Below are 56,325 nucleotides of genomic sequence, written 5' to 3'. Positions count from 1 at the left end.
ATGGCGCGGGCGCCGAGGTCGTAGAGCTCGTCCATGATCCGGTTGGTCTGCTTCTTCGGCACCATCGAGCGGACGGCAACCCAGTCCGAATCGCGTAGCGGCGACACCGTGGGAGATTCCAGCCCGGGCGTGAGGGCCGCGGCTTCTTCCACGAGTTCCTTGCGGATGTCGTAGTCCATCATGACGTACTGGTGTGCCACGAGGACGCCCTGGAGCCGGCGGATCAGCACGTCGGCGGCCGGGTTCTGCTCGCCCTTGCGGCCGATCAGGACGGCTTCGGAGTGCAGGATGGGCAGCCCGAAGATCTCCATGCCGGCTGCCTTGAGCGTGTTGCCGGTTTCGACGACGTCGGCGATCGCGTCCGCGACGCCGAGGCGCACGGAGGATTCGACGGCGCCGTCGAGACGGACGACCTTGGCCTTGATGCCGCGCTCGGCGAGGTAGCCGCGGAGCAGTCCGTCGTAGCTGGTGGCGAGGCGCTTGCCTTCGAGCTGTTCGACCGTGGCGAAGTCGCCGACCGGGCCGGCGAAGCGGAAGGTGGAGGCGGCGAAGCCCAGCGGGAGCAGTTCCTCGGCCTCAACCTCGGCGTCGAGGAGCAGGTCGCGGCCGGTGATGCCGACGTCGAGCGTGCCCTGGCCGACGTAAACGGCGATGTCGCGGGGGCGGAGGAAGAAGAATTCAATGTCGTTGTCCGGGTCCAGCATGACCAGCTCGCGGGTGTCGCGGCGCTGGCGGTAGCCGGCCTCGGCGAGCATGGCGGAGGCGGCTTCGGACAGGGATCCCTTGTTCGGGACGGCAACTCTCAGCATGGGGAAAGTCTTTCTTGGTGGGGACGAGGTCTGTTCACGAACGGTCCGTTCGGAAAGAGCCCGTCCAGGGTCAGTCAGTTCAGGCACAGCGGGCCACGCTGGGCACCGGATTCGCAGGGCAGGGCCTGACGGGTTCCGGCGCTGACGTGGCTAGAGATGCTTGTAGACGTCTTCCAGGCTGAGTCCTTTGGCGAGCATCAGAACCTGCAGGTGATAGAGCAGCTGCGAAATTTCTTCGGCGGCGGCTTCGTCGGATTCGTATTCGGCAGCCATCCAGACCTCGGCTGCTTCCTCCACGACTTTCTTACCGATGCCGTGGACTCCGGAATCCAGTTCGGCGACGGTGCGGGAGCCCTCCGGACGGACGGCAGCCTTCTCACTCAGTTCTGCGAACAGCGATTCGAAATTCTTCACACCCTCCAGCCTACTTGCTCGCGGGCGGAGGGCACCTGCCGGGCCCTTGCGTGACGGCGGTGGTGTGATCGATTACACAAGCGGCGGGGTCCGGCCGACCCGGCGCGGGTCCGGTCGTGCCCCGCGCGGGGCACGACCGGACCTGGTGCGTGCCGCCCTAGCTGAACTGCTTGAGCGTCACCGCAGTGGCCAGGGCGGCCGTGACGGCCTCGTGGCCCTTGTCCTCGGTAGAGCCCGGGAGCCCGGCCCGGTCGATGCCCTGCTGTTCCGTGTCGCACGTCAGCACGCCGAAACCGACCGGGACCCCGGTGCGCACCGAGACCTCGGTCAGGCCCAGGGTGGCCGCCTCGCAGACGTACTCGAAGTGCGGGGTTCCGCCGCGGATGACGACGCCGAGCGCCACAACGGCGTCGAAGTGCGGTGCCAGCCTGGCGGCGGCGACGGGGAGCTCGAAGGTGCCGGGCACGCGGAGCACGGTCGGTTCGCTGATGCCGGCGTCCTTCGCCGCGCGCAGGGCGCCGTCCAGCAGCCCGTCCATGATCTGGGTGTGCCAGCTCGCGGCCACGATGGCCAGTTTGAGCTGGGAGGTTTCCTCCGGCTTGAAGGTGCTGAGGTCAATCTGTGGTGCGCCGTGGCCGCTCATTTGGGAATCCTTGTTCTGTTCAGTCGTGGTGTGCGAGTCGAAACGTGTGCGTGACGAATCGCCGGGCGGCCCCGGGCGGGGCCGGCCCGGAAGTCGTTCAGTCCTGGTCGAAGCCGCGGGGGCTGGCAACCGGCGCTGCCGGCTCCATGTCCAGCACCAGCCGGTGGTCCATCCGGTCCTTTTTGGTCTGCAGGTACCGGATGTTCTGCTCCCGGGAGGGAACCTCGGTGGGCACCATCTCCACGACGCGGACGCCGGCCTGGGCCAGCCGGTCCTGCTTGTCCGGGTTGTTGCTCAGCAGCCGGACCTCGTGCAGGCCCATGTCCGCGAGGATCTGGGCCGCGGCCTTGTAGCAGCGGGCGTCCACCGGCAGGCCCAGCTGTTCGTTGGCCTCCACGGTGTCGAAGCCGGCTTCCTGCAGGGCGTACGCCTTCATCTTGTTGGCCAGGCCGATCCCCCGGCCCTCCTGGCCGCGCAGGTACAGCAGGGTTCCGCCGAATTCGTTGATCATCTCGAGGGCATAAGCCAGCTGCTCCCCGCAGTCGCAGCGGTAGGAGCCGAAGACGTCTCCGGTGAGGCACTCCGAATGCAGCCGGACCAGCGGGGCCATCCCGTCAACCGGCGGCAGCGGGGAGCTGACCGTCAGGTGCTCGGCGCCGGTGGCCAGGTCGGTCCAGGCCTGCGCCACGAATTCACCGAAGGCGGTGGGCAGCTGGACGACCGGACCGGCGCTGACCGGATGCGGCTGTCGTCCTGCAGTCCGCTGTTCTTGTGCTTCCGACGTCGTCATCGTTTCTCCTCCATCAAACCGGGTCCGTCGTGTGGCCGGCAGGCTGTCCGGCCTCAAGGTATGCCACCAGATCCGCAATCGAGACCAGCGGGCAGCCGTGCTCGCGGGCGAAGCCCCGAAGTCCGTCCAGTCTCATCATTTCTCCGTTGTCGTGCACTACTTCAGCGATCACTCCCACGGTCTCGAGTCCGGCCAGCCGGCACAGTTCCACGGCCGCTTCGGTGTGGCCGGGGCGTTCCCGCACTCCCCCCTTAACGGCGCGGAGCGGAAAAACATGCCCGGGGCGGGTCAGCGCCGCGGGCTGGCTGCCGGGATCGGCCAGGATCCGGGCGGTCAGGGCCCGGTCCGTGGCAGAGATTCCGGTGCTGACGCCCACCGCGGCGTCGCAGGACACCGTGTAGGCGGTGCCCTTGGCATCCTCGTTGATTTCGACCATCGGCGGCAGCGCGAGGGCGTCGGCCCGGCCGGCGTCGAGCGGTACGCAGATCACACCGGAGCTGTACCGGATGGTCCAGCCCATCAGGGCCGGAGTGGCGTGCTGGGCGGCGAAGATGATGTCGCCTTCGTTTTCCCGGTCCTCGTTGTCGACCACGAGGACGGGGCGTCCGGCGGCCATAGCGCGGATGGCGTCCTCGATCAGGTCCAGGCCTGCCGGCGGGCTGACCGGGGCGGCAAGCTCCGCGGGGAGGGCCGCGTCGGCGGGCTCAGTGAGAAGGGGCTGCGGGGCAGGGATATCCTTGACGTTGTTCACGCTGTTGCCCCCTTCGCGCGTACTGCGGCTCCCCCGGCTGCTGCACCTGAAAAGGCGAGCAGGCGCTCAGTGTACTTCGCCAGGACGTCGACTTCGAGGTTAACGTGGCTGCCGGGCGCCTTCGCGCCCAGTCCGGTGTCCGCCAGCGTGGTGGGGATGAGCCCGACCTCGAACCACGGCGCCGGTTCGGCGGCCGGGCTCACAGCGGTTACCGTCAGCGAGACGCCGTCGACGGCGATGGACCCCTTCTCGGCGATGTAGCGTGCCAGTCCGGCGGGAACGCCGAAGCGGAGACGGTCCCAGTTGCCCAGCGCCTCGCGCTCCAGCAGCTGCCCGACGCCGTCGACGTGGCCCTGGACGACGTGACCGTCGAGCCGGCCGCCGGCCGGAACGCAACGCTCCAGGTTGACGGGGTCGCCGGCGGCGAGTTCGCCGATGGTGCTGCGGGTCAGGGTTTCGCCCATCACGTCAACACTGAACTCCCGGCCGTCGATTTCCGTGGCCGTGAGGCAGACGCCGTTGACGGCGATAGAGCCGCCGAGGGTGAGTCCCTCGGTGCTGCCGGGTGCGTGGAGCCGGACGGTGGCACTGATGTCGCCGTTGCGGTCAACGGACAACACCTTCCCCTGCTCGGCAATAATTCCGGTGAACATCAGTTGCCTCCTGCGGCGGTGTCCGCACCTGTGCGGAGCGGGGTTGAATCGGCTGAAGTGTTGGTGGCGGCCGGCACGGGTGCCGGGGCGCTGGCTGCCTCGGCACTGACTGTCAGGACGGGGCGCAGGTGCAGCCGCAGGTCGCGGCCGAGCTGCTGGACCGCCCCGCCGGAGGCGGGGTCCCATTCCCACTGCTGGGCCTCGGCCAGGGTGGTGATGCCGAGGTCCTCCAGTGCCGGGGTTCCGGAGCCGAGGAGCGTCGGGGCCAGGTAGACGATGAGCTCGTCCACGAGCCCGGCGGCCAGGAAGGCACTGAGGATCCGGGAGCCGCCTTCCACCATGAGGTGGCGGACTCCGGCGGCGAACAGCTCGTCCAGCGCTTCCCGCGGATCCCGTGTGGGCAGGTGGAGGACCTTGCCGTCGTCGCCGTTGATGGCGGCGCCCTCGGGAATCCCCCGGTAGCCCATCACAACCCGCAGCGGCTGCCGGGCGGCCGGCTCGCCGTCGGCACCGCGGGCGGTGAGGCGCGGATTGTCGACCAGCACCGTCTGCGTTCCGACCAGGATCGCGTCGATCCGACCGCGCAGGGCGTGGTTGTCGGCGAGCGATTCCGGGCTGGAAATCCACTGGCTGGTGCCGTCGCTGGCGGCGATCCGGCTGTCGAGGGTCTGCGCGATGTGCAGGGTGACGAAGGGACGCGTGGCCGCAACGGCGTCGAACCAGCGCCGGTTCAGCTCCAGGGCCGCCTCCGCGCCAAGACCGGAACGGACGCGGACCCCCGCGGCTCGCAGGGTGGCCGCGCCGCCGGCGGCGGGGTCATGCGGATCGTCGATCGCGTAGACGACGTCCGCGATGCCGGCCCCGATGATCGCCTGGGCGCAGGGCCCCGTGCGTCCGCAGTGGTTGCACGGCTCCAGCGTGACCACCATCGTGGTGCCGCTGAGGTCCAGGCCGGCGGCCTTTGCCTGGTCGATCGCGTCGGCCTCCGCGTGGGCGGTGCCGGCCCCGCGGTGGTGGCCCGTGACTATCGGGGTTCCGTCCGCGTCGATGACGGCGGCGCCGACCAGCGGGTTCGCGCCCCGCGGCCCCTGCCGGGCTGCTGCGAGGGCCGCATCCATGGCGGCGACCTCGGCTGCGCTGAAACCGGCAGCGGCTGCGGCGTCCACCGCCGTCTCGTGTGTGGGGTACTTGAGGCTCATCAACCTGCCACCGGGCTTTCGAAGAACCGGGTGGTGGTGAAGAGCCATCGCAGAGAGTGCATGTTGTGTGTCGTTCCTTCCCTCAAAAGCCGCGATGGCTCCGGGGGTATACGACAGCGAACTTCCGCGGCGCCAACAGGGCGCCCCAGTAACAGCTGTACGTGCTTCTCTCATCCAGACTTTAACTGTCGGTACCGGAGTTCCACCGGTTCAACCGTCTGCCGGCAGCCTTCCCGAGGGAAGCGCCGGCTCGCGGGTCGCGGACTATAACCGCCGGTTCGGACTTACACCGACCCCGGAGCACGTATGTGTCTTGCTATTCTGGCACAACCGCCGGGTAGCTTTGGCTATTCCCGCCGACAGGATGTTACAGGACGTCATTTTCGGGCCGGAGTCCCGGCGCCCGGCGTGGCGCTAGCGCTGGCCGGCGGCGCGGAGCCTGTCGATGGCCGCGGCGGGATCATCGGCACCGTAGACGGCGGACCCCGCCACGAAGACGTTCGCTCCCGCTTCTGCGGCCCGCACGATCGTCTCCTCCGTGATGCCGCCGTCGACCTGCAGGGCCACGGCAACGCCGGAGCCGTCAATAGCCGCCCGGGCCCGCCGGATCTTGGGCAGGGTCAGGTCCAGGAAGGACTGCCCGCCGAACCCTGGCTCCACCGTCATGATCAGCAGCAGGTCCAGTTCAGGGAGCATGTCCAGGTAAGGCTCCACGGGGGTGCCCGGACGCAACGCCATACCGGCCTTGGCGCCGCGGGCGCGCAGTTCCCGCGCCAGTTTGATCGGCGCGATCGAGGCTTCGGCGTGGAAAGTCACCGAGGCCACCCCGGCGTCGGCGAAGCCCGGCGCCCAGCGGTCAGCGTCCGCGATCATCAGGTGCGCGTCCAGCGGCACCGGGCTGACGGCCTGGATGCGCTGCACCACCGGCAGTCCGATGGTCAGGTTGGGCACGAAGTGGTTGTCCATAACGTCCACGTGCACCGCGTCGGCGTTGCTGATGCGGCGCAGTTCGGCCTCGAGATTGACGAAGTCTGCCGAAAGGATGCTCGGGTTGATGCAGCACTGGGCCATGGATTTCCTTTTCGTTCGTACTTAGCTGTCAGTGCCCCAGTATCGGTGAAAACTCAGGCTTTTTTGTGGATGAGCGCCAGGAACATGGCGTCTGTCCGGTGGACATGCGGCCAGAGCTGGGCGGTGAGCTCGTGTCCGGCGTCGAGGTGGCCCGTGAGGCTGACGCTGTCCAGCACCGCACCGGCGTCGAGCAGTTCGAGGTCTTCACGTTTGCGCATAACGTCGCTGACGACGGCGGTTGTCTCCGCCGGGTGCGGTGAGCATGTCACGTAGGCGACAACGCCCCCGGGCTTCACGGCGGCCAGCGCGGACTTGAGCAGTTCGCGCTGCAGCGGGCCGAGATCCGTCAGGTCCTTGGGCGTCCGGCGCCAGCGGGATTCCGGGCGGCGGCGCAGGGCGCCGAGTCCGGTGCAGGGTGCGTCGACGAGCACCCGGTCAAAGCTCTCCGGCATCTCCGTGCCCACCTCGCGGCCGTCTCCGGTCCGCACATGCCAGACCTCGTGCGGCACGGCGGCGAGGGCCTGCCGGACCAGTTTGGCGCGGTGCGGTGCCGGTTCGTTGGCCAGCAGGGTGGCGCCCCGCTCCCGGGCGAGGGCGCCGAGCAGGGCCGCCTTGCCGCCGGGGCCGGCGCACATGTCCAGCCAGCGTTCGGCTGACGGTTCCGTGCCGGGGCTCTGGTTCCCTGCAGTCCCGGTGCCACCCAGGTCGACGGCGGCCATGGCGCGGGCGACGAGCTGGGAGCCGACGTCCTGGACGCGGGTGGTGCCTTCGCGGACGGAGGCGAGCCGGCCGAGGTCTCCGCCGCTGGAGAGCGCCGAGCCTTCGACGAGTTCACCGGGGGTGGCGCCGCCTTCGAGGGCCTCGTTGAGGCTGCCGAGACCCGGGAGCGCCACAAGGTTGACCACCGGTGCGGCGTTGTCCGCCTCGAGGAGGTCGCTGATTTCGCTGACCGGGCGCCCGTGGGCCACCAGGGACTGCCGGAGGGCCCGGACAATCCATTCCGGGTGGGCGTAGCGGATAGCGGCTTTTTTGGTCTCGTCGGTCTCGTCTCTGAGCAGCAGGTCCAGCCACTCCTCGAGCGTGCGGGCGGACACCTTGCGCAGCACGGCATTGATGAGGGCCGACGGCCCGGCGCCGATCACGGCGCGGGCCAGGCCTACGGTCTGGTCCAGGGCGGCGTGGGCGGGAACGCGCATGGCCAGCAGCTGGTGGGCGCCTATCCGGAGCGCATCGAGGATGGCCGGATCCAGCTGGTCCAGCGGCCGGTCCACGCAGCGGGCCAGGATCGCGTCATAGGTGCCCTGGCCGCGCAGCGCCCCGTAGCTCAGCTCCGTCGCGAAGCCGGCGTCGCGTTTGTCCAGGTTATGGTGCCGGATCCGCGCGGGAAGCACGAGGTTGGCGTAGGCGTCCTCGGCGGCGACGGCGCGCAGGACCTCGAAGGCCACGAGCCGGGCAGGGTCCGCCCGGCGGGTGCGCTGGGAGGGCGCGTTCTCCGTGTAGCCGCGCTGTGGTCCGCGGTTGCGTTCCCGGCCCTGCGCGTTCCGCTGGCTCCCGTCCCTGCCCCGGCCGCCCTGGCCCGCTTGGCCGCTTTGGCCGGCGCCGCGCTGGCCGCCCGATCCGCCGCCCGATCCGCCGCGCTGGGGGCCGCTGCCGCGGCCGCTGCCGCTCGTCCCGGACTCGCTCATTCGAATACCACGCTTTCAAGTGTTGCTTGTCCGCGCGCCCAGTCGGCGGCGGTCATCATTTTTTTCCCCGAAGGCTGGACCCGGGTGAGCTCCACCGGGTGTGAGCCGGTCCCCACCAGCACGCTCTTGCCCTCCAGGGCCAGGTGTCCTGGTTTCAAGGCCGGGTCGCCGGGCCGCAGAATGACGGGTTCCAGCTTGATCCGCTGACCGTCGAGGGTGGTCCACGCGCCGGGTTCAGGGGTGACCCCGCGGGCCCGCCGTCCGATCGCGAGGGCGGGCTGCTTCCAGTCGAGCCGGCCGTCCTCGAGGGAGAGTTTGGGGGCGAGGCTGATCTCGCCCTGCTGCGGCACCGCGGCGGCCTGGCCGGCGTCGACGGCCGACAGTGTCTGGGTCAGCAGCACGGCGCCGCTGTGGGACAGCCGCTCGAGCAGCGCCCCGGCGGTGTCGTCGGGCCGCACGGCTTCGGTCAGGGTGCCGAACACCGGGCCGGTGTCCAGTCCTTCCTCCAGCAGGAAAGTGACGGCGCCGGTCACGTCATCGCCCGCGATCAGGGACCGCTGTACGGGCGCCGCGCCGCGCCAGGCCGGCAGCAGGGAGAAGTGCAGGTTGATCCAGCCATGCCGGGGAATATCGAGGGCCGGCCGGGGAATGAGCCCGCCGTACGCCACGATGGCGGCGGCGTCGGGAGCGGCAGCCGCGATCTGCTCGGTCACCGCGGCGTCAACCTTGGCGGCGTGGATAATCCTTATGCCTAATTCTGCCGCACGGGCAGCAACGGGCGACGGCGTCAGCACGCGTTTGCGTCCGAGCGGCGCATCGGGTCGGGTGAGGACGGCAACGACGTCGAACCCCGCCGCGACGAGGGCATCCAGGGACGGCACGGCCACGGACGGCGTCCCGGCGAAGAGAACCTTCACTGGGAGTTACCGAAGGAGCCGAAGCTGCCCGAACCCGCGTTGCCGGACCCGAAGCTGGTACCGACCGTCCTGGCGCGCTTCGCCGTCGTCTGTTCCGTGATCGAGTCGTAGTTGGCGTTCCGGATGGCGCGCAGCGCGGTTTTCCGGTCTTCACCTTCCAGCCGGTCCGTGAAGAGGATGCCGTCGAGGTGGTCGGTTTCGTGCTGGAAGGCCCGCGCCAGCATGCCTTCGCCCTCCACGGAGACGGGGTTGCCGTGCAGGTCGACGCCGGTGACGCGGGTGTGCCGGTGCCGCCGGACGGGGAAGCCGAGGCCGGGGATGGAAAGGCAGCCCTCGACCTCGTCGGGCTGGAAGTCGTCACTGTTTTCCAGCACGGGGTTGATGATGTGTCCCTCGACGCCGCCGATGCGGTAGGTGAAGACGCGCTGACTGACGCCGACCTGCGGAGCGGCCAGGCCGGCACCGTCCACGTCCTCCATGGTTTCGGTCATGTCGGCGACAAGCTTCGCCAGCTCAGGCCCGAATTCCGTCACGGGATCGGCAACTGTGCGCAGCACAGGATCCCCGATGATGCGGATATTCAAAATGGCCATGTGCAATCTGTCCTTACAGTGGGCGGCGACGGGATCCAGTCCAGTTTAGTTGCACACCGGGACTCGACCCGGACGGGTTAGAGGAATCGGCCTGCGGGGGCGGACCGGCGGCTCCAGACGGGCTCTTTCCGGCCTTGCCAATAACGTCATAGGTCCGCGGTAAATTTTGTGTCATGGAACCGTCAGGGATTTGATTGCTTTCGAGGACACGGACCGGGACGCTGAACACAGCACCGGCTGTGGTACCTCCCGGGCCGGGCAGCCCGGTATGGACGGTGTGGCTGAGGCCCTCGCCATACTCCGGGAGGTGGGTTCTACGGCGGTCGAGGACGCGGCGCTCCGCGGCTTCCAGGCGGCGTCGGATTTTGCCGGCACGGTGGAGGAGCTCTCGCGGGTCATGGAATATTTGCAGGTCGTGGCGGCCGGGGCCGTGGACCGGACCCGGCAACAGGCCGCGGCCGCCGCCACGACGGCGGCCACCTCGTGGACCACCGGCTGGCGCGAGAGCTCCGGCCCCGGCGCTTCCACGGAGGCCGGGACGGGTACTGCCGGGCCGGACAGCGTGACGGCGGAGGCGGGAGCCGCGAACGCCCCGGCTGTTGCTGTGGACTCCCCTGCTGGCGCTGCCAGCCCTCGCTGTTGGTGCTGTTGTGGATGACGGGTACCGGAACACCACGGAGTTCCTGCGGGCGCGGCTGCGGATCAGCGCCGCCGAGGCCCGCCGCCGGCTCTGCCTCGCGGAGAGTCTGTTGCCGCGGCAGGGATTCACCGGCGAACCCCTCCCGCCCGTGCACGGGGAACTCGGCTCCGCCGTCGCCGCCGGTGAGGTCGCCTCCCGGGCCGCGACCATCATCACCCTGGCCCTGGACCGTGTCCGGCACGTCTGCGACGCCGCCGCCGCGGCCGGGATGGAACATGCCCTGACCCGCACCGCGGTCGAGAACGACCCGGACTTCCTGGCCCGGGTGGCCCGGAGCTGGACCGATGCGCTGGACCAGGACGGCGCCGAGCCCTCCGAGGAGCTCCTGCGCCAGCTCCAGGGCGCCTTCATCCGCAAACCCCGCCACGGACTCCAGCACCTGGAGATCTTCGCGACCGCCGAACAGTTCGAACACCTGCTCACCGTCATGAACACCGCCACCAACCCCCGCACCACGGCCGCGGAGACAACCGGAACCGCGGCCGCCGGAGAGTCTTCCCCCTGGGCTGACGGCCGAAACAACAGCGCGAATGCTGGCGGGAATGCTGGCGGGGACGTCCCGCTTGACCTGCGCTCACGCCCGCAGAAACTCCTCGACGGCCTCGTCGGCGCCTCCACGGTCCGGAAGATCGCCTGCGACGCGGACATCATCCCCGTCCTCCTCGGCAGCGAAGGCCGGATCCTGGACATCGGCCGGGCCTCACGGGTCTTCCCGCCGCACATCCGCAAAGCCCTCACCGCCCGCGACCAGGGCTGCGCGTTCCCCGGCTGCACCATCCCCGCGCCCTGGTGCGAGGCACACCACATCGACTACTGGTCCCGCGGCGGAACGACCGGCACGGAGAACGCGGCACTTCTCTGCTCCCACCACCACCACGTGATCCACAAAGAACACTGGACCATCCAGGTCCGCACCGGCATCCCCTGGTTCATCCCGCCACCCCACCTCGACCCACGCCAAAAACCCCGACGCAACCACTACTTCCACCCCGCAGACCTCGCCACCGCAGCCTGACCCTGCGGCCGTCGGGTCAGGCCAACCGGGATCCGCCCTGCTTCAGGCACCCCGGCGGAGAGACCCCGTGACTCCGGAAGAACGGGCACAGCTTTCGGCCGCCCTCGGGACCGGCATGTCGCACCCCGCACGCCTTGGGCCGTACATCCGGTCGGCCGAGTTGGGAGCTACCGGGTGATAGGCGGCGGCGCCAGCGGGAGCAGTGCCGTTCCGGCAGCGGTAGTGTCGGCGGACATTTCCCAGACGCGCCGCAGGGCGCAGAACTTCCACCAGTGGTGCTTCAGGACTTCCGGGTTGGCGCGCAGCGGGCGGACTTCGGTCTCGCCGATCGCCACCGCCAGCAGGATCGGGGATTCACCGTGCTGCCAGGCTTCCCAATCCCCTGCAACCGGGTCCACGAGGCTTTCTTCGGCCTTCATGCCGGCCACGAGCTGCATGACCACTTTGTCATCCAGGGGTTTGACGGTGCCGTCGCGGCTGGTGCCTTTGGTCTTGTAGTCGATGAGGCAGGTCCGGCCGTTGATTTTGGCAACAAGGTCCAGGGTGCCGGCGTAGCCGACGGTCTTGTTCCAGACGGTAATTTCCGGGGCGATCGGCTCCACCTGAAAGAGTTCCCACCACTCGTCGAAGCGGGCCGCGAACCCCTCCTCACCGTTGGCAGCGAGGGCCTCACGGGTTTCCGTCATCTGGTGAGGGCGGCCCAGGGCACGCAAGGCAACCTGCTCGCAGTAGTTGTGCACGCGGTCCCCCCGCTTCGCCGCGTCATCGCGGTAGGTCTCCGCCGCCTTGGCCGCGCGGCTCACCGCCTGGCGGACCTTGGCCGGGCTGCCGAGAATGCCGGGCAGGGTCGGGTCCTGGGCGAGGCTGTTGGCGCCCATGTAGCCAAACCATCCATCCAGGCCGTGGGGCTGCTGACCGATCACCGTGGTGATGGACGGCACGGAGAACTGCTCCGATGTCGAGCGGGCATACATCCGGCCGTAGTCCGTGGCGTGGGCGAGAAGTGGGGCGGTCATGGCAAGACTCTTTCACGGGGATCCGACAGTGAGGCAAACAGCGGCCCAACTGCACTAACAACAATGGTCCGCCCCACTCGGTGAGCGGAACGGACCATTTCTTGGGTGGGCGATACTGGGTTCGAACCAGTGACCTCTTCGGTGTGAACGAAGCGCGCTACCACTGCGCCAATCGCCCCAATGCCATTGAATGCTAGCCCACCCCGGCGGAATTTAGAAATCGGGGCGCAGTGTTCCGCCGAAGTCCCCGAATGAGTCCTCCCCCGGGGAGTCGGCAGACTCCAGCTCGCAGCTGGGGCCGCCCGGGAGCCGCCCGGAAACGAGTGCTAATTACAGGGCTGTAATTAGCAGGAACCGCTAGAACTCAACGATGCAGGGCTCCCCGCGTCCGCCGTCGTCGTCCCGATTTGTAAGTTCCCTGAACCTCCTATAGAGTTCTTACTCGTTGGAACGCGAGGAAATGCCGATTGCGGCGGGGAATTGCAGACAATATTGCGGACGTAGCTCAGCTGGTAGAGCACCACCTTGCCAAGGTGGATGTCGCGAGTTCGAATCTCGTCGTCCGCTCGCAGGACACTGTCACGGTATGGTTCTTCGGAATCCTATCTACACGGTGGGTTGGCCGAGAGGCGAGGCAGCGGCCTGCAAAGCCGTATACACGGGTTCGAATCCCGTACCCACCTCGGTGAAAACCCTGGTTTCCGGTTACGACTGGATGCAAGGGGCGATTGGCGCAGCGGTAGCGCGCTTCCCTGACACGGAAGAGGTCACTGGTTCGATCCCAGTATCGCCCACCAAAGCAAGGCAACTTGCTTGATGCAGTACCACCGGCCCAGCCGGCATGGACTAAAATGCGGACGTAGCTCAGCTGGTAGAGCACCACCTTGCCAAGGTGGATGTCGCGAGTTCGAATCTCGTCGTCCGCTCTCTTCATTACAACTCCACTCCGGATCCTTCCGGTTGCGGGCGATTGGCGCAGCGGTAGCGCGCTTCCCTGACACGGAAGAGGTCACTGGTTCGATCCCAGTATCGCCCACCACAAGAGCAGCTCCCCCGGAGCTGCTTTTTTTGTGCCCTGCTGCCCCGGGTCGCGATAGGGGCTCCCAGGACCCGCGTCCTCGGCCCTGGGGGTCGTTATGCCCTGTGCAACGTGTTCTGCAGCTTTTACCCTCTGGGCGGACACCCTTGGCACTCCCGCCGCCTCCGACTAGGGTAGAAACCGCTAGGAGCGATCTGGCTCCGCGACCGAAGGGAGGTGCCCGTGGGTTTACTTGACGATCTAAAGGGCAAGGCTCAGAAAGTGATTGGTGGCAACGAAAATGCCATCAAGAACGGCATCGAAAAGGCCGGCGATTTCGTCGACTCCAAGACCGGCGGAAAGCACGCCGACAAGATCGATGCTGCGCAGCGAGGCGCTTCCGACTTCGTGGACAAGGCGAACGACCGGCCGAATACGCCGCCGGTCGCCGAGCAGAATCCCGTTGCCGGAGAGCCCCCGGTTACCGGGGAACCCCGCCAGCCAGGCCTCTGACCCAGATACGTCAGCGAGGTGCCGGTCCCGCCGAGAGGTGGCGCCGGCACCTCCGGCGTTTAACGGCACTTACCGGCGTCCAAGGGCGCTTAACGCAGCAACGCGGGGTCACCCTTGGCCCATCCAGAACGTCAGGATGGGCCGACGGTGACCCCGCGTTGCTTTAAGCCTCAGGAGGGTTCGTGGTTCTGGCCTTCGCGGGCCAGGGCGGTGAGCCGCGAGACGGCGCGGAAGTACTTCTTCGTGTACCCGCCGGTCATCATTTCCTCCGTGAAGAGCTGGTCGAACGGGACGCCGCTGGCCAGGATAGGCACGTCTTTGTCGTAGAGCCGGTCCGCGAGCACCACAAAGCGCAGCGCGACGGCCTGCTCGGTGATGGTGTGGACGTTCTTCCAGACCACGCCCTCGATCCCGTCGAGCAGCTGGCGGTACCGGCTCGGGTGGACGCCGGCCAGGTGGTTGATCAGGGTGCTGAACTCGTCGCGGGCCACAGTCTTGCCGTGGAACTCGTTCTGCATGTGGTGCGTTAGCTGGTCGTTCGGCAGCGGCTGCGGCGCGGCGGGCAGGCCGCGGTGGCGGAAGTCCTCGCCGTCGATCCGGACGACGTCGAACTGGTCCGCCAGCACCTGGATCTCCCGGGCGAAGTCGACGGCGGCAAAGCGGCCGTCGCCGAGCGACCCCGGCAGGGTGTTGGAGGTGGCCGCGAGCTTGACGCCGGCGTCGGCCAGCTCGCGCATGAGGCGGGACATCAGCACGGTGTCGCCCGGATCATCGAGTTCGAATTCGTCGATGCAGACCAGTTTGTAGTGGCTCAGGGCCTCGACCGTCTTGCGGAAGGACAGCGCCCCGACCAGGTTGGTGTATTCGACGAAGGTGCCAAAGGCCTTCGGTCCCGGGGCGGCGTGCCACAGCGAGGCGAGCAGGTGGGTCTTGCCGACGCCGAAGCCGCCGTCGAGGTAGATCCCGGCGCGGGACATGTCCTTCTTGCCGAAGAGGCGCTTGAAGAGCCCGTCGCCGTCGCGCGCACCGACGTTGGCCGCAAATCCCGACAGCGCCCTGACCGCGGCGGTCTGGCTGGGCTGCGCCGGATCCGGCCGGTAGCTGGAAAACGAAACCTCGCCGAAGCGCGGCGAGGGATAAAACCCGGTCAGGAGTTCATCCACTGAAACTGCCGGCGTGCGGGCGGCGAGCTGTTCGATCTGTACCAAGGTGGTCCGTTCTGCTGGTCTCTTGTCCCCAGAAAGAATACCGGCAATGCGCGGGCCGCCCGTCGGCGCCCGCGGGACGGGCGGGCAGCACGTGACGAAGGCCATATTTCCGAGTGTGAACCCGGAGGGGCAATCCCGGCGGGGCGTGGCTAGTGTTGGACAAGGCCCGGCGCCGCGCTCGATCCTTCCATGGCCCGGCCCCCTGACCGTTTCAGTGAAAGGCCATTCCAATGCCCTACCCCGTTGAACAGAACGAGAAGTTCGCCGCCTACGCCCACCCCGAGCGGCTCGTGTCCACCGAGTGGCTGGCCGCCGCCATCGATTCCGGCGCCCTGACGGACGGCAAGCTCGTGGTGGTGGAATCCGACGAGGATGTGCTGCTCTACGAGGTGGGCCACATCCCGGGCTCGGTGAAGATCGACTGGCACACGGACCTGAATGACGAGGTCACCCGCGACTACGTCGACGGCGCGGCCTTCGCTGCCCTCGCCGCGGCCAAGGGAATCTCCCGCGACAGCACCGTGGTCATCTATGGCGACAAATCCAACTGGTGGGCGGCCTACGCCCTGTGGGTCTTCGAGCTCTTCGGCCATGAGGACGTCCGGCTGCTCGACGGCGGCCGGGACAAGTGGATCGCCGAAGACCGCGCCCTCACCACGGACCAGCCCGTGGTCACCCCCGGCGAGTACCCCGTCGTCGAGCGCAACGACGCCCCGATTCGTGCCTTCAAGGACGACGTGCTGGCCCACTTCGGCAACCCGCTCATCGACGTCCGGTCCACCGAGGAGTACACCGGCCAGCGCACGCACATGCCCGCCTACCCCGAGGAAGGCGCCCTGCGCGGCGGTCACATCCCCACCGCGGCCTCCATCCCGTGGGCCCGGGCGGCCGCCGGGGACGGCACCTACCGGACCCGCCCCGAACTGGAGGCGCTGTACCTGGGCGAGGCCGGGCTGAAGGAAGGCGACGACGTCGTGGCGTACTGCCGCATCGGCGAGCGTTCCAGCCACACCTGGTTCGCGCTCAAGTACCTGCTGGGCTTCGACACGGTCCGCAACTACGACGGTTCCTGGACCGAATGGGGCAACGCCGTCCGCGTCCCGATCGTCAAGGGCAGCGACCGCGGCGCGGTCCCGGCCGCCAGCTAGCCGCCGCCAATGGACGCTGCTGCAGCGATCGGGACACAATCGCCGCGCGTGCGTAAGCTGGAAGAGATGAATACTGTTGCCCTCCCCACCGCACTGGCGGAAATTGTTGATGACTTCCAGGCCGTTACCGAACCCGAACGGCTCCAGCTGTTGCTTGAGTTCTCCCGTGAGCTCCCGGAGCTCCCGGACCGGCTCAAGGACCACCCGGAGCTGATGGAGCAGGTTGTCGAGTGCCAGTCGCCGCTGTTCCTGACCATCGAAACGGAAAAGTCCCACGACGGCGCTGCCGATAGCGTCCGGCTCTACTTCAAGGCACCGCCCGAAGCCCCCACCACCCGCGGCTTCGCCAGTGTGCTGCACGAGGGCCTCGACGGGCTGAGCCCGGCGGATATCCTGGCCGTTCCGGATGACATGCCGGAGCTGCTGGGCCTCACCCGGGCCATCACGCCGCTGCGGATGCGCGGGATGACAGCGATGCTCGGCCGGATCAAGCGCAAGGTTGCTGCCCTCCCGCAGCAACCCTGAGCCGCACCCGGACACACGGGCCCCAGGGACACACGGACCGAATGGCACGCAAACAGGCGTCCCAAGGAACCCCGGCCACCGCCGCACTGGCGGCCGCCGGGGTTCCCTTCGTCGCCCACCCCTACAGCCATGCCCCGGCGGCGGCCGGCTACGGGCTGGAAGCCGCGGAGGTGCTCGGCGTTGATCCGGCCCGGGTGTTCAAAACCCTGATGGTCGACGTCGACGGCCGGCTCGCCGTCGGCGTCGTGCCCGTGAGCGGGAACCTGGACCTCAAGGCAATGGCGGCGGCGCTGGGCGGCAAGAAGGCCACCATGGCCGACCCGGCGGCCGCCGAGCGCCGCACCGGCTATGTGCTCGGCGGCATCTCGCCGCTGGGACAGCGGCAGCCCTCCCCCACGGTTGTGGATGACAGCGCCCTGGGCCTGGACACCATCCTGGTGTCGGGCGGGCGGCGCGGACTGGACCTCGAACTGAGCCCCGCAGAACTGATCCGGCTCACCGGGGCGCACACGGCCCGGATCGGCACCGGCAGAAATTAACCGGGGGCAGGCGCCGCGGGATCATGCTGGCCCGGATTCGGACGCGGCGCAATCTGCTGCCGCAGCCAGGCGGCCACCAGCCGTTCCCAGCGCTCCGGATCCACGTTCCATTCCTTGGTGTGCCCGGCCCGGTCGAACATCTCGAAGGTGACCATCTCCGGGTTCTTCTCGGCCAGGGCAGCGGACGGGCCGTAGGGGACGTATTCGTCATCGACACTGTGGATGATCAGCGTCGGTGTGCGCAATTCCACCGCACGGGACACCCAGTCCATCGCTTTCAGGTCCACCGGCGCGGCAAGGCCGGTCAGCCGGCGGCCCAGCTTGTGGCTCATCATCAGCTGCCCGTACCGGCCCACGGCCGACGGGATCCGGTTGAGCTCGGCGTGGTGTGCCAGCACGTTCACCCAGTTGATGACCGGGGCGTCGAGAACCATGGCCCGGATCAGGTGGTGATAGCGCGACAAATCCGCGGTCTGGAGGCAGATGGCGCCACCCATGGACCAGCCAAAAAGCACCACTTCACGGGCCCCCTGCTCCAGGGCAAAGCCGATGGCTGCCTCGACATCGCGCCACTCGGTGGAACCCAGCCCGTAGCGTCCGTCCTGCGCCGAGGGCGCCAGGCCGTCATTGCGGTAGGTGATCAGCAGACTGGACATGCCCAGTTCCCGGGCTGTCCGGACCGCCCGCAGGCACTCCTGCCGGCTCGCGCCGCGGCCGTGCACCATGATCGCCCAAATGCCGGATTCCTGCGGTGCCCGGACCAGCCACGCGGGGGCGGTCCCGCCCTCGACCTCGATGTCCACGTCTTCCGACGGCAGGCCGATGCTGGCAGGGTCCGGGTAGGCGGCTCCGCTCCAGTAGCCGCGGCGCGTCGCGCTGAGGTCGCCGCTGTAGACGGCCTCGACTTCGCGCTGCACCGTGCGCTCCGCCGGCGAATAGGACACGATCCGGCCGATCCGGGCGTGTCCCCGGCCGCCGTCGAAGAACAACCCGTAGACCCCCTCGACCGTCGCCTCGGGCGTTGCGGCGAGGATGACCTGCAGCCGGTGCCCGCCGCGGATCACCGCCAGAACCTCCTGGTCCTCCTCCCGGACCCGGGAGGGAGTGATCACCCTGCGGGCGAAATAGAGGGCAAGGGCGGAGGATCCGGCGGCGAGTAGTCCGGCCGCGGCGCTGCCGCCGATGATGCCGCCCAGTGCCCACTTGGCGCTGCCCGGGACCGAAACTTCGCTGGCGGAGTCCGCGACGGCGCGGGCAGCTTTTCCACGGACGGAGGAGATCAGCTGCGGGTCCGGCAGGAGGCGTGAGGAGGAAGCCATGGCACCATTCTTACCGAACTCACCGCCCGGAGTGACATCCGGGGACGTCAGGGACCACCGGCGGCGGGAGCAGGGGCACCAATCCGTGCGGGCCCACCGGGGCGCGACTAGGCTGGGGGGCATGAGTGATCCAATCGTCATCCTGACAGAAGAGCCCCTGGGCGCGGACGACCGCGTCAACATCGAAACCCTGCTCGCCGGGGGTGATGCACCGCTGGTGGTCCTCGTCCCGGCCAGCACGGAGCGGCACCTCCTGGTGGATTTCCTGGAAAACCTCTCCCTGCTGGAAATCTCCAAGGCCTTCCGTGAGCTGACGGGACACTCCGACCCTGCCGGGGAACGCGCCGAAGCCGCCGAGACCCTGGCCGTCTCCCTCGCAGCCCTGGCCGGACTCAGCAGCGGCGTGACCGGCGAAATCCTCGAGGGCAAGGCCGTCGACAGCATGGTTGCCAAGGTCAAGGAAATCGGCGCCGGGCAGGCCGTGGTGATCACCCGCCCGCACGCCGTCGCGGATACGTTCCACACCGACTGGGCCACCAAGGCCCAGGACAAGCTGGGCCTGCCGGTCCTGCATCTCTACGCCGGATCGGGATTTATCGGGGACTCCTAAGCGTTAGTGAGGTTATGAGCATCTTTAGTAACAGGCCAAAAGTCACGCCCGTCGCCGCCCCCGCCGGATCCGACGGCGCCGCGGAACGCGGCACCGCGCCAGGCACATCGCCGGCTGAAAAGACCGACGAGCAGTGGCGCCAGGAGCTGACACCCGAGGAGTACCGTGTGCTCCGCCAGGCGGGCACCGAGCGGCCCTACACCGGCGAGTACTGGGATACCCACACCGCCGGCGTCTACCAGTGCCGGGCCTGCGGCTCGGAGCTCTTCACCAGCCAGGAGAAGTTCGACTCGCACTGCGGCTGGCCCTCCTTCTGGGCCCCGCTCGCGGACGGCACAGTCAGGTACATCCACGACCGCACCCTGGGGATGGATCGCGTCGAGGTCCGCTGCGCCAACTGTGATTCGCACCTGGGCCATGTTTTCGAGGGTGAGGGCTACGGAACCCCGACCGACCAGCGCTTCTGCATCAATTCCGTCTCCCTGAAACTGGTCTCGACGGACGACGCCAAGCAGTAGCCCGGCGCCCGGGCCGGATTTGACCGACGACCCCCGCCTGGAGCCGCAGCAGCGGCGCCGCCGGGGGTCCTCTGCATGGTGGGCAGCCCCTCGGCCGCTGGAGCTGGCCCGGGCTGCGCAGCCCACTTGCCACAGACTTTCTTATGCTCAAGCCTAATTTGCATTAGAGCTTCTGTTTGCTTGCTACGCTCGTTTTAATCACTGACGAGCGATGCTCCCAGTACACAGAAAGGCGCCCGCTGACGATGACCACCACCGCTATCACCACCACTGCCCCGATCTCCGCCAGCACCCCGGAATGGCTGCAGCTCAAGGCTGCCGCCACCGCATTGCAGGCACTGCAAGTTCAGGACGGCTCGGTTCCGGAGACCGCGGACCACGAGGCGGCCGCGGCGCATGTCCGCACGATCACGGCGGCCGTCGAGGCCCTGGCCCCGGCCTTTCCGCACGACGCCGACTACCTCGCCCTCCTCGTGACGGACTTCGGCCGCTGGGCCGACGGCGGCTTCGGCGTCCCCGACTTCCTGGACTCCCTGCAGGCCTTCCAGCCGCAGCAGCACCGGGTCAACGGCCTGCGGCACCTTGTGGTCTTCCCGATGTACACCCAGAACGGCAGCAGCAACCGCCTGGTCGAGGCCGTGCTGATCGAAGTCATCTGGCCAGAGTTCATCGCCGGCCTGGAGCAGGGCGAATACTCCAACAGGCTCTTCGTCCCGATCCGCTTCCTGGACTTCACCCCCGGCTACAACACCAACTCCGCGGTGCTGTTCCCGGAAACCGTCGCCGTCCGCCAAACCCCCACCTTCACCTGGGGCGCCATCTTCGCCGACCGCGAGGCGGCGCGCTTCCGCCGCGTGCTCCGCGCCGCCGCGGACATCACCTCGCTGCAGCTGCCGGCGGACGCCGCCGGCCTGCTCGAGGACCAGGAGCTGACCCAGGCAACCTTCGTGATGTGGGACCTCATCCACGACCGCACGCACATGCGCGGCGACCTGCCCTTCGACCCGTTCATGATCAAGCAGCGCATGCCCTACTTCCTCTACTCCCTCGAGGAACTGCGCTGCGACCTGACCGCCTTCCGCGAATCCGTGAAGATCGAAAAGGACGAGGACGCCGATCCCGAGGCACGCCGGCACGCCAAGCTGGTGCAGTACGCCGTCATCTTCGACCGGATCTTCCGCTTCGCCATCACCGGCACCCGGGTCCGCAACTACGACGGCCTCGGCGGCCAGCTGCTGTTCGCGTGGATGCACCAGCACCATGTCCTGCACTGGACCGACAGCAAACTCAGCATCGACTGGGACGCGGCGGCCGACGTCGTGGTTGAACTCGGCGCCCGGATCGAGGAGCTCTACTGGCGCTCGATCGACCGCCCGAAGATGGCGCACTGGCTGGCCGCCTACGAGTTGATCTCCGGCACCGTCACGCCCAACCCGGCCTCTGTCTGGGCCAAGGGTCCGGACGCGCTGCCGCTGGCCGGCCCGCCGCGCGGCCTCACCGACCAGGTGCTCGACGACGAGTTCCCGCTCTCGATGTTCTACGAGGCCCTCGAGAAGAAGATGCGCCCCGTCATCGAGTCCACGGCCGGCATCACGGGCACCTCCGACACGGGCACGGCACACACCGCCCTGAACGCCGGATGAGCACCGGACGCCCCCTGAACGTCGTGGTCACGGGCGGCAGCGGCCCTTCGGGGATCGCCGCCGCCCGCGCCCTGCGCCGCGCCGGGCACACCGTCTTCACCGTGGGCTCGGACGGGCCCCGGATTGAGGCGGCCGCCGCGGAAGCCGGCAGCGGCGTCACGCCGCTGGTATGCGACCTCGCGGACCTCGCGGACGTCCGGTCGCTGCGCACCACGGTGCAGGCCCGGCTGGCCGCCACGGGCGGGTCCGTCGACGGCGTCATCCACCTGGTCGGCGGCTGGCGCGGCGCGAAGGGCATCACGGACCAGAGCGACGAGGACTGGGAGTTCCTGGAACGCGGCGCCATCACCACGGTGCGGAACGTCACGCGGGTCTTCTACGAGGACCTCGCCGCCTCGGACGCCGGACGCTTCGCCATGGTGTCCTCCACCGCCGCGGGCCGGCCGACGGCGGGCGGCGCCAGCTACGCAGCCGCCAAGGCCGCCGCCGAAGCCTGGACCCTGGCCGTCGCCGACGGCTTCCACCGCGGCCAGTCGGGCCGCAAGGAAGACCCCACGGAACAGCGCAGCGCCGCAGTGGTCTTCGTGGTGAAGGCCCTCGTGGACGCGGCACTGCGGGCGAAGTCCCCGGACCGCAGCTTCCCAGGATTCACCGATGTGGAGGACCTGGCGGCTGCCGCCGTCGGGCTCTTCGCCTCCCCCGCGGCGGAGCTGAACGGCCGGCGCCTGCTGCTGGGCCCGGAGCCCCGGCACTGAGCCCGGACACTGAACTTAGCCCCGGACCTCCTTAGACTGAAAGCGTGAGCAAACCGATGACAAGCACATTTGAAACTGCCCCTGCCAGCACCGCAGCGCGGCTCCACGATCCCTCGGTCCGCGGCTTTGCCTCGGACAACTACTCCGGCGTCCACCCCGAGGTGCTGGCCGCCCTGGCCGCCGCGAACGAGGGCCACCAGGTCTCCTACGGCGAGGACGACTACACCGCGCGGCTGCAGCAGCTGATGGAGGAGCACTTCGGCGAAGGAATCGAATGCTTCCCGGTCTTCAACGGCACCGGCGCCAACGTGCTGTCGCTGCAGTCCCTGCTGCCGCGCTGGGGCGCCGTCGTCTGCGCGTCGACCGCGCACATCAATATGGACGAGAACGGCGCACCGGAGCGGATCGGCGGCATCAAACTGCTCCAGGTCCCCACGGCTGACGGCAAGCTCACCCCCGAGCTGATCGACCGGGAAGCCTGGGGCTGGGGCGACGAGCACCGCGCCCAGCCGCTGGCGGTCTCCATCACCCAGACCACCGAGCTCGGCACCTGCTACACCCCGGAGGAAGTCCGGGCCATCGCGGAGCATGTCCATGCCAAGGGCATGAAGCTGCACATGGACGGCGCCCGGCTGGCCAACGCCGCCGCCCACCTGAACGTGCCGCTGCGGGCCTTCACCCGCGACGCCGGCGTGGACATCCTCTCCTTCGGCGGCACCAAGAACGGCCTGCTCTTCGGCGAGGTCGTCGTGGCACTGAACCCGGCCGCGGCCCAGGGGCTGATTTACCTGCGCAAGATGAACATGCAGCTGGCCTCCAAGATGCGGTTCATGTCCGCCCAGTTCATCGCCCTGCTCGAGGGCGACCTGTGGCTGCGCTCCGCCTCGCACGCCAACGCGATGGCAGCCCGGCTGCGCGCCGGCGTCGAGTCCATCCCCGGCGTCGAGCTGAGCCAGAAGACGGAGTCCAACGGTGTGTTCGCGATCCTGCCGGCCGGTGTGGCGGACCGGCTGCGCGAGTCCTTCCGTTTCTACGACTGGAATGAGGCGGCCCGCGAGGTCCGCTGGATGTGCTCCTTCGACACCACCGAGGATGACGTTGATTCCTTCATCGCTGCCATCAAGCGCGAACTCGCTGCCGGCTGACCCTGGCGGCAGGACGGCCGCCGTCGCCCGGCCCGGTGAAAGCCGGGCGGGGCAGCGGCGGCGAGCCTGCCGGGCTTGGGGGCGCCCCTTGCATAATCTTCCATTGTGAACGCACTCGACCAGGTTCCGGCGGATTTTCTCTTCGCCCTGGGAACCCTTCGGCAGGCACGAACCCGCAGTGAGCTGCGCCTGGAGGAGATCCCGGCGCCCGCGCGGCTGGCACCGTTCTCCGTCGCCCTCGGGGCGGAGATTGTCGCCCCGGGCGAAGTGACGCCCTCCGGCGCCGTGCACGGCCCCGCGGCCGCTGCCCTGGCCCGTGCGTCCGGTAGCGACGACATCGAACTGGCGACCGGCCGCTTTATCCTGCTGCACGATCCCGACGGCTCCGCGGTCTGGGAGGGCGAGTTCCGGGTGGTCACCTACATCCGCGCCCAGCTGGAGCCGGAAATGGGCAACGACGAAATGCTCGGCTCCGTCGCGTGGGCCTGGCTCGTCGAAGCCCTCGAAAACCATGCCGCACCGTACCGCTCGGCCGGCGGCACCGCGACGCGGGTGCTGTCCGAAAGCTTTGGAACGCTCGCGGACCGGCCCAATTCAATCGACATCGAGCTCCGCGCATCCTGGACTCCGGCCACCCCCGACATCACCTCCCACCTCGAGGCCTGGTCGGACATGGTCTGCACCTTCGCGGGCCTTCCGCCGCTGCCCGAAGGCGTCACGCCGTTACCGCGCTGGCGCCGCGGACAGGCCTGAGATGCGGCCCCGGAACTGTGTTGTCGCTAAACTGAAGTCATCATGACCCCTCATATTCCGGAAATCACCACCGCGGGCGCGGCCGCCAACACAGTGCACAACAAGACCGAGGCGGCTGACACCACAGCCCACATCGCGGTGGACGGCTTCGACAGCCTGGTCCCCGAGATCATCGACCTCGATGCCCCCCGCGACGGCGTGCCGCTCGTCATTGAAACGCAGTCCGGCCTGGAACGCTGCGCTGCGGCCCTCGCCGCAGGCCACGGCCCCGCCGGGGTGGACGCCGAGCGGGCCTCCGGTTTCCGGTACGGCCAGCGCGCCTTCCTGGTCCAGATCCGCCGGGAGGGCTCCGGCACCTGGCTGATCGATCCTGAGCCCTTCGAGGACCTGGCCATCGTCAACGACGCCCTGCGCGGCGTCGAATGGATTCTGCACGCGGCCAGCCAGGACCTGCCCTGCCTGTCCGAACTCGGCATGTGGCCGGACAGGCTCTTTGACACCGAGCTCGCCGCCCGCCTCGCCGGGCTTCCCCGCGTGGGACTCGCCGCCGTGATCGAACAACTCCTCGGCTTTGGCCTCGCGAAGGAACACTCCGCCGCCGACTGGTCCACCCGTCCGCTGCCGGAACCCTGGCTGCGCTACGCGGCGCTCGACGTCGAGGTCCTCACCGAACTGCGCGAGGAACTTATTGAGCTCCTGGTCGCCGACGGCAAGCTGGACTTCGCCGAACAGGAATTCGCCGCCATCCTCGAGGCCGGGCAGGCGCCGCCCCGCATCGACCCGTGGCGCAAGACTTCCGGACTGCACCAGATCCGCGACCGGCGCCAGCTGGCCGCGGTCCGCGAACTGTGGCTCGAACGCGACTCGCTGGCGCAGAAGCGCGACGTCGCCCCCGGCCGGCTCATCCCCGACTCCGCCCTCGTCGCCGCCGCGAAGGCCATGCCCGCCACCGTGCCCCAGCTGCTGGGCACCAAGGGCTTCCACGGCCGCGCGGCCCAACGCGAGGCGCCGCGCTGGCTGCGCTGCATCAGCGCCGCCCGCGCCCTCGAGGACCTCCCTCCCCTGCACCTGCCCACCAACGCTCCCCCGCCCCCGCGGGTCTGGGCCGACCGGGACCCGGAGGCCGCCGCCAGGCTCGCCACCGCCCGGCCGCTGTTGCAGGCCAAGGCCGAGGAGCTGAACATGCCGGTGGAGAACCTGCTGACGCCGGATTACCTCCGCCGCGTCTCCTGGCGTCCGCCGGTTGAGCCCAGCGAGGAAGGCATCGCCGAGGAACTCGCGAACCTGGGGGCCCGCCAGTGGCAGGTTGAACTCGTCGCTCCCCTCGTCGCCGAGGCCTTCCAGAACCCGCAGCCGCTGCCGGTCAAGGAAGCCAGAGCGGTGTCTGCCGCAGCTGACGCGGCCACAGCTGCCGCAGCCACCACGGCCGCCGCTATCGCAACGACGGCCGCCGCAGGACCGGACACGGCGCACTAGGCCCGCAGACCCGGTTCCCGGAACTTCTCCCGGCGGCGCGCCCCGGACTCCTTGCCAGCTATGTTACTGACGAGTAACATGTTGTCTGATGTCGCCCGGCCCCCTGCTGTCCCTGGCTTCTTACGCCCGGGGCGCGGATCCGGCACCCATGTCTCGATGAGGAGTAACACGTGAGCCAGCCCCCCAGCAGCGGAAAACCGAGCAGCGGACAGCACAGCAGCGCGAATCCCCGCACCGCGGGTCCCCGCGCCGTCCGCGATATCGTCTTTGTCGACGGCGTCCGCACCCCGTTCGGCCGCGCCGGCGAGAAGGGCATCTACGCCGGAATGCGCGCCGATGACCTCGTGGTCAAATGCATTCGCGAACTGATGCGCCGCAACCCGTCCCTGCCGGCCGACCGGATCGACGAAGTGGCCATCGCGGCCACCACGCAGACCGGCGACCAGGGCCTGACCATCGGCCGCACCGCCGCCCTGCTGGCCGGACTGCCGCGGACCGTGCCGGGTTTCGCAATCGACCGGATGTGCGCCGGCGCCATGACGGCCGTGACCACCACGGCGAGCGGGATCGGCTTCGGCGCCTACGACGTCGTGATCGCCGGCGGCGTCGAACACATGGGAAACCACCCGATGGGCGCCGGCGCGGACCCCAACCCGCGGTTTATGTCCGAACGGATCGTGGACCCGGCGGCGCTGAACATGGGCAACACCGCCGAGAACCTGCACGACCGCTTTCCCGCCATCACCAAGGACCGCACCGACGCCTATGCCGTCGCCTCCCAGGACAAGCTCGCGGCCGCCTACGCCAGGAACCAGATCCAGCCGGACCTCGTGCCCGTCGCCACGATGAAACCTGGCCAGGGCTGGACCGTGAACACGGTGGACGAACCGCCGCGGCCGGGCACCTCGGTGGACGACCTCGCCGCGCTCAAAACGCCGTTCCGCGCCCACGGCCGGGTCACCGCCGGCAACGCCGCCGGACTCAACGACGGCGCCACCGCCGCCCTGCTGGCCTCCGCCGACGCCGCCGAGGAACTGGGGCTGCCGGTCAAGATGCGCCTGGTCAGCTACGCCTTCGCCGGCGTCGAACCCGACGTCATGGGCATCGGCCCGGTCCCCGCCACGGAAAAGGCGCTCAAGAACGCCGGGCTGGGCATCGGCGACATCGGGCTGTTCGAAATCAACGAGGCCTTCGCCGTCCAGGTCCTCAGCTTCCTGGACCACTTCGGCATCGCCGACGACGACCCCCGGGTCAACCGCTACGGCGGGGCGATCGCCGTCGGGCACCCCCTGGCATCCTCCGGCGTGCGACTGATGAACCAACTGGCCCGGCAGTTCGAGGAGGACCCCACGGTCCGCTTCGGCATGACCACGATGTGCATCGGCCTGGGCATGGGCGCCACCGTAATCTGGGAAAACCCGCACCACGCCGCCTACGGCCTGGCCCTCGACCAGGAAACCACCACCACCACCGAGACTGGAGCCGCAGCATGAGCGCCGCCGATTTCCGTAAGCTTGCCGACCTCTTCCCGAGCGAGACGGTCACCCACTCCTATGTCCAGGACATCAAACTGCCCGCCGCAGGTGGGAAGACGACTGACGGCACGAGCCCCGGCATCTTCGCCCTGGTCACGTTGGACAACGGTCTGGACCACTCCAAGCCCACCACCCTGGGCCCCAACACCCTGATCGAGCTCGGCGCCGTCCTGGAAGGACTCAAGGAGCGTGCCGCCCGCGGCGAGATCGTCGGCGTCGGCGTCACCGGCAAGCCCTATTTCCTGGTCGCCGGCGCGGACCTGTCCACGGTCAAGTCCATCAGCGGCCGCGAACACGGCCTCTGGATGGCCCAGCTCGGCCACGACGTCTACGCCACGCTGGCGAACCTGGGTGTGCCCAGCTTCGCCTTCATCAACGGCCTCGCCCTCGGCGGCGGGCTGGAGATCGCCCTGCAGTCCACGTACCGCACCGTGTCCACCGGCGCCGGGGCACTCGCCCTGCCCGAGGCCTTCATCGGGCTCATCCCCGGCTGGGGCGGGGTGTACATCCTGCCGCGGCTGATCGGGCCGGAAAATGCGGTCAAGGTGATGATCGAGAACCCGCTGAGCAACAACCGGACGCTGACCGGGCCGCAGGCGTTCAAACTGGGCATGGCGGATGCCATGTTCGAACCCGCCGACTTCGTCGAACAGTCCGTCGCCTGGGCCGCGCAGGTCATCGCGGGCGCCGCGAGCCCGGCACGCGCCAACGCCGTCGACCCCTCCACCCCGGAGGTCGCGGCCCGCTGGGCCGGCGCCATCGCCGCGGGCCGGGCATTCGTGGAGGCCAAAACCTCCAACGCCTCCCCGGCACCGGCCAAGGTCCTCGAGGTGATGGAGACCAACCGCACGCTAACGCAGGCACAGTCCGCGGAGCTGGAATGCGAGACGCTCGCGGACCTGATGCAGACCGACGAGTTCCGCTCCACCGTCTACGCGTTCCTGGACCTCGTGCAGCGCCGGTCCAAGCGCCCCGCCGGCGCCCCGGACCGCAAGCTGGCCCGTCCGGTGACCAAGATCGGCGTCGTGGGCGCCGGCCTGATGGCCAGCCAGCTCGCCCTGCTCTTCGCCCGCCAGCTCAAAGTGCCGGTGGTGATGACGGACATCGACCAGGCCCGGGTGGACAAGGGCGTGGGCTACGTGCACGCCGAGGTGGACAAACTGCTGCAGAAGGGCAGGATCAGCCCCGACGCCGCCAACCGGACCCGGGCACTCGTCACCGGATCGGTCGCCAAGGAAGCCTTCGCCGACGCCGACTTCGTGATCGAGGCGGTGTTCGAGGAGCTCAACGTCAAGAAGCAGGTCTTCAAGGAAGTCGAGGCGATCGTCTCCGCCGAATGCGTCCTCGCCACCAACACCTCATCGCTGTCCGTCACCGCCATGGCCGAAGACCTGGAGCATCCGGAGCGCCTGGTGGGCTTCCACTTCTTCAACCCCGTCGCCGTGATGCCGCTGCTGGAAATCGTCCGCGCCCCCCGGACCGACGACGCCGTGCTGGCGACCGCGTTCGAGCTCGCCAAGGGCCTCAAGAAGTCCGCCGTGCTCGTCAAGGACGCCCCGGCGTTTGTGGTCAACCGCCTGCTGCTGCGCCTCATGGGCGAAGTCACCGCCGCGTTCGACGAGGGCACCCCGGCCGAGGTGGCGGACAACGCGCTGCGCCCAATGGGACTGCCGATGACGCCGTTCGTCCTTGGCGCCATGGTGGGGCTGCCGGTCGCGCAGCACGTCCAGGAATCCCTGCACGCCGCATTCCCGGACCGCTTCACGGTCTCGCGGAACCTGCAGAAACTCATCGACAACGGGGTGAAATCCATCTGGGCCGTGCAGAACGGGACTCCGGACAAGGGACCGGACGGGAAACCGTTCATCCCCGCCGAAACCCTGGCCCTGATGTCCTACGGCCACACACCCTCCACCGGCGAGGAGGTGCTGCGCCGCACCCAGGACGCCCTGGCCGAGGAAATTGGGCTGATGCTGGACGAAGGCGTGGTCGCCGGGCCGGAGGACATCGACCTCTGCATGATCCTCGGGGCGGGCTGGCCGATGTTCCTGGGCGGCATCACCCCGTACCTGGACCGGGTCGGAGCCTCCGAGCGCGTCAACGGCCGGAAGTTCCTGGCACCTGGGGTGGCGTCCGAACCGGCCGCCTGATCCGCGCCTGATCCGGGCCTGATCCCGCGCCCGATCCCAAGGCTGCACCGCCACCCGGCGCCGCCGTCCGCACTCCTGACCGGTGCGGACGGCGGCGCCGTCGCGTCAGCTTTCCCGCAGAGTCCCGCCGTCGAGCGTCAGCACGCGGTGCGCCGTGGACCGCGCGTAGGCGGCATCGTGGGTGACCAGTACGACGGCGGCGCCCCGCGCGGCCGCGGCGGCCACGGCCCGGTCCAGCCGGTCGAGGCCATGCCGGTCCAGCCCCACCGTCGGCTCGTCCAGGGCAAGCACTGCCGGGCTGCGGGCCAGGACCGTGGCCAGCGCGAGCAGCCGCTGCTGGGAGGCCGGCAGCTCCGCCGGGTGCGCCTGTGCGGCCCCGGACAGCCCGACGGCCTCCAGCGCCTCGTGCGCCCGGGCACCGGCGTCCCTGCCGTGCAGCCGCGGGAGGCCGAAGCTGGCCTCCCGCAGCACCGTCCGCTCGAACAGCTGGTCGCGGGGATGCTGGAAGAGCAGTCCGACCGAGGCGGCGATGCGGCCGGTCGGAATCCCTGCGATGCTCCGTCCCTGGACGCGCACTTCCCCGGTGTGCGGCCGCAGCAGTCCGTTGAGGTGGCGCAGCAGGGTGGATTTGCCGGCCCCGTTCGGGCCGGTGATCGCGACGATCTCCCCCGGCCGCACCGTGAGTGCCAGGTCCCGCAGCAGCGGCTCGCCCGCGGTGTTGCCGGTCCCCGGGTAGGCGAACCAGAGGCGCTCCAGTTCCAGCACCGGCGCGGCCTCCGGCTCCGGCGCGCAGGACCGGACGGCGGGCAGGGTGTGGGTGACCGCGGGCACCACGGTCCCGGTCCGGGCCAGTTCCGCGGACCGGATCAGTTCCCGGGGCGGGCCGCTCGCCGTGGCGGTACCGCCCTCGAGGATGATCCAGTGTCCGGCGGAGCGGGCGAGGCCGTCGGCGGACTGGCTCAGCAGCACGACGGCGGTCCCGGCGCCGGTAAGCCGGTTGATGAGGCCCCGGACCTGGATGATGCCGGCCGCGTCCAGGGAGGCGAGCGGTTCGTCAAGGACCAGCACTCCGGGGTCCTGGATGACGGCGCAGGCCATGGCCAGCCGGCGCAGTTCCCCGCCGGACAGGGTCGCGGGATCCCGGCCCAGGAGTGCTGTGAGGCCGGTCCGCTCTGCCGTGCCCGCCACGGCGCGGAACATGTCGGGCCGCGGCGTGCCGCGGTTCTCCAGGCCGAACGCGAGTTCCTCGGCCACGGTGGAGCTGACCGTGGAGAGCACGGCGGCCGCATCCTGGGGGACGTAGCCCACCCGGGCGGACCAGGCGGAGGGATTGATCCGGGGGTCGTCCTCGCGGCCCAGGAACTCCAGCCGTTCCCCGGCCAGCGTGAGCGAGCCGGTGAGTGTTCCGGACTGTCCGGGCCGGTGCCAGCCGGCCAGCAGCTTGCCCAGGGTGGTCTTGCCGCTTCCGGAACCGCCGAGGACCGCGGTCAGGACGCCCGGGCGGGCGCTGAAGTCGATGTCGCACAGCGCGGGGGCGTCCGCGCCGTGGAAGCTGAAGCTGCCGATCCGGGCGGCCAGCACGGCGCCGGTTGCGACGCCGGGGGTGGCGGTTGCGACTCCGGGGGCGGCAAGCGCGGCGGCGGTTGTGACGGCGGCGGGGGCGGGGTCCGTGGCTGTCATTGGGGCCCCGCGGCCGGCCAGGAGGCCACGAGCCGGAGTGCCACGGCCGCGGCGGTGCACAGCAGCAGGGCGGTGCGGAGCCGGCGCTGGGCGGGCGGGTCGGTGACCTCGCGGTAGCTGGTCCGGGGACCCGGGGCGCCGAAACCGCGCGCGTCGAGGGCCTGGGCGCGGCTGCCGGAATCCTCGATCAGGCCCAGCACCAGGGGCACCATCTGCAGCCGGACGGCGGCGAGCCTGGACAGCACCCCGCCGCGGAGCACCAGGCCGCGCGACTCCTGCGCTGCCCTGATGCGCTCCAGCCGGCCGCCCATGGCCGGCAGCAGGGTGAGGGCGGAGGCCAGGACAAAACCGAACTGCGGCGGCAGGCCCCGCGCGGCCAGCGCCGCGACGAGATCGGGGGCCTTGACGGTGAAGGAGAAGAGCAGCAGCACCAGCACGCAGGCGCCGGTGCGGGTGCCTGACTCCCAGGCGAAGGCCAGGCCTTCCGCCGTGACCCGGGCGGGCCCCCAGGCCGCCTGGACCGTGCGGCCCTCCGGGAAGAACAGCCCGTGCAGCATCAGCAGGGACAAGCCCAGGGGAAGCAGTACCGCTGCGGCCGCCACCAGCACCCGCCGTCCGGCGCCGGCGCGCCGGGCCAGCAGGACGGCCGCGAGAGCCACCGCGAGCGACAGCGGCCAGGCGCCTGCCGCCGTCGTGATCACGGCGGTGCAGCCGGCTGCCGTCAGCGACGTCAGCGGATGGAGCGTGGAGGGCGGCGTTCTCATGGGGTGTCGGCCTCAGGCTTCGGGCGTTGCCGGTCCCTTGCCGGCGAGCACCTGGTAGCGCCGCACGAAGGGGAACTGGAAGGTGGTACGGCGCGGCAGGGCATAGACCAGCAGCGCGGCGATCGCGAAGACGATGGCCTTGTCCATCGGATCCGAGATCAGCGCCTGCTTGGTGATGGCTGCGAGCAGGGTGTCGCCCATGGCCCGGAAGGCGCTGACGACCGCTCCGGTACCGAGGCCCGCGGTGCCGCCAAAGACGAAGGCCGCGATCGGGGCGGAGACGACGCCGGCGAGGATGCCGGTGATGAAGCCGGCCACGGGAGCCAGGTAGAAGCGGCGGAACAGCCCGCCGCGGGCTGCCAGTCCGGCGAGGAAGCCGATCAGCGCCGCCCCGGCCGCAAAAGGCAGCACGGTCGGGTTGAAGAAGGACCAGACGATGCTGCTGAGGGCGCCCGTGGCGGCTCCCGCCGCCGGCCCGGCGAGCACGGCGATCAGCACGGTGCCGATGGCGTCGAAGTAGAACGGCAGCCCGGTGCTGCCCATGAGCTGGCCCAGGACCACGTTCAGGACGAGCGCCACCGGCATCAGCACCAGCGTCGACGTGGGCAGGACCGGAAGTGCCGCGGCGATCAGCAGGACCGCACCGAGCAGGAACCCGCCGAGGGCCACCAGCGCGGAGAAGCTGGCCGGACCGTTGGCGATGTCCGCGGGCTGGGTGAGCACCAGGAAGACGTAGGTGGCCGCGATCGCGGCGGCGCCGGCGAGCTCCAGCAGGCGGCGGTTGCGCCGTCCTTTGGCTGTGCCGGCGGCGGAACCGGCCCCGGGGCCGGTTCCGGGGGCAGGGAGGATCAGGGACTGCTGTGACATGGGGATGGTCCTTCGGTGGGGGCTGCAACATCCGCCTATGTCACCTCGGCGCAGCTACCATCCTAGCCAGTGGCGGGCGGCCCGGAGGACATGCGTCGCCGCGCCAGCGCGCCCACGGAGGAAATCAGCTCCTCGAAGCAGTGCTCCGGGTTGTTGGAGGCGACGATCCGGGCGTTGGGCGGCAGGCCCCACAGCCCGCGGAAGTCCGCCACCGTGGTGCCGATCAGCAGGGGCGAGCGGGTTTCGACGTCGACGGTGGCCAGGCGGGCGGTGAACGGGGTCCGTCCGACGGCCGCGCAGGCCGCGAACGCGTCATGCATGTGCGACACGTAGCCCTGATCGTAGAGCCGGTGGAACTCCATGTAGAACCGGATCGCATCCGACAGGCAGGCCACGAGCGGGCTGGCTGAGGCGCTGCGAAGCCCCTCGGGCTGCTCCGGGAGGACCAGTTCGGGCCCGGCCCCGGCGGCCTCACCGAGGCGCCGGAGATGGTCCGGGAGCATCTCGATCCGCTCCGTGGTCTCCAGCGCGCACACCACCGGCAGCTTGTCCTCCGGCAGGCCGCGGTACGCGGCGAAGACTTCCCGGGCCGCGTGCGGGTCCACCGAGACGTTCCATTCCGCCGTCGGCGTCGTGTTGCCCTGGTAGTAGAAGCACCCGCCCATGATCACGAGGCCCTTGAGCAGCATCGGCAGCTCCGGTTCGCGGCGCAGGGCCAGGGCGAAGTTGGTCAGCGGCCCGGTGATCAGCCCGGTGATCTCCCCCGGGTGCGCCCGGGCTTCCTCCACCCAGACGTCGACGGCGTGGCGCGGCGAGATCTGGCGGGCGGGCGCCGGCAGCTCCGCGTAGCCGATCCCCTGCGGACCGTGGGTCTCCTCGGTGGTGACCAGCGGGATTTCCAGCGGTACCTCGGCGCCGGTGGCCACCTCGACGCCCGGGCGCCCGCACAGCTCCAGCAGCGCCAGGGTATTGAGCGCGACCTGGCGGGCACCAACGTTCCCGGCCGTGCAGGTGATGGCCTGCAGGCGGACCTCCGGCCGGGACAGCAGGTAGACGAGGGCCAGGGCGTCGTCGATTCCGGTGTCGACGTCCATCAGGATGGTCTGCGCCGATGCGGGCACCCCGGCCCGGGATCCGGCGGCGGCCCCCGGTGACAGCGGATCCATCTAGAAGAGCGCGACCTTGGGCGTCCGCGGGAAGATCTCGCCCAGTTCGGCACGTTCCGCGGCGCTGGGAATCCAGGCCACGGCGGCGGCGTTCTGCCGGACCTGTTCGGGCCGGGTGGCTCCAGCGATCACGCTGCTGACCGAGGGCTGGGCCGCGAGCCAGGAGAACGCCACCTGGATCTCCGTCAGGCCGCGCTCGGCGGCGAAGGCGCTGAAGGCAGCCAGCTGGTCCCAATCGGCGTCGTGGACCAGGTTGGTGCGGGTGTGGCTGAGCCGTGAGCCCTCGGGCGCGGTGTCCTTGGCGTACTTGCCGGTCAGCAGGCCGTTGGCCAGCGGGAAGTACGGCAGGACGCCCAGGCCGTAGGCCTCTGCGGCGGGCGTGACCTCGAGCTCGGCGCGGCGGTCCAGCAGGTTGTAGTGGCTCTGGCTGGAGATGAAGCGCGCTCCCCCGCGGGCGCGGGCCACGAACTCGGCCTCGGCGATCTGCCAGCCGGCGCGGTTGGAGTGGCCGATATAGCGGACCTTGCCGCTGGTGACGAGCTCGTCGAGGGCGGCGAGGGTCTCCTCGATCGGGGTCAGCGGGTCGGGGGTATGGAACTGGTAGAGGTCGATCCAGTCCGTCCCGAGCCGGCGCAGCGAGGCCTCCACGGCCGTGATGATGTAGCGGCGGGAGCCGCGGGCCCCAAAGTCGTTGCCGTTGGTCCCGCGCATGTCCAGGCCGAACTTCGTGGCGACGACGGCATCGCCGCGGCGGCCCTTCAAGGCCTTGCCCAGCATCGTCTCGCTGAGGCCCGGCTCCCGGCCGTAGCTGTCGGCGACGTCGAAGAAGGTAATCCCGGCGTCCAGGGCCGCATGCACGACGGCGTCGGTCCCCTCCTGCGACTCGGTCGCCGTCTTGGACCGGCCCAGATTGTTGCAGCCAAGCCCTACTGCGGAGACGGTCAGTCCGGAATTTCCTACGCGGCGGTATTCAGTCATGGGGTTCAGCCTATAACGGCCGGCAGCGGCCCCCTGGAAGGACCAGCACTGAAGGACCAGCACTGAAGGACCGGCACTGCAGGACCAGCACTGCAGGACCGGCACTGAAGGACCAGCACGGCAGGCCCGGCACGGCAGGCCCGGCGCTATCCTGCGGGCAGTTCCAGCCCGTGTTCGTCCAGGGCATCCTCGAGCTGGGCGAGGGTCCGCGGGCCCATCCCGTGCATCCCGGTCAGGGCGCGCCCGCCCAGGGCCACCACCTGTTCGAGGGTCTCGACGCCGGCGTGGGCGAGGGCCCGGCGGGCGGGAGCCGCGATCCCCCGCGGCAGCGGGGTACGGCCGGGTTCAACGGATTTTGGTGCCATGATGCATGCCTTCCAGTCGAAGTCCCCCAAAACTGATGTGGATCGTGCAGGTGGAACTGCCCCGGAGCTACAGGGTGAAGCTGTTGGCCGGCTTCGGCGAGTGCTTGAGCTTGAAGGAGGCCTCGCCGAAGGCTGCGGCGCCGATGCTCAGCTTGGTGAAGTCCAGGTCCTCGCCGCGGATGCAGACCTTGATCGCGTTGACGGCCTTGTTGATGTCCGGGGTGAGGATGAAGATATTGAGCTTGGCGTCGGAGAATTCCGAGCGGTCCACAATACCGAGCCCGCGCCACGCCAGGTGGCTGATCAGGGCGTCCTTGGCCTTTTCCTCGAGGTAGCGGTCGCGGTCCGTGCCGTCCTTGGTCTTCAGGGCGTACTGGGCCACGACCCAGAACTGCTCCTCCTCGGGGATTTCGGCGAAGCCGTCCTCGGCGCACTGCACGGCGAAGGCGTCCATCAGGCCGTCCGCGGCGGCGGCGTCGGCGACATCGGTCTCATCGGTTTTGCTCTGGTGCCCGACGACGCCGTGGTTCATCACGAACTGGCTGTAATCCTCGTCGAACCAGCCCTCCCTGAATTCGAGGACCCCGTCGTCGTTGCGTTTGTAAACCCGGATAATTCCGCTCATGCCCGTCCTTTCCTGAACCATTCGCGGTCTGCGCCGTCGAACGGTGGCTGCTGTGCCTTGACGGCCTGGTAAAGCTGGTCCGACGCGGCGCTGATCCGGTCCACCACGTCTGCGGGGTAGTCCATCTCGATCCGGTGCTCGGCAAACTCGTCCTCATCGTCCACGTACACTCCGCGGTCCGCGGTCCGGACCACGTCCAGGTCCATGTCGATCAGGTGGAATTCCGTGACTCCGGGCCGGATCGTCGTCCAGCCCTGGCCGGTCGCCAGATCCACGTAGACCTGGACGCCGGCCGGATGCGCCCCGTCGTAGAACGTGGCCACGTACTCCCCGGTGCGCGGGACCAGCAGCACGGCGTCGGATGCGGCGTAGAACGCCGCGCCCGGGCGGGAGCAGAACTCATTGGTTCCCTGGAAGATCCACCAGCCGTGGTCGTCCTCGCCGAGATACGTTCCCGGCACCACCCAGTGGGCCTTGCCGTTCCATTTCCGGTTCCGGGACACCACCAGGTCGCCCGGCGCCAGTCCATCGGGAATCCTCACAGGAACCCTCACAGGATCGGCAGGCTGCCCGTGGTGGGGTGTTCCTGGCCCGGGAGGGGCCGCGCGAAGGGCACCTTGGTCCCCAGGACCTGCGCCACGACGTCATGGGTGATCTGCTGGGCGGTCAAACCGACCCGCTCGAGCACCTGGCTGCGGGTTCCGTGGTCCAGGAACTCCACCGGGAGGCCGACCTCGTTCAGCGCGGTGTCCACCCCGGCGGCCCGCATTTCCTGGCGGATCCGGGACCCGACGCCGCCGGCACGGACGCCGTCCTCGATGCAGATGACGAGGCGGTGGTGGGAGGCGAGGGCGATGATCGATTTCCGGACCGGGAGCAGCCAGCGGGGATCCACGACCGTGGAGCTGATGCCCTGCGCGCCGAGCCGGTTGGAGACGTCCAGGGCGAGTTCGGACATCGCACCGACGCTGACGATCAGCACGTCGTTCTCGCTGGCGCCGGCCGGGCGGCGGGCCAGCACGTCCACGCCGTCGCTGAGCCGCTCGATGGCCTCCACCTCGGCGCCGACGGTGCCCTTGGAGTAGCGGATCACGCTGGGGGCGTCCTCGATGGCGACGGCTTCGCGGAGTTCCTCGCGCAGCCGGCTGGCGTCGCGGGGCGCCGCGAGGTGCAGGCCGGGAACGATCTGGACCATCGCCATGTCCCACATGCCGTGGTGGCTGGCGCCGTCGGGCCCGGTGACGCCGGCGCGGTCCAGGACGATCGTGACGCCGGCCTTGTGCAGGGCGACGTCCATCAGGAGCTGGTCGAAGGCGCGGTTCAGGAATGTCGCGTAGACCGCGACGACGGGGTGCAGCCCGCCGAAGGCCATGCCGGCGGCGGAGGTGAGGGCATGCTGTTCGGCGATGCCGACGTCGAACACCCGATCCGGGTGCCGGGCGGCGAATTTGTGCAGCCCGACGGGGATCAGCATGGCGCCGGTGATGCCGACGATGTCCTTGCGCTCGTCCGCAATGTCGGCGATCTCGTCGGCGAAGACGGCGGTCCAGGACTTGGCGCCGCCGGCCTCGGTGGGTTCGCCGGTCTCCGGGTCGATGATCCCGACGGCGTGGAACTGGTCCGCTTCATGGGCGCGGGCTGGCGCGTAGCCGTGGCCCTTCTCGGTCATGGCATGCACGATCACGGGGCCGGCGTAATTCCGGGCGGTGGCCAGGGCGTTCTCCATGGCCTGGAGGTTGTGGCCGTCCACGGGTCCGATGTACTTCATCCCGAGGTCCTCGAACATGCCCTGCGGGGCCCACCAGTCCTTGACGCCCTTCTTCATGGCGTGCAGGCTGCGGTAGGTGATCTGGCCCGCGGGTCCACCGTTCTGCAGCTTCTTCCGCCACCAGTCCAGGGTGCCCTCGTAGGCCGGCGCGGCCCGGAAGGAATCGATGGTGGGGCGCAGCGAGGCAAGGTAGTCCGCGAAGCCGCCCACGGTCGGGGCGTAGGAGCGGCCGTTGTCGTTTACGACGACCACGACGCGGCGCTTCTTGTCCGCGGCGATGTTGTTGAGCGCCTCCCAGGCCATGCCGCCGGTCAGGGCCCCGTCGCCCACGACGGCGATAACGTAGCGGTCGCCGTCGCCGGTCAGCTGCCGGGCGCGGGAGATTCCATCCGCCCAGGAGAGCGAGGAGGAGGCGTGCGAGCTTTCGACGATGTCGTGCTCGGATTCGGCGCGGTCCGGGTAGCCGGACATGCCGCCCTGCTGGCGCAGGGTGCTGAAGTCCTGGCGCCCGGTGAGGAGCTTGTGCACGTACGACTGGTGGCCGGTGTCGTAGACGATGCTGTCGCGGGGGGAATCGAAGATCCGGTGGACCGCGATGGTGAGTTCGACGACGCCGAGGTTTGGGCCCAGGTGCCCGCCCGTCTGGGAGACGTTGCCGATCAGGAATTCCCTGACCTCGGCTGCCAGCTGATCCAGCTGCGCCTCGGACAACTTGCTCAGGTCCTGCGGATTCCGGATGGTTTCCAAGATTCCCAACGGCCCCTCCTTCGGGTGGTAGACATGCCTTTTAACTCTAACGCCTCCCGGGTAGCCCTTGTGCCGGACGCGCTGGGCACGAAAAAGCCCCGGCCGGTCTGGGACCGGCCGGGGCTTTGGCACCTGGCAGCTGTTCCTCCCCTGCGGGAGGAGCGTTTTGCTAGCTGGCGGAGATCTGCCGCAGGACGTACTGCAGGATGCCGCCGTTGCGGTAGTAGTCAGCCTCGCCCGGGGTATCGATGCGCAGGACCGCATCGAAGGACGTGACCGTGCCGTCTTCGGCCGTGGCGGTGACCTTGAGCGTCTTCGGCGTGGTGCCTTCATTGAGGGCGGTGACGCCCTCAACGGCGAAGGTTTCCGTGCCGGTCAACCCGAGGCTGGCAGCGTTCTGGCCGGCCGGGTACTGCAGGGGCAGGACGCCCATGCCGATCAGGTTGGAGCGGTGGATGCGCTCGTAGCTTTCGGCCACGACAGCCTTGACGCCCAGGAGCGCGGTGCCCTTGGCTGCCCAGTCACGGGATGAGCCGGAGCCGTATTCCTTGCCGGCCAGGACGACCAGCGCGGTGCCGGCGGACTGGTAGTTCTGCGCGGCGTCGTAGACGAAGGCCTGCGGGCCGTCGGCCTGGGTGAAGTCGCGGGTGAAGCCACCCTCGACGCCGTCCAGGAGCTGGTTCTTGATCCGGATGTTCGCGAACGTTCCGCGGATCATGACCTCGTGGTTGCCACGGCGCGAGCCGTAGGAGTTGAAGTCCTTGCGCTCCACACCGTTGGCCAGCAGGTACTGCCCGGCCGGGGTGTCCGACTTGAACGAACCTGCCGGTGAGATGTGGTCCGTGGTGACGGAATCGCCGAGCTTCAGCAGCACCCGGGCACCGGTGATGTCCGTGACGGGTTCCGGCGTTGCCTTCATGCCGTCGAAGTACGGGGGCTTCCGGACGTAAGTGGACTTCGGATCCCAGGCGAAGGTGTCGCCGGCCGGGGTAGAGAGTGCCTTCCAGCGGTCGTCGCCTTCGAAGACTCCCTCGTAGCCGCGGGCGAACATTTCCTTGTCGATCGAGGAGTCGATGACCTGCTGGACCTCGACCGGGTTCGGCCAGATGTCCTTCAGGAAGACATCGTTGCCGGACTCGTCCTGGCCCAGGGCGTCGTTCTCGAAATCGAAGTCCATGGTGCCGGCCAGGGCGTAAGCGATGACCAGCGGCGGGGAGGCCAGGTAGTTCATCTTCACGTCCGGGTTGATCCGGCCTTCGAAGTTGCGGTTACCGGACAGCACGGCGGTGACGGAAAGGTCGTTGGCCTGGATGGCCTCGGAGATTTCGGCGTCGAGCGGGCCGGAATTGCCGATGCAGGTCGCGCAGCCGTAACCGACGATGTAGAAGCCGAGCTTCTCCAGGTACGGGGTCAGGCCCGACTTGTTGTAGTAGTCGGTGACGACCTTGGACCCGGGAGCCACGGAGGTCTTGACCCACGGCTTGGAGCTCAGGCCCTTGTCGACGGCGTTGCGGGCCAGCAGTGCGGCGGCCAGCATCACGGACGGGTTGGACGTGTTGGTGCAGGACGTGATCGAGGCGATCGACACCGCGCCGTGGTCCAGCTCGAACTCGCGGCCGTCCGCGGTCTTGACGCTGACCGGGTTGGACTGGCGGCCGTCGGCCGCCGGGCCGTGCGCGTGCGGGGCCTCGTCCGTGAGGTGGCTGGCCGAACCCGTGAAGGACGGCGAGTCGGAAGCGGGGAAGCTTTCGTCGATTGCCTCGTCCACGCTGCCGCCGGCCAGTTCTTCCTTCACGTAGTTGCGCAGGTCCTGGCGGAACTGGTCCTTGGACTCCGTGAGGATGATGCGGTCCTGCGGGCGCTTCGGGCCGGAGATCGACGGGACAACCGTCGACAGGTCCAGCTCGAGGTACTCGGAGAATTTGATCTCCTTGGAAGGATCGTGCCAGAGGCCCTGTTCCTTCGCGTAGGACTCCACGAGGGCAACGTTCTCGTCCGAGCGGCCGGTGAGGCGCAGGTAGTCGAGGGTGACGTCGTCGATCGGGAACATGGCGGCCGTGGAGCCGAACTCCGGGCTCATGTTGCCGATGGTGGCGCGGTTGGCCAGTGGCACAGCCGCGACGCCTTCGCCGTAGAACTCCACGAACTTGCCGACCACACCGTGCTTGCGCAGCTGCTCGGTGATGGTCAGGACGACGTCGGTGGCGGTCGCGCCGGCCGGGATGGACCCGGTCAGCTTGAAGCCCACGACGCGCGGGATCAGCATGGAGACGGGCTGGCCAAGCATGGCCGCCTCGGCTTCGATGCCGCCGACGCCCCAGCCCAGCACACCCAGGCCGTTGACCATGGTGGTGTGGGAGTCGGTGCCGACGCAGGTGTCCGGGTAGGCCCGGACAACGCCGTCAATTTCGCGGGTCATGACGGTACGGGCCAGGTACTCGATGTTGACCTGGTGCACGATGCCGGTTCCCGGCGGGACGACCTTGAAGTCGTCGAACGCCGTCTGGCCCCACCGCAGGAACTGGTACCGCTCGCCGTTGCGCTGGTACTCGATCTCCATATTGCGCTCCAGTGCGCCGGAGTTGCCGAAGGCGTCGATCTGCACGGAGTGGTCAATCACCATTTCGGCAGGTGCCAGCGGGTTGACCCGCTTGGGGTCACCGCCGAGCTCCTTGACTGCTTCACGCATGGTGGCAAGGTCCACAACGCAGGGCACGCCAGTGAAGTCCTGCATGATCACGCGCGCCGGCGTGAACTGGATTTCAGTGTCGGGCTCGGCGCTGGGATCCCAGCCGGCCAGTGCTCGGACGTGATCGGCCGTAATGTTGGCGCCGTCCTCGGTCCTCAACAGGTTTTCAAGCAATACCTTGAGGCTGAACGGAAGGTTTTCTGCACCTTCAACGGAGTTCAACCGGAAAATTTCGTATTCGGTACCGGCTACATTAAGTTTGCCTTTTGAACCGAAGCTGTCCACAATGCTCATCGCAGGACTCCTCTCGCAACAGTTTCATCTTTGTCGCGCCGCAGACCCCTTGCTAGTTAGGCGGTCCTAACTAGTGCTGACCTTGTTCGTACAAGGACCAGTACAGGGTGCAGGAGGTCAGCCGTGATTACGGAGCGCGACGTCGGACTACTCCGCCCATCCTAGTGGTCTCAGCCCCGGGGAGTCAGCAGCGCCACAGTCTCCATATGGTGCGTATGCGGATACAGGTCAAAAGCCCGCAGCCCCGCCAGTTCCCAGCCGGACTGCTGGAAGTAGCCCACATCGCGGGCAAAGGACGCCGGATCACAGGACACATAGGCCACGGCCCGCGGACCGGCCCCGACCAGCTCGTTCACGACGGCTTTGCCGGCACCGGCCCGGGGCGGGTCCAGCAGGATAGCGTCGAAGCTGCGGGCTTTCTCCCGCAGGACCCGGTCCACGCGGCCCTGGACGATTTCCACCTGGGTCGCGTCATGGAGGTTTTTGCGGGCGTCCCGGCTGCTGCCGGGCGATCCTTCCACGGACAGCACGGACCCGGTGACACCCACGGCGTCCGCCAGCGGCGCGGTAAACAGCCCCGCCCCGGCGTACAGGTCCGCCACCACGGCGCCCGCTTCCAGGAAGCCGCCGTCGTGCAGGAATCCGGTCACGGCCCCCGCCAGGGTGTCCGGGCCGTCCCGGTGGATCTGCCAGAAACCGTCGCCGGTGACACGGAAGTCGTGGCCGGACGCGGTCTCCTGGACGTAGGTGCGTCCGCGCAGCCGGAGCACCTCGCCCTTGACCGGATCGAAGCTGGCCACCGAGACGTTCTCGGGCAGCTGGGCGAGGACCGCGCTGAGCCGCTTGGCCCGGGTTCCTGCGGCCGGGACCAGGAGCACGAGCGGGCGGGAGCCGTTAGCCGGAGCGGCGACTTCCACGCGCTCGATGCCCTGCAGGTCGATGTCCCAGAGCCGGAGGGCGTTGATGGCGTCCGAGGCCAGGGGCATTTCCCGGACCGGGAGGACCGTGTCGGAACGGTGCGCGTGCATGCCGAGCTTTCCGGCGGGGGTCACGGCGAAGCCGGCGCGGGTGCGCCAGGCGAGGCCCGCCGCCGCTTCGGTTCCGGACTCGCCCACGGCCTCCACCGTCAGTCCCTCCCCCACCTGCGTGAGATCGACGCCGGCGAGGCGGCGCAGCTGTTCGGCCAGCACCGCGGCCTTGAGGCTGCGCTGGCGCGCCAGGGAGATGTGGCCCAGTTCGGCGCCTCCCACCGGCGGGTGCCGGTGCGACCAGGAGCGCACGGAATCGGCCAGGTCCCAGAAATGCTCTACCCGGTCCGGGGAAGATTCCAGGACCTCCACGACGTCGCCGCGCCAGAACTTGGCGTCCGGACCGGACTCCGTGAGCCGGACCCGGACCTTCTCGCCGGGGATGCCGTGGCGGACGAACACCACGCGCCCCTCGTGCCGGGCCACGCAGTGCCCGCCGTGGGCTACCGGCCCGACGTCGACGGTCAGTTCGGTGGCGGGTTGCGTCTGGGTGTCGGAGCTCATTGGATGTCCTGCAGTCTCTTGGCTTCTTCGGATGATTTCAGCTGCCACGGCACACTGGCTACCATGACGCCCGGCTCGAAGTGCAGCCGGGTCTTGATGCGCAGTGCGGTCTGGTTGTGCACCAGTTGCTCCCACCACTTGCCCACGACGTACTCGGGGATGTAGACGACGATCAGGTCGCGGGGCGAATCGCGCCGCATGTTCTTGATGTACTCCATGATGGGCGTCACCGTTTCGCGGAACGGACTGGCCAGCACCGTCAACGGTACCGGGATTTCCAGATTCTCCCAGTCCGCGACCGTTTGTTCGGTCTCCTCGTTGCTGATGTCAACGGTGATGGCATCCAGCCGGGAGGGCCGCGACGCGCGGGCGTAGGCCAGTGCCCGCAGCACCGGCTTGCGGACGTGCGAGACGAGGATCACCGCGTGCACCCGGGTGGGCAGCGCCCGCGGCGAGGAGTCCTCATCGACGGCGAGTTCCTTGGCCACGTTGTCGTAATGCGCCCGGATGCTCCACATGATCAGGAACAGCACGAACATGGCCAGCAGCGCGATCCACGCACCCTGCTGAAACTTGGTGACCAGGACGATCAGCAGGACCGTGGCGGTCATGCCGAAACCGATGCCGTTGATGGTGCGCGACTTGACCATCCGCAGCTTCACCGCGGGATCCTTGGCGAGCTTGAGCTGCCGGCCCCAGTGCCGGACCATGCCGAGCTGGCTGATAGTGAAGGAGATGAAGACGCCCACGATGTAGAGCTGAATGAGCTTGGTGACATCCGCGTTGAAGGCGATGATCAGCACCAGTGCGCCGGCGGCCAGCGCCAGGACGCCGTTGCTGAAGGCCAGCCGGTCCCCGCGGGTGCGCAGCTGGCGGGGCAGGTAGCCGTCCTGGGCCAGGATCGAGCCGAGCACGGGGAAGCCGTTGAACGCTGTGTTGGAGGCGAACACCAGGATCACGCCGGTGGCGGCCACCACGATGTAGAACGGTATGGACCCGGCGCCGAAGATGGTTTGGGCGATCTGGCTGATCGCCGGGCTCTGGATGTAGCCCTCGGGCAGCAGCTCGCCGTCGAGCAGGAATTCCTTGGCGGGGTCCAGCACGATGTGCACCTTGGTGGCGTTGGCGAGATAGATGATCCCGGCAAGCATGGAGGCGGCGATCACGCCGAGCAGCAGCAGGGTGGTGGCCGCGTTTTTGCTTTTGGGTTTCTGGAAGTTCGGCACACCGTTGCTGATGGCCTCAATCCCGGTCAGCGCCGCGGCGCCGGAGGAGAAGGCCCGGAGCAGCAGGAACGCGCCGGCGAGTCCGACCAGTCCTTCGTCGAAGCCGGGCGCGGGGACAATCGTGAAGGCCGCCGAGGGCGCCTCGCCCAGCTGCCCGGTGGCGGCCTGGAAGACGCCGATGGCGGTCATGCCGAGGATGGCGGCCATGAAGATGTAGGTCGGCAGGGCGAACACCGTGCCGGCTTCCTTGATCCCGCGCAGGTTCACGACGGCCAGGATCACGACGCCGATCGTCGCGATGATGGCCTGCTGGCCGTGCAGCGACGGCACCGCGGTGGTCAGGTACGTCGCGGCGGAGGACATCGACACGGCGACGGTCAGCACGTAGTCGACCAGCAGAGCGGAGGCGACGGTGAGCCCGGCATATTTGCCCAGGTTCTCGTTGGCGATCTCGTAGTCGCCGCCGCCGGAGGGGTAGGCGTGGACGTTCTGCCGGTAGGAGGCGACGACCGTCAGCAGCACCACCATGACGGCCAGGCCCACCCAGGGCGAGAACGCCACGGCGCTGACGCCGGCCAGCGCCAGCGTCAGAAGGATTTCGTCCGGCGCGTACGCCACGGAGGACAGCGCGTCGGAGGCGAAAACGGGCAGGGCGATCCGCTTGGGAAGCAGGGTGTGAGCCAGGTTGTCGTTCCGGAACGGTCTGCCTACCAGCACCCGCTTCACGGCATTGAATATTGTCGGCACCACACAAAGCTAGTCCGATTCGGACGCGATGTCATGACGGCGACCATCCCCGCCGCCAGGGCGGCTCCCGGCCTGCCCCCTGACCTGCTGTCGGGCGGGCACCCGGGCCCGCTGACGGGCGGGTCGCCGCGGAGCCCGCGGGGCTGGCTGCCCGGGTCGCAGTGGCCGGTAGAGTTTGACCCAGCAGCAGTACAGGAACAACAGGAGGCACGGTTGGCGCACTTCGTGATTATGGGTTGTGGCCGCGTGGGGGCAACCCTCGCGCACACACTCGAGGACGCGGGCCATTCCGTGGCCATCATCGACCAGGACGACCGCGCCTTCCGGCGGCTCCGCGCGGGATTCACCGGCCGCAAGGTCACCGGCGTCGGCTTTGACCGGGAAACCCTCAAGCAGGCCGGCGTCGCGGAGGCCTATGCCTTCGCTGCCGTCTCCAGCGGCGACAACTCCAACATCCTGGCCACCCGAGTGGCCCGCGAAACGTTCCATGTCCCGCACGTCGTCGCCAGGATCTACGACCCCGGCCGCGCCGAGATCTACCAGCGACTGGGCATCCCCACCGTCGCCGCCGTGCGCTGGAGCGCGGACCAGGTGCTCCGCCGTATCCTGCCCGAACAGCACCTCGCCGGCGACTTCCGGGACCCTTCCGGCCGGCTCGTGCTGGCCGAGGTGGATCTGAACCCTGACTGGATCGGCCACCCCGTCACCGAGATCGAGCGGGCCGCCGGGGTCCGCGTCGCCTACCTGACCCGGTTCGGCGAGGGCATGCTGCCCGCGGCCGGCACCCTTTACCAGGACGGCGACACCGTGCACGCCATGCTGGGTGTGGACCGCAGCACCGAAGTCGCCCACATTCTTGCCAAGTCCCCCGCCAAGGAGTCCTAAGTGAAAGTCGTCATTGTCGGGGCGGGAAGCGTCGGTTCCTCGATCGCGCGCGAACTGCTGGCCCACAAACACGAGATCCTGCTGATCGACCTGAAGCCGGAGGTGATCGGGCGCAGCGGCCTGCGCGGCGCGCACTGGCTGGTCGGCGATGCCTGCGAACTGAGCACGCTGCAGGACGCGAAACTGGAGGACGCCGACGTCGTGGTCTCCGCGACCGGTGACGACAAGGTCAACCTGGTGGTCTCGCTGCTGGCGAAGACCGAATTCGGCGTCGGACGGACGGTGGGCCGGGTCAACAACCCCAAGAACGACTGGATGTTCGACGACTCCTGGGGCGTCGACGTCGCGGTCAACACCCCACAGCTGATGACCGCCCTGGTCGAGGAGGCGGTGGAGATCGGCGACCTCGTCCGCCTCCTGACGCTGCAGACCGGTGTGTCATCGCTGGTGGAGTTCACGGTCCCCCACGATTCGCATGTGATCGGCCTGACCGTGGGCGACATCGACTGGCCCGAGGATTCGACCCTGGTGGCGATCCTGCGCGACCAGGCGCCCATCACGCCGAGCCGTGATGATGTGATCGACGGCGGGGACGAGCTGTTCTTCGTGACCACGATCGCGGCCGAGGATGAGCTGCGGGCCCTGCTCGCGCCGGAGTCGCAGGACGAGGACGAGGACGAGCAGGTCTCCGAGCAGCACCCCGTCACCTCGGGCCGGCACGAGAACGCGCTGCCGGAGGGTGACGGCTTCGACGGCTAGCCCGGTTGCGCTATCACTCCGGGTCGTTCTGCGCGCTGGGAACGACGCGGACTGATAGCGCAACCGGAGGCTTAGGCCGTTGGGGTGGGTGGTGTCGCGGCCGGGGCGGGCCGGGTCAGCAGCCAGGCGACCCAGATGCCCAGGATGTACAGCGGCGCGCCCATCAGCAGCCGCGTCGTGGCAAGGGCCGCGAAGCCGGGCTCGCCCATGAAATACAGCGGAACCTGGACCAGCAGCCGCAGGGCCAGCACCGCGACGATCACCCAGGTTCCGATCTGGTAGGCCTTGACCCGGGCCGGGTCCTTGCGCCAGTCCAGGCCCTCGTTCCGGATGAACCCGAAGATCAGCCCGGCAAAGGGCCAGCGCACGGCAATCGAGATGGTCATCGCCACGATGTAGGCAAAGTTGGTGAAGAACCCCGGGACGTAGAAGTCCTCTGCCTTGCCGGTGCTGTTGGCCAGCCACGCGGAGATCCCGACGCCGACAATCCCCGCCAGTGCCTGCGTCAGCGGTTTGCGCTGGACCAGTCGGACGACGGTGAAGGCCGCGGCCACGGACAGCGCCGCCATCAGCGCCAGGGGCAGCTCACGTGTAACGGTGAAGGCGACCAGGAAGACGAGGCCCGGGAGGATGCTTTCGGCAATGCCCTGGACCCCGCCAGCGCTCTTGAGCACGTCGATGTTGCCGTTGCCGGAACGGTGCAGTCCGGCCTTGGCCGCGTAGCCCTCGGCGAGCTGCGCCACAGTCGGCTGGGCCGCCGAGGTTTTCTGGCCCGGTTCCGGCTGGGCCGCCCGCTGCTGGGCTACAGGCTCCCGGCCCGGCCCGGGCTGGGCCGGTTCAGGCTGGGCTGCGCCGGCCTGAACAGAGCCGGGCCGACCAGCGGGTTCGGGCTTCTCGGGCACGGTCATTGTTCCTCCTGGCGGGAGACTATTTCGTAGCGGGGATTGAACATGGTCGGCAGGCCGTCGCGCACGGTGACCATACCCTGCAGCCGGAGTTCGGTGCCGGCGTCGATCCCGGGGATCCGGCGCCGCCCGAGCCAGACAACCCGGAGCCGGTCCTTCGGGATGGGGGGCCGCTGGCGCCGCGGTCCGGCGGCGGGCTGGGCTGCGGTTTCGGCCGCGGGCTGGACGCCTGCCGTAACGGATCCTGCGGTGCCCGCCCTGGCGCCTCGGGTCTTCGGCGCATCATGGTCGACGACGACCGCGGTGAAGGCGGCCACGTGGCTGGCCGGTGCGTAGGTGACCGACTCGATGTAGCCGTGGCACAGCACGCGGCCGCGGTCCGGCAACCCCCTCACGGAGCTGGAGGAGGCCGGATCCGGGCGGGGGGCATCAGCCAATCTGGGTAGTCTCCGGTCCTCGTTCCGGCTGCCCGAGGTCCGGGGCGGACTGCGGTGCGGGCACGGCGTTTTCCTTCGGCAGGCGGAGCTGCAGCAGGTCGCGCGGCGGCATGGGATTCTCACCGCGCACCACCACGATCTGCCGGAACAGCCCCTCGAGGCCGGCGGCGGCGTCGCGGTCCACAGCGGCCTCGCCGCCGAAGACGCCGCGGAGGAACCAGCGCGGACCGTCGACGCCGATGAAGCGGGCCACGCGGTAGCCGTGGCTTTCGTCGGCGCCACTGGCGGGGAGCTTGGCGAGCAGCTCGGTGCCGAAACCGCCCTGGACCTCCTCGATCTGGCCGCCCTGGCTGCCCACGGACTGGCCGATCTGCTCACGGATTTCCTCCCACAGGCCCTCGGAGCGGGGAGCCGCGAAGGCCTGGAGCTGGAGGCTGGAGCCGTTCAGGTCCATGGTGACGGCGACGACCCGCTGCGTGGCTTCCTCGACCTCAAGCCGGAGCTGCAGGCCTTCGGCGGGAGCAATCAGGAGCGCCCCGAGGTCGACGTAGCCCTCCTGGTCCTCGATTTCCGACACGTCAAAGGGACCCGTGGCGCCGCGGACGGGGGCGGTCGCGGACGTCCCGGCGGAGTCGTCGGCGGAAGCGTCACTGACGGCCTCCTGGGTTTCCCCGGAGTCTGTCAGCTGTTCCTGCTTGGCTTTCCTGCCACGCCCAAAAACCATGGGGTTGTCTCCTTAGTTGTGATTCCGTGCCGCCGCGTCGCCCCGCGTCCGCGCGGCGCCTGCTGCTGTCTGACTCTGCACTCAGGCAGAAACAGCGGTCGGCTGATACGTCCTGCCAATGGGATCCTGCTCATAAGTCACTGCAATACTGCGGTCTGGCCGGCGTCGGGTCAGACCGGCGCGCCGAAGCCGCCGGTGGATCCGAAGCCTCCGCCGCCGCGAACCGAGCCGCTGAGGTCCTGCACCGGCAGGAACCTGGCGTACTCCACGCGCTGAATAACCATTTGTGCAATTCTATCGCCGCGCTTGAGTTCAATCGCGTGGTCGCGGTCAGTATTCAGCAGCGTCACCGCAATTTCTCCGCGGTAGCCGGCGTCGACGGTGCCCGGGGCGTTCACGACGGTCAGGCCGTGCTTGGTCGCGAGCCCGGACCGCGGGTGGATCAGGGCCACGAAACCGTCGGGGAGGGCAATGGCCACGCCGGTAGGCACCAGCCGGCGCTCCCCCGGTTCCAGTACTACGTCCTCGCGGGCCCGCAGGTCCGCTCCGGCGTCGCCCGGGTGCGCATACGACGGCGGCTCCAGGCCGTCGTCGAGCATCTTCAGCTGCACGGTCAGGGTGGGGGTCCCAAACCCTGCCGCTGGCTGTGCTTCCGGTCGTTCTTTCGGCCCTGCCGCTTCGGCGGCGTCCACTGCAGTCGTTTCTTCAGTCACAGTCCCTCACTCTAACGCCCGCCGGGAAGATAGGCCTAGCCGCGGCGGGCGGGCGGGGAGCCCCGCCCCGCTTCTGCCGCCAAGGTGAAATAGCCCGGGAAAAGTGGAAAGCTGGGCTTATGCCCGAATCCAGTGCAGCCGTGCCTGCCCCCAACAGCACCCCCAGCGACGCCTCCGTTATATACAGCGAGAAGCTCTGGCCGAACTTCTGGATCTGGCTGATGGCGGCGGGACTATCGGGCGCCGGGATCCTGGTGTTCGCCCCCATCAGCATCACCGCCGGGCTCACCGCCGCAGTCGTCCTGTTCACGATCCTCACCGCGCTGCTGGTCCTCTCGACCCCCGCCATCACGGTCACCGGCGCCACGCTGCGCGTAGGCCGCGCCACGATCGAACGCCGCTTCGTGGGCGCCGCGTCCGCGTTCCGGGGCCCGGAGGCGACGGCGGAACGCGGAACCCGGCTCAACGGACTCGCGTTCCTGTGCATCCGCGGCTGGATCGACCCGGTGGTCCGCATGGAAATCACCGACCCGTCGGACCGCACCCCCTACTGGCTCACGTCCACGCGGCACCCCGACAAGCTGCTCGGCGCGCTGAACTCCTAGCCCTCGCAGTCCTTGCAGTACTTGAGGCCGTCCCTTTCGCGGGCAATCTGCGAACGGTGGCGGACGAGGAAACAGGAGGCACAGGTGAATTCGTCGGCCTGGGCCGGCATGACCTGGACCAGCAGTTCCTCCCCGGACAGGTCAGCGCCGGGGAGTTCGTAGCCTTCCGCCAGGTCCGATTCGTCTTCATCGACCACTGCGGAAGGCTTTTCCGTACGCCGCGTTTTCAACGCCTCAAGGGAGTCCTCACTGAGGTCCTCCTCGGTCTTGCGCGGCGCATCGTAGTCTGTCGCCATTGTTTGTTGCTCACATTCCGCAGTCGTTCGGTTGGTTCGCCTGACCCGGAGGATCCTCGCGGGCGGTAGCCCTGGGCCCCCGGAGCGGTTCTCCGATGTCAACACCGGACACGCGGTTTTTGTGCCCGATGTCGCGTCATTTTTGCTTAAGCGCCCGGTGAAAGCCAGAGTCCTCTGGTCCGGGCCAGGGCCCCCTGGCTGCCGCATCCGGGACCCGGAGGGCGCCGGATCCGCCGAGGGGCCAAAAAAATGCGGAAATTCGCGGAAAATAACGGCGCGCCCTCCGTCCTCACCGGAATTCGCCCGCATCGGTGGCAGAGTTTCGATTGTTAGTAATGCCAGGGTGGAGGATTTGTATGCAGGATCTACGGCTTGTAGGCGTCCACGACGACGGGGAGCATCTCCTGTTGAGTGGCACCGGCGGCGAGATGTTCCAGCTGCCAATCGATGAAGCACTTCGGGTGGCAGCCAGCCGCACGTCGGCCAAGGCCGCGTCCGGCGCAGTCGCCGCGCCCATTGCCATGTCTCCGCGGGATATCCAGGCCCGGATCCGCAGCGGCTCGACAGCGGCCGAGGTGGCGGAGCTCTCCGGAATTCCGCTCGCGAAAGTCCAGCGCTACGAGGGTCCGGTGCTCGCCGAGCGTGAGCACGTCGCCCGGCAGGCCCGCAAGGTGGAGGTAGCCGCCCCCGCCCCCGGCCACGACGTGTACCGCACCGTGTTCGGTGACCAGCCGGCCTCGCTCGGCGAGATGGTGGACCACCGGCTCAGCGCGCACGGCATTGATGCCGCCACCGTGGAGTGGGACTCCTGGCGGCGCCCGGACGGGAGCTGGAACGTGGTGGCCCGCTTCGAGGCGAACCCCGGCGGCGCTGCCGGCATCGGCGAGGAACCGCCGGCCATGTGGACCTTCAGTCCTGCCCGTAAATCCCTGCAGAACGCCAACCGCTGGGCCCAGCAGCTCAGCGAGCTCGAGCCCCTCGACGGCCCCGTCCCGGCGCGCCGGCTCACCGCCGTCTCGGACCGGCCCTTCGATTTTGAAACCGACGCCGACGCTGCCGCCCGCACGGCGACCGCTCAGCTCCAGGTGGTCCAGCAGCTCCAGCTGCAGCAGGAACAGGAGTCCGACGGGCTGCTCGACATGCTGCGCTCCCGCCGCGGGCAGCGCCTCGGGGTTGACGAGGACGCCGACGACGCCCTCGCCACGCTGCTGACCAACGGTGTTCCCGCGGCCCACCCGAGGCCTTCCGAGCTCCTTGCGGAGCAGCCGGCCGAGCCCGACCCCGCGGGGTCCTCGACCGGGCAGTCAACGGGCGGCCCGGAGAAACCGGACGCAGCGGACAAGGAACCCCGGCCTGCCGCCGGCCCCTGGGAACGCCGCCGCGACGGCAGGCCCTCGATCATGTCAAGGCTCAGCCTGGCCCCCCGCCAGGAGGAGGCACCGGACGACGCCCTGAAACTGCATGACGGCGTCAGCACCGACACCCGGGAAATCACCATCTCGGCCTCACAACTGCGGCCCGCAGGCCAGCAGGGCCCCACATCCAGCCCGGGGCTGGACGAACTGCTGGGCGGCGGAACCTCGCGGCGCCAGCAGCAGCGGGAGACCCCCGCGGCCGCCCGGGAGGACCGCGATGCGGAGCAGCCCGAACGCCAGCCGGCGAAGCCGAAGCGCTCCAGCATTCCCAGCTGGGATGACATCGTCTTCGGAGCCCGCGGGGACTAGCATTCACCACGGATTCACGGCGCGGTGACGCGTCTCAGGGGCCTTCACGCGCAGTCAGGCGCGGGGGGCCCTTTTTCCGTCGGCCTGGAAACACAACAGCGGGACTTCGCGTTCGGCTTTCGTCAACGAACCGTGCTGGCCCACGACGTCAAGGGCTGTGGGCCGGACACGGCGGGTGTCATAGAAGGCCAGGGCGTCCCTGGCCGCAATCATCACGTCGCCGATCCGCGGGCCGACCTCGGCCCGGACCGCACCGAAAAGCCCCGCGGCGATGGCTTCCTCCCGGGTGAAGGCCCAGATCCGCTCGCCGAAACGCGCCCGCCAGGCCTCCAGCAGCCGTACCCGGCCGGACTCGTCTTCCGACTCCTCCAGATACAGGTGGACCATTCGCGGCTCGCCCGCGGTGTGGCGTACTCCGGCCACGAGGGCAGGATCGGCCGCGTAGTCGATCCGCTGGGATTCCGGCACGTCCAGCATACCGTGGTCCGCGGTGAGCAAAATGGTGGTGCCTGCCGGCAGGGTCGCGCTGAGCCGTTTCACCGTCGCGTCGAGTTCCTCGAGCTGGTGTTCCCACTGCGGCGACTGGCAGCCGTGGCGGTGCCCGGCCTTGTCCAGTTCGTTGACGTAGAAGTACATCAGCGACCGACCGGACCCGGCCATCGTCTCGGCGGCGGCCGCGGTCCTGGCATGCGAGGTAGTGGCCGTGACGTAGCGGCCGCCCCGGAGCGCAGCCCGGGTCATGGCCGAGTCGCTGAACTGCGGGAGGCTGACGGTGGTGACATCCACGTGCTCCGCGGCCCGCTGGAAGACGGTGCGAAACGGCTGCCACCGCTCCGGATCGACGCCGGCGTCCCAACCGCCCAGCATGTTGACCACCCGGTCCTGGTCCGGGTCCAGCACGTCGTAGCCCACCATGCCGTGCTGCCCGGCCGGGAGTCCGGTGCCGAAGCTGGCCAGGGACGCTGCCGTGGTGGACGGAAACGCCGAATCCAGGGAGACCGGCACCTGCCCCTGGCCGGACTGCATCACGGCGCGCAGGAACGGCGTGTGCGCCGACTTCTGCTTGAGCAGGTTACGGCCCAGCCCGTCTGCCAGCACGACGCAAATGCGCTTGGCCGCGGGCAGGTTCAGGCGGTTCTCGAAGCCGGGAACACCCACGCTGGCCGCGGCGCTCGTGAGCACCTCGGCGATGGAGCGTTCGCCAAAGGCCGGGGCTGCGGGCAGGCTCTGCGGGAGGGTCTGGGCGGTGGACAGCGGTTCGGGCATGCGGACCGGCGTCATCTCAGCGCTGGTGGCCGCGGCTGGCGCGGCTTCCGAAAACGCCCATCCGCGGGCGCGGCGGCAGTCCGGGGCCGGTGTGCGGCACCGGGGCGGTGGATCCGGTGTTGACGGCACGGAGGGCACGGGCGAACAACTTGGCGTCCTGGACCGCCTGCAGGCCGTCAGCTTCGGCGCTGATCCGGATCACGATGTCCTCCTGCGCGATGGTGCCGCTGTAGCCGTGGTCCGCCTCGCACTGCGGGTCGCCGCAGCTGGCCGGGCCCATGTCCAGGCGCTGGCCGCCGGACCAGGCAATGGACAGGGTCAGTTCGCGGACCGGATCCGAGGACTTGTACTCCTGGGGCTGCGCGTACACGTAGCTGAGCACCACGGAGCGGATCTGTGTCACGGGCACGGATTCCGTGGAGACCTGCGCGACGGTCTGCTCCCCCGCCTCATCAAGCTGCTGGTCGTCCACGTGCGTGATGACCAGCATGTCCTCGGTCAGGACCAGCACGGTGATGTGGCGGCGGACCTCGGCGCGGTCGAAGTGTGTCTCCAGGTGCACCAGGTGGGCCACGCAGTCGCGCCCGTCGAGGGCGTCGGCGACGACGTCGGCCACGAGCCGGGGGTAGAAACCGGCCTGCTGGAGGGCACCTTCCAGGCTTTGACCCTGCGCGCTGTGGTCATGCAGGCCGTGGTGGTTCGCGCCGCCCGGGCGTCCGGAGACGGTCGCCTGGGGCTTGGGTGTCGGAGACTGTAAGCTCATGGTCTCCATTTTCACAGATCGGCTGGGGACATGCTAACCGCTGGCGCCGCGAGGCGCCTCCGCAGCAGGGCCGCAGCCGGGCTGCAGCCGAGGCGCACGCGCCCCGCCGCTCTCCCTGTGCGTCAGCTGCGCATGGCCCGGCGGGCGCTGTCGGTGCGCTGGGCGGCGTTGGCGATGCGGACGTCGGCGGCGAGGATCGACGCCCCCTCCGGCCCGGCGAGCACGGGGTTGAAGTCGACGAGGGCAACTTCCGGATGGTTGTCCTTGAGCCGGGTCAGCCGGGCGGCCAGGTCCTCCAGGGCCCGGGCGTCCACGGCCGGCAATCCCTGGTAGCCGAAGAGCTTCCGCGAGGCGCGGGGTGCCCGGATGAAGTCGTGCAGGTCCGAGCCGGACAGCGGCGGCACCCGGTGGGCCCAGTCGTCCAGCAGGTTGACGGCGTCACCGGCCAGGCCGAAGGACACCACCGGGCCCAGCAACGGGTCCTCGATGGCGCGGAAGGTGCAGGCCTGCCCCACCGGGGCCATGGTCTGCACTTCCAGCGACGGCGAGCCGTAGCGTTCCAGCGACTTGCGCATTTCCAGCACGTTCCGCCGCAGCGACTCCGCATCCTGGATGTCCAGGCGCACCCCGCCGAGGTCCAGCCGGTGCCGCAGGGCGGGGTCGGTGGTCTTCAGCGCCACCGGCCAGCCGAGCCGGTCCGCGGCGGCGACGGCCTCATCGGCGGTGTCAAAGCCGACCGACGGGACCACCCGGATGCCGTAGCGGGCCAGCAGGCCCGCGGCCGAGTCGGGGTCGAGCCGGACCAGCTGCTCTCCGCCCACCTTGTCCAGCAGGCGCTCCAGCTCGTCGTGGGTGCCGTCCGGGTCGCAGCCTTCGGGTTCCACAAACAGGCCCTGGTCCCGGTCCAGCCACTGGGCGTAGCGGACCACGGATCCCAGCGCGGACACGGCCGCGCCGGGGTTGGAATAGCAGGGAACAACCGGCGACCCCGCCTCGTCGCCCACCATTCCTTCGACGTAGATGGACGGGTCCAGCAGGCCGCTGAACGCCGCCACCACGGGTTTGCCGGCCGCGACCGAACATTCGGCGAGCACTCCGGCGATCTTTTCGACGGTGAGGCCGTGGGCCGGCAGCAGCGCGACCACCGCGGCGTGGACGGTCTCGGCGGTGAGGACTTCCTGCAGGCTGTGCCGCAGCGCGGGCAGCGCCACGGACATCCCGGCGTCCAGGTCGACGTCGGTGACAATCCGCACCACACCGAGTCCCTGCACGGCCGCGCTGTCCGCGACGACCTTGCCGAGCGCCCGGGAGTTGCTGAACACGGCGATCCCCGGGCCCTTCGGCAGGGGCTGGCTGGAGACGATCTGGGCGACGTCCATGAGCTGTTCGATGGTCTCGACGCGGATTACCCCGGCCTGGCGCATCATCGCGTCGAGGGCCTCCGGCGGGGCCTGGGTGGTGCGGACGGCGTGGCCGGGCGGCAGCCCCATGGCGTCGGATTTCGCCACGATGACCGGTTTGGTCCGGGCCAGGCGGCGGGCCAGGCGGGAGAACTTGCGCGGGTTGCCGATCGATTCGAGGTAGAGGCCGACGGCGGTGGTGTCCGCGTCGTCCTCCCAGTACTGCATCATGTCGTTGCCGGAGACGTCGGCGCGGTTCCCGGCCGAGAGGAAGGTGGAGATCCCGACGCGGCGCCGGCTGGAGGCCGCGTAAAGGGAGACGCCGATCGCTGCCGACTGGCTGAACAGGCCCAGGCCGCCGCGGCGGCCCAGCAAGGGCGCCATCGAGGCGTTGAGGGAGACGGCAGGGTTGGTGTTCATGATGCCCAGCGAGGCCGGGCCGATCACGCGCATGCCGTTGGCACGGGCCTGCCGGACGAGTTCGCGCTGCCGGGCGAGGCCGCGTTCGCCGTCGTCCGCGTACCCGGCGGTGGCCACCACGATCCCCTTGACCCCGGCGGCGCCGCACTCCTCCACAACCTTGGGGACCTCGGCGTACGGGACGGCGATAATCGCGAGTTTCACCGGCCCGGGCACCTCCGAGAGCCGGGCGAAGGAGATCATGCCGGCGAGCTCGAAGGCTTCCGGGTTGATCGCGTAGACAGGGCCGGTGAAGCCGCCTTCGATGATGTGCTCCAGCAGCTGGTAGCCCACGGTGCCCCATTTGCGGCTGGCCCCGATGACGGCGACGGAGGACGGGGCGAGCAGTTCCTGGATGCTGCGGGCCTCGGCGCGGTGTTCCCGGGATTCCATCACGGCGCGGGACTTGTCCGTCGGGTCGATGTTGAATTCGAGGCTGACCACACCGTCGTCGAAATGGCGTTTGACGTCGTAGCCGGCGTCGGAGAACACCATGAGCATCTTGCGGTTTTCCGGGAGCACCTCGGCGCTGAATTTCCGGATCCCGTTTTCGCGGGCGGCGGCGGCGAGGTGTTCGAGCAGGATGGACCCGATGCCGCGGCCCTGGTGCGCGTCGGAGATGTTGAACGCGACTTCGGCTTCCTCGGGGTCATCGAGCCGGTCGTAGCGGCCGATGCCCATGATTTCCCCGCCGATGGTGATCACGAGCGCGACGCGGTCCTTGTAGTCCACCTCGGTGAACCGTTTGAGCTCCTTGGCGGAGAGTTTGGCCTTGAACGCGAAGAACCGCATGTAGATGGACTTCTGCGACTGCCCCACATGGAAGGTCT

53 protein-coding genes, 6 tRNA genes and 1 riboswitch (2 of these 60 running past the window's edge) are annotated in these 56,325 nt (G+C 69.1%); of the genes, 24 read left to right on the top strand and 35 right to left on the bottom strand.

Features of this window, described 5'->3' with window-relative positions; translation table 11 throughout:
* The 11 genes from hisG to def all read right to left on the bottom strand — a co-directional run.
* Positions 1-809 carry the 5' portion of an ATP phosphoribosyltransferase gene (hisG, locus tag ACZYZ5_RS00510; protein WP_307463403.1) on the bottom strand. It extends 34 nt beyond the left edge of the window, so the window shows 809 of its 843 coding nt (coding positions 1-809); it begins with the start codon at positions 807-809; its stop codon lies off the left edge, out of view.
* A 150-nt stretch (positions 810-959) separates the two neighbouring features.
* Positions 960-1,223 (bottom strand): phosphoribosyl-ATP diphosphatase, encoded by a 264-nt coding sequence (locus ACZYZ5_RS00505; RefSeq protein WP_024367461.1) that lies wholly within the window; start codon positions 1,221-1,223, stop codon positions 960-962.
* Positions 1,224-1,380: 157 nt separating this feature from the next.
* Positions 1,381-1,866 (bottom strand): 6,7-dimethyl-8-ribityllumazine synthase, encoded by a 486-nt coding sequence (gene ribH, locus ACZYZ5_RS00500; protein WP_463898398.1) that lies wholly within the window; start codon positions 1,864-1,866, stop codon positions 1,381-1,383.
* 97 nt (positions 1,867-1,963) lie between these two features.
* The gene (gene ribA, locus ACZYZ5_RS00495; protein WP_463898396.1) at positions 1,964-2,656 is read right to left on the bottom strand and encodes a GTP cyclohydrolase II; all 693 of its coding nucleotides are present in this window, start codon (positions 2,654-2,656) and stop codon (positions 1,964-1,966) included.
* 13 nt (positions 2,657-2,669) lie between these two features.
* On the bottom strand, positions 2,670-3,272 hold the full coding sequence (ribB, locus tag ACZYZ5_RS00490) for a 3,4-dihydroxy-2-butanone-4-phosphate synthase (protein ID WP_463898746.1): 603 nt from the start codon (positions 3,270-3,272) through the stop codon (positions 2,670-2,672).
* Positions 3,273-3,403: 131 nt separating this feature from the next.
* The gene (locus ACZYZ5_RS00485; protein ID WP_463898393.1) at positions 3,404-4,060 is read right to left on the bottom strand and encodes a riboflavin synthase; all 657 of its coding nucleotides are present in this window, start codon (positions 4,058-4,060) and stop codon (positions 3,404-3,406) included.
* Positions 4,060-5,259 (bottom strand): bifunctional diaminohydroxyphosphoribosylaminopyrimidine deaminase/5-amino-6-(5-phosphoribosylamino)uracil reductase RibD, encoded by a 1,200-nt coding sequence (gene ribD, locus ACZYZ5_RS00480; RefSeq protein ID WP_463898391.1) that lies wholly within the window; start codon positions 5,257-5,259, stop codon positions 4,060-4,062. Before ribD ends, ACZYZ5_RS00485 begins: the two co-directional genes overlap by 1 nt.
* A gap of 157 nt (positions 5,260-5,416) precedes the next feature.
* Positions 5,417-5,567: riboswitch (FMN riboswitch) on the bottom strand.
* Positions 5,568-5,673: 106 nt separating this feature from the next.
* Positions 5,674-6,330, bottom strand: coding sequence for a ribulose-phosphate 3-epimerase (gene rpe / locus ACZYZ5_RS00475; RefSeq protein WP_463898389.1), 657 nt, complete (start codon positions 6,328-6,330; stop codon positions 5,674-5,676).
* Between the two features lie 53 nt (positions 6,331-6,383).
* The gene (locus ACZYZ5_RS00470; RefSeq protein WP_463898387.1) at positions 6,384-8,015 is read right to left on the bottom strand and encodes an RsmB/NOP family class I SAM-dependent RNA methyltransferase; all 1,632 of its coding nucleotides are present in this window, start codon (positions 8,013-8,015) and stop codon (positions 6,384-6,386) included.
* Positions 8,012-8,932: a methionyl-tRNA formyltransferase gene (fmt, locus tag ACZYZ5_RS00465; protein WP_463898385.1), complete on the bottom strand. Its 921-nt coding sequence runs from the start codon at positions 8,930-8,932 to the stop codon at positions 8,012-8,014. The genes ACZYZ5_RS00470 and fmt overlap by 4 nt, the downstream gene beginning before the upstream one ends.
* Positions 8,929-9,525 (bottom strand): peptide deformylase, encoded by a 597-nt coding sequence (gene def / locus ACZYZ5_RS00460; RefSeq protein ID WP_463898383.1) that lies wholly within the window; start codon positions 9,523-9,525, stop codon positions 8,929-8,931. The genes fmt and def overlap by 4 nt, the downstream gene beginning before the upstream one ends.
* 190 nt (positions 9,526-9,715) lie before the next feature.
* Here def and ACZYZ5_RS00455 point away from each other — a divergent pair, with 190 nt between their 5' ends.
* On the top strand, positions 9,716-10,183 hold the full coding sequence (locus ACZYZ5_RS00455) for a hypothetical protein (protein ID WP_463898380.1): 468 nt from the start codon (positions 9,716-9,718) through the stop codon (positions 10,181-10,183).
* Positions 10,125-11,240, top strand: coding sequence for an HNH endonuclease (locus tag ACZYZ5_RS00450; RefSeq protein ID WP_463898378.1), 1,116 nt, complete (start codon positions 10,125-10,127; stop codon positions 11,238-11,240). The genes ACZYZ5_RS00455 and ACZYZ5_RS00450 overlap by 59 nt, the downstream gene beginning before the upstream one ends.
* A 167-nt stretch (positions 11,241-11,407) precedes the next feature.
* Here the strand turns inward: ACZYZ5_RS00450 and ACZYZ5_RS00445 are convergent, their stop codons facing one another.
* Entirely contained in the window at positions 11,408-12,256 is an 849-nt protein-coding gene (locus tag ACZYZ5_RS00445) for a cytochrome (RefSeq protein ID WP_463898375.1), read from the bottom strand.
* Between the two features lie 106 nt (positions 12,257-12,362).
* Positions 12,363-12,434 (bottom strand) — tRNA-Val (locus tag ACZYZ5_RS00440).
* A gap of 316 nt (positions 12,435-12,750) precedes the next feature.
* On the opposite strand from ACZYZ5_RS00440, the gene ACZYZ5_RS00435 reads away from it, so the two are divergent.
* The 6 genes from ACZYZ5_RS00435 (at position 12,751) to ACZYZ5_RS00410 (ending at position 13,787) form a co-directional block, all read left to right on the top strand.
* A tRNA-Gly gene (locus ACZYZ5_RS00435) sits at positions 12,751-12,823 on the top strand.
* Between the two features lie 45 nt (positions 12,824-12,868).
* A tRNA-Cys gene (locus ACZYZ5_RS00430) sits at positions 12,869-12,939 on the top strand.
* A 39-nt stretch (positions 12,940-12,978) separates the two neighbouring features.
* Positions 12,979-13,053, top strand: a tRNA-Val gene (locus ACZYZ5_RS00425).
* 56 nt (positions 13,054-13,109) lie between these two features.
* A tRNA-Gly gene (locus ACZYZ5_RS00420) sits at positions 13,110-13,182 on the top strand.
* A gap of 38 nt (positions 13,183-13,220) precedes the next feature.
* Positions 13,221-13,295 (top strand) — tRNA-Val (locus tag ACZYZ5_RS00415).
* 222 nt (positions 13,296-13,517) lie between these two features.
* Positions 13,518-13,787: an antitoxin gene (locus tag ACZYZ5_RS00410; RefSeq protein WP_463898373.1), complete on the top strand. Its 270-nt coding sequence runs from the start codon at positions 13,518-13,520 to the stop codon at positions 13,785-13,787.
* A 170-nt stretch (positions 13,788-13,957) separates the two neighbouring features.
* Here the strand turns inward: ACZYZ5_RS00410 and zapE are convergent, their stop codons facing one another.
* A complete protein-coding gene (gene zapE, locus ACZYZ5_RS00405) occupies positions 13,958-14,995 on the bottom strand; it encodes a cell division protein ZapE (RefSeq protein ID WP_463898371.1) in 1,038 nt (345 codons plus the stop codon).
* A 230-nt stretch (positions 14,996-15,225) separates the two neighbouring features.
* Here zapE and ACZYZ5_RS00400 point away from each other — a divergent pair, with 230 nt between their 5' ends.
* The 3 genes from ACZYZ5_RS00400 (at position 15,226) to ybaK (ending at position 17,207) form a co-directional block, all read left to right on the top strand.
* A complete protein-coding gene (locus ACZYZ5_RS00400) occupies positions 15,226-16,143 on the top strand; it encodes a sulfurtransferase (protein ID WP_463898368.1) in 918 nt (305 codons plus the stop codon).
* Positions 16,144-16,209: 66 nt separating this feature from the next.
* On the top strand, positions 16,210-16,668 hold the full coding sequence (locus tag ACZYZ5_RS00395) for a SufE family protein (RefSeq protein WP_463898366.1): 459 nt from the start codon (positions 16,210-16,212) through the stop codon (positions 16,666-16,668).
* Positions 16,669-16,709: 41 nt separating this feature from the next.
* Positions 16,710-17,207 (top strand): Cys-tRNA(Pro) deacylase, encoded by a 498-nt coding sequence (gene ybaK / locus ACZYZ5_RS00390; protein WP_463898364.1) that lies wholly within the window; start codon positions 16,710-16,712, stop codon positions 17,205-17,207.
* On the opposite strand, the gene ACZYZ5_RS00385 is transcribed toward ybaK, so the two are convergent.
* Positions 17,204-18,526, bottom strand: coding sequence for an alpha/beta hydrolase family protein (locus ACZYZ5_RS00385; protein WP_463898361.1), 1,323 nt, complete (start codon positions 18,524-18,526; stop codon positions 17,204-17,206). The genes ybaK and ACZYZ5_RS00385 overlap by 4 nt on opposite strands.
* 121 nt (positions 18,527-18,647) lie before the next feature.
* Between ACZYZ5_RS00385 and ACZYZ5_RS00380 the strand changes: the two genes are divergently transcribed.
* From ACZYZ5_RS00380 to ACZYZ5_RS00340, 9 genes are all read left to right on the top strand, one after another.
* Positions 18,648-19,136 carry a hypothetical protein gene (locus ACZYZ5_RS00380; protein ID WP_463898359.1) on the top strand — a complete coding sequence of 163 codons (489 nt, stop codon included), beginning with the start codon at positions 18,648-18,650 and terminating at the stop codon, positions 19,134-19,136.
* 14 nt (positions 19,137-19,150) lie between these two features.
* A complete protein-coding gene (gene msrB, locus ACZYZ5_RS00375) occupies positions 19,151-19,654 on the top strand; it encodes a peptide-methionine (R)-S-oxide reductase MsrB (RefSeq protein WP_463898356.1) in 504 nt (167 codons plus the stop codon).
* Positions 19,655-19,899: 245 nt separating this feature from the next.
* Positions 19,900-21,297: a DUF6421 family protein gene (locus ACZYZ5_RS00370; protein WP_463898354.1), complete on the top strand. Its 1,398-nt coding sequence runs from the start codon at positions 19,900-19,902 to the stop codon at positions 21,295-21,297.
* Positions 21,294-22,052 carry an SDR family NAD(P)-dependent oxidoreductase gene (locus tag ACZYZ5_RS00365; protein WP_463898352.1) on the top strand — a complete coding sequence of 253 codons (759 nt, stop codon included), beginning with the start codon at positions 21,294-21,296 and terminating at the stop codon, positions 22,050-22,052. Before ACZYZ5_RS00370 ends, ACZYZ5_RS00365 begins: the two co-directional genes overlap by 4 nt.
* 56 nt (positions 22,053-22,108) lie before the next feature.
* Positions 22,109-23,197 (top strand): threonine aldolase family protein, encoded by a 1,089-nt coding sequence (locus ACZYZ5_RS00360; protein WP_463898745.1) that lies wholly within the window; start codon positions 22,109-22,111, stop codon positions 23,195-23,197.
* Positions 23,198-23,299: 102 nt separating this feature from the next.
* Positions 23,300-23,950, top strand: a complete 651-nt coding sequence (locus ACZYZ5_RS00355; protein WP_463898744.1) for a DUF3000 domain-containing protein — start codon at positions 23,300-23,302, stop codon at positions 23,948-23,950.
* 42 nt (positions 23,951-23,992) lie between these two features.
* On the top strand, positions 23,993-25,426 hold the full coding sequence (locus ACZYZ5_RS00350) for an HRDC domain-containing protein (protein WP_463898350.1): 1,434 nt from the start codon (positions 23,993-23,995) through the stop codon (positions 25,424-25,426).
* A 260-nt stretch (positions 25,427-25,686) separates the two neighbouring features.
* Positions 25,687-26,919 (top strand): thiolase family protein, encoded by a 1,233-nt coding sequence (locus ACZYZ5_RS00345; RefSeq protein ID WP_463898743.1) that lies wholly within the window; start codon positions 25,687-25,689, stop codon positions 26,917-26,919.
* Positions 26,916-29,111: a 3-hydroxyacyl-CoA dehydrogenase NAD-binding domain-containing protein gene (locus ACZYZ5_RS00340; RefSeq protein WP_463898348.1), complete on the top strand. Its 2,196-nt coding sequence runs from the start codon at positions 26,916-26,918 to the stop codon at positions 29,109-29,111. Before ACZYZ5_RS00345 ends, ACZYZ5_RS00340 begins: the two co-directional genes overlap by 4 nt.
* Before the next feature lie 105 nt (positions 29,112-29,216).
* Here the strand turns inward: ACZYZ5_RS00340 and ACZYZ5_RS00335 are convergent, their stop codons facing one another.
* The 12 genes from ACZYZ5_RS00335 to ACZYZ5_RS00280 form a co-directional block, all read right to left on the bottom strand.
* Complete coding sequence (locus tag ACZYZ5_RS00335; protein ID WP_463898346.1) at positions 29,217-30,791, bottom strand: ABC transporter ATP-binding protein; 1,575 nt, start codon at positions 30,789-30,791, stop codon at positions 29,217-29,219.
* Positions 30,788-31,555, bottom strand: coding sequence for an energy-coupling factor transporter transmembrane component T (locus tag ACZYZ5_RS00330; RefSeq protein ID WP_463898344.1), 768 nt, complete (start codon positions 31,553-31,555; stop codon positions 30,788-30,790). The genes ACZYZ5_RS00335 and ACZYZ5_RS00330 overlap by 4 nt, the downstream gene beginning before the upstream one ends.
* Positions 31,556-31,567: 12 nt before the next feature.
* Positions 31,568-32,422 carry an ECF transporter S component gene (locus tag ACZYZ5_RS00325; RefSeq protein ID WP_463898342.1) on the bottom strand — a complete coding sequence of 285 codons (855 nt, stop codon included), beginning with the start codon at positions 32,420-32,422 and terminating at the stop codon, positions 31,568-31,570.
* Positions 32,423-32,484: 62 nt separating this feature from the next.
* A complete protein-coding gene (locus ACZYZ5_RS00320) occupies positions 32,485-33,516 on the bottom strand; it encodes a nucleoside hydrolase (RefSeq protein WP_463898742.1) in 1,032 nt (343 codons plus the stop codon).
* A gap of 72 nt (positions 33,517-33,588) precedes the next feature.
* Positions 33,589-34,566 carry an aldo/keto reductase gene (locus ACZYZ5_RS00315; RefSeq protein WP_463898339.1) on the bottom strand — a complete coding sequence of 326 codons (978 nt, stop codon included), beginning with the start codon at positions 34,564-34,566 and terminating at the stop codon, positions 33,589-33,591.
* 146 nt (positions 34,567-34,712) lie between these two features.
* Complete coding sequence (locus tag ACZYZ5_RS00310; RefSeq protein ID WP_463898336.1) at positions 34,713-34,931, bottom strand: helix-hairpin-helix domain-containing protein; 219 nt, start codon at positions 34,929-34,931, stop codon at positions 34,713-34,715.
* 67 nt (positions 34,932-34,998) lie between these two features.
* Entirely contained in the window at positions 34,999-35,556 is a 558-nt protein-coding gene (locus ACZYZ5_RS00305; RefSeq protein ID WP_463898334.1) for a hypothetical protein, read from the bottom strand.
* Complete coding sequence (locus ACZYZ5_RS00300; RefSeq protein ID WP_463898332.1) at positions 35,553-36,098, bottom strand: DUF402 domain-containing protein; 546 nt, start codon at positions 36,096-36,098, stop codon at positions 35,553-35,555. Before ACZYZ5_RS00300 ends, ACZYZ5_RS00305 begins: the two co-directional genes overlap by 4 nt.
* Before the next feature lie 8 nt (positions 36,099-36,106).
* Positions 36,107-38,080: a 1-deoxy-D-xylulose-5-phosphate synthase gene (dxs, locus tag ACZYZ5_RS00295; protein ID WP_463898330.1), complete on the bottom strand. Its 1,974-nt coding sequence runs from the start codon at positions 38,078-38,080 to the stop codon at positions 36,107-36,109.
* A gap of 160 nt (positions 38,081-38,240) precedes the next feature.
* Complete coding sequence (locus tag ACZYZ5_RS00290; RefSeq protein ID WP_463898328.1) at positions 38,241-41,054, bottom strand: aconitate hydratase; 2,814 nt, start codon at positions 41,052-41,054, stop codon at positions 38,241-38,243.
* A 170-nt stretch (positions 41,055-41,224) separates the two neighbouring features.
* Complete coding sequence (locus ACZYZ5_RS00285) at positions 41,225-42,586, bottom strand: class I SAM-dependent RNA methyltransferase (protein WP_463898326.1); 1,362 nt, start codon at positions 42,584-42,586, stop codon at positions 41,225-41,227.
* Positions 42,583-44,559, bottom strand: coding sequence for an APC family permease (locus ACZYZ5_RS00280; protein WP_463898323.1), 1,977 nt, complete (start codon positions 44,557-44,559; stop codon positions 42,583-42,585). Before ACZYZ5_RS00280 ends, ACZYZ5_RS00285 begins: the two co-directional genes overlap by 4 nt.
* Positions 44,560-44,772: 213 nt before the next feature.
* Between ACZYZ5_RS00280 and ACZYZ5_RS00275 the strand changes: the two genes are divergently transcribed.
* Positions 44,773-45,444 (top strand): potassium channel family protein, encoded by a 672-nt coding sequence (locus ACZYZ5_RS00275; RefSeq protein WP_463898321.1) that lies wholly within the window; start codon positions 44,773-44,775, stop codon positions 45,442-45,444.
* Positions 45,445-46,203 (top strand): potassium channel family protein, encoded by a 759-nt coding sequence (locus tag ACZYZ5_RS00270; protein WP_463898319.1) that lies wholly within the window; start codon positions 45,445-45,447, stop codon positions 46,201-46,203.
* A gap of 71 nt (positions 46,204-46,274) precedes the next feature.
* Here ACZYZ5_RS00270 and ACZYZ5_RS00265 read toward each other — a convergent pair whose 3' ends face one another.
* The 4 genes from ACZYZ5_RS00265 to dut form a co-directional block, all read right to left on the bottom strand.
* On the bottom strand, positions 46,275-47,111 hold the full coding sequence (locus ACZYZ5_RS00265; RefSeq protein ID WP_463898317.1) for a DUF3159 domain-containing protein: 837 nt from the start codon (positions 47,109-47,111) through the stop codon (positions 46,275-46,277).
* Positions 47,108-47,545: a hypothetical protein gene (locus ACZYZ5_RS00260; RefSeq protein ID WP_463898315.1), complete on the bottom strand. Its 438-nt coding sequence runs from the start codon at positions 47,543-47,545 to the stop codon at positions 47,108-47,110. Before ACZYZ5_RS00260 ends, ACZYZ5_RS00265 begins: the two co-directional genes overlap by 4 nt.
* On the bottom strand, positions 47,538-48,269 hold the full coding sequence (locus tag ACZYZ5_RS00255; protein WP_463898312.1) for a DUF3710 domain-containing protein: 732 nt from the start codon (positions 48,267-48,269) through the stop codon (positions 47,538-47,540). Before ACZYZ5_RS00255 ends, ACZYZ5_RS00260 begins: the two co-directional genes overlap by 8 nt.
* A gap of 170 nt (positions 48,270-48,439) precedes the next feature.
* On the bottom strand, positions 48,440-48,982 hold the full coding sequence (gene dut / locus ACZYZ5_RS00250) for a dUTP diphosphatase (RefSeq protein ID WP_463898309.1): 543 nt from the start codon (positions 48,980-48,982) through the stop codon (positions 48,440-48,442).
* A gap of 119 nt (positions 48,983-49,101) precedes the next feature.
* Between dut and ACZYZ5_RS00245 the strand changes: the two genes are divergently transcribed.
* Positions 49,102-49,587: a DUF3093 domain-containing protein gene (locus ACZYZ5_RS00245; RefSeq protein WP_463898307.1), complete on the top strand. Its 486-nt coding sequence runs from the start codon at positions 49,102-49,104 to the stop codon at positions 49,585-49,587.
* On the opposite strand, the gene ACZYZ5_RS00240 is transcribed toward ACZYZ5_RS00245, so the two are convergent.
* On the bottom strand, positions 49,584-49,883 hold the full coding sequence (locus tag ACZYZ5_RS00240; protein WP_463898304.1) for a DUF4193 domain-containing protein: 300 nt from the start codon (positions 49,881-49,883) through the stop codon (positions 49,584-49,586). The two genes, ACZYZ5_RS00245 and ACZYZ5_RS00240, sit on opposite strands and share 4 nt — an antisense overlap.
* 356 nt (positions 49,884-50,239) lie before the next feature.
* Between ACZYZ5_RS00240 and sepH the strand changes: the two genes are divergently transcribed.
* Positions 50,240-51,607, top strand: a complete 1,368-nt coding sequence (gene sepH / locus ACZYZ5_RS00235; RefSeq protein ID WP_463898302.1) for a septation protein SepH — start codon at positions 50,240-50,242, stop codon at positions 51,605-51,607.
* Between the two features lie 54 nt (positions 51,608-51,661).
* On the opposite strand, the gene ACZYZ5_RS00230 is transcribed toward sepH, so the two are convergent.
* From ACZYZ5_RS00230 to ACZYZ5_RS00220, 3 genes are all read right to left on the bottom strand, one after another.
* Positions 51,662-52,873 (bottom strand): alkaline phosphatase family protein, encoded by a 1,212-nt coding sequence (locus ACZYZ5_RS00230; protein WP_463898299.1) that lies wholly within the window; start codon positions 52,871-52,873, stop codon positions 51,662-51,664.
* Between the two features lie 16 nt (positions 52,874-52,889).
* Positions 52,890-53,636 (bottom strand): DUF5998 family protein, encoded by a 747-nt coding sequence (locus ACZYZ5_RS00225; protein WP_463898297.1) that lies wholly within the window; start codon positions 53,634-53,636, stop codon positions 52,890-52,892.
* A gap of 122 nt (positions 53,637-53,758) precedes the next feature.
* Positions 53,759-56,325, bottom strand: partial view of a bifunctional acetate--CoA ligase family protein/GNAT family N-acetyltransferase gene (locus ACZYZ5_RS00220; RefSeq protein WP_463898295.1) — the 3' portion only. It continues 118 nt past the right edge of the window; the window shows 2,567 of its 2,685 coding nt (coding positions 119-2,685); its start codon lies beyond the right edge, outside the window; it ends in the stop codon at positions 53,759-53,761.

It is taken from the genome of Pseudarthrobacter ribosi (genome assembly GCF_055412865.1).
The sequence above is the reverse complement of the archived record's forward strand: the minus strand, read 5'-3'. Positions and strand labels throughout refer to the sequence as shown.

Coding starts and splice junctions, on each gene's coding strand:
- ACZYZ5_RS00445 (WP_463898375.1), bottom strand. CDS start 12,256: ATGACCGCCCCACTTCTCGCCCACGCCACGGACTACGGCCGGATGTAT.
- ACZYZ5_RS00225 (WP_463898297.1), bottom strand. CDS start 53,636: ATGAGCTTACAGTCTCCGACACCCAAGCCCCAGGCGACCGTCTCCGGA.
- ribB (WP_463898746.1), bottom strand. CDS start 3,272: ATGGCCGCCGGACGCCCCGTCCTCGTGGTCGACAACGAGGACCGGGAA.
- ACZYZ5_RS00385 (WP_463898361.1), bottom strand. CDS start 18,526: ATGGCTTCCTCCTCACGCCTCCTGCCGGACCCGCAGCTGATCTCCTCC.
- ACZYZ5_RS00245 (WP_463898307.1), top strand. CDS start 49,102: ATGCCCGAATCCAGTGCAGCCGTGCCTGCCCCCAACAGCACCCCCAGC.
- ACZYZ5_RS00485 (WP_463898393.1), bottom strand. CDS start 4,060: ATGTTCACCGGAATTATTGCCGAGCAGGGGAAGGTGTTGTCCGTTGAC.
- rpe (WP_463898389.1), bottom strand. CDS start 6,330: ATGGCCCAGTGCTGCATCAACCCGAGCATCCTTTCGGCAGACTTCGTC.
- ACZYZ5_RS00230 (WP_463898299.1), bottom strand. CDS start 52,873: ATGCCCGAACCGCTGTCCACCGCCCAGACCCTCCCGCAGAGCCTGCCC.
- ribA (WP_463898396.1), bottom strand. CDS start 2,656: ATGACGACGTCGGAAGCACAAGAACAGCGGACTGCAGGACGACAGCCG.
- ACZYZ5_RS00305 (WP_463898334.1), bottom strand. CDS start 35,556: ATGAGCGGAATTATCCGGGTTTACAAACGCAACGACGACGGGGTCCTC.
- msrB (WP_463898356.1), top strand. CDS start 19,151: ATGAGCATCTTTAGTAACAGGCCAAAAGTCACGCCCGTCGCCGCCCCC.
- ACZYZ5_RS00400 (WP_463898368.1), top strand. CDS start 15,226: ATGCCCTACCCCGTTGAACAGAACGAGAAGTTCGCCGCCTACGCCCAC.
- ribH (WP_463898398.1), bottom strand. CDS start 1,866: ATGAGCGGCCACGGCGCACCACAGATTGACCTCAGCACCTTCAAGCCG.
- ACZYZ5_RS00370 (WP_463898354.1), top strand. CDS start 19,900: ATGACCACCACCGCTATCACCACCACTGCCCCGATCTCCGCCAGCACC.
- ACZYZ5_RS00330 (WP_463898344.1), bottom strand. CDS start 31,555: ATGAGAACGCCGCCCTCCACGCTCCATCCGCTGACGTCGCTGACGGCA.
- ACZYZ5_RS00290 (WP_463898328.1), bottom strand. CDS start 41,054: ATGAGCATTGTGGACAGCTTCGGTTCAAAAGGCAAACTTAATGTAGCC.
- def (WP_463898383.1), bottom strand. CDS start 9,525: ATGGCCATTTTGAATATCCGCATCATCGGGGATCCTGTGCTGCGCACA.
- ACZYZ5_RS00285 (WP_463898326.1), bottom strand. CDS start 42,586: ATGAGCTCCGACACCCAGACGCAACCCGCCACCGAACTGACCGTCGAC.
- ribD (WP_463898391.1), bottom strand. CDS start 5,259: ATGAGCCTCAAGTACCCCACACACGAGACGGCGGTGGACGCCGCAGCC.
- ACZYZ5_RS00380 (WP_463898359.1), top strand. CDS start 18,648: ATGAGTGATCCAATCGTCATCCTGACAGAAGAGCCCCTGGGCGCGGAC.
- ACZYZ5_RS00325 (WP_463898342.1), bottom strand. CDS start 32,422: ATGTCACAGCAGTCCCTGATCCTCCCTGCCCCCGGAACCGGCCCCGGG.
- ACZYZ5_RS00360 (WP_463898745.1), top strand. CDS start 22,109: ATGACAAGCACATTTGAAACTGCCCCTGCCAGCACCGCAGCGCGGCTC.
- ACZYZ5_RS00365 (WP_463898352.1), top strand. CDS start 21,294: ATGAGCACCGGACGCCCCCTGAACGTCGTGGTCACGGGCGGCAGCGGC.
- ybaK (WP_463898364.1), top strand. CDS start 16,710: ATGGCACGCAAACAGGCGTCCCAAGGAACCCCGGCCACCGCCGCACTG.
- ACZYZ5_RS00395 (WP_463898366.1), top strand. CDS start 16,210: ATGAATACTGTTGCCCTCCCCACCGCACTGGCGGAAATTGTTGATGAC.
- ACZYZ5_RS00240 (WP_463898304.1), bottom strand. CDS start 49,883: ATGGCGACAGACTACGATGCGCCGCGCAAGACCGAGGAGGACCTCAGT.
- ACZYZ5_RS00350 (WP_463898350.1), top strand. CDS start 23,993: ATGACCCCTCATATTCCGGAAATCACCACCGCGGGCGCGGCCGCCAAC.
- ACZYZ5_RS00255 (WP_463898312.1), bottom strand. CDS start 48,269: ATGGTTTTTGGGCGTGGCAGGAAAGCCAAGCAGGAACAGCTGACAGAC.
- ACZYZ5_RS00320 (WP_463898742.1), bottom strand. CDS start 33,516: ATGGACGTCGACACCGGAATCGACGACGCCCTGGCCCTCGTCTACCTG.
- ACZYZ5_RS00265 (WP_463898317.1), bottom strand. CDS start 47,111: ATGACCGTGCCCGAGAAGCCCGAACCCGCTGGTCGGCCCGGCTCTGTT.
- ACZYZ5_RS00470 (WP_463898387.1), bottom strand. CDS start 8,015: ATGAGCGAGTCCGGGACGAGCGGCAGCGGCCGCGGCAGCGGCCCCCAG.
- ACZYZ5_RS00310 (WP_463898336.1), bottom strand. CDS start 34,931: ATGGCACCAAAATCCGTTGAACCCGGCCGTACCCCGCTGCCGCGGGGG.
- sepH (WP_463898302.1), top strand. CDS start 50,240: ATGCAGGATCTACGGCTTGTAGGCGTCCACGACGACGGGGAGCATCTC.
- ACZYZ5_RS00335 (WP_463898346.1), bottom strand. CDS start 30,791: ATGACAGCCACGGACCCCGCCCCCGCCGCCGTCACAACCGCCGCCGCG.
- ACZYZ5_RS00315 (WP_463898339.1), bottom strand. CDS start 34,566: ATGACTGAATACCGCCGCGTAGGAAATTCCGGACTGACCGTCTCCGCA.
- ACZYZ5_RS00340 (WP_463898348.1), top strand. CDS start 26,916: ATGAGCGCCGCCGATTTCCGTAAGCTTGCCGACCTCTTCCCGAGCGAG.